Source organism: Peribacillus sp. FW305-BF15 (assembly GCF_058783805.1).
Genome location: NZ_JBYSYV010000010.1, coordinates 173,015 through 215,274, shown reverse-complemented (window position 1 = coordinate 215,274; position 42,260 = coordinate 173,015). Strand labels below are relative to the sequence as shown.

The 42,260-nt window shown below is 39.6% G+C and carries 47 protein-coding genes (1 of these 47 cut by a window edge); 29 read left to right on the top strand and 18 right to left on the bottom strand.

The features are described 5' to 3' along the window. Positions 1-111: 111 nt before the first annotated feature. Positions 112-1,179: an AI-2E family transporter gene (locus tag AC3WLU_RS13245; protein ID WP_063576131.1), complete on the bottom strand. Its 1,068-nt coding sequence runs from the start codon at positions 1,177-1,179 to the stop codon at positions 112-114. A gap of 532 nt (positions 1,180-1,711) precedes the next feature. Next, positions 1,712-2,980 carry an L-lactate MFS transporter gene (locus tag AC3WLU_RS13240; protein WP_095679677.1) on the bottom strand — a complete coding sequence of 423 codons (1,269 nt, stop codon included), beginning with the start codon at positions 2,978-2,980 and terminating at the stop codon, positions 1,712-1,714. Between the two features lie 642 nt (positions 2,981-3,622). Between AC3WLU_RS13240 and AC3WLU_RS13235 the strand changes: the two genes are divergently transcribed. Further along, the gene (locus AC3WLU_RS13235) at positions 3,623-4,711 is read left to right on the top strand and encodes a branched-chain amino acid aminotransferase (protein WP_034306982.1); all 1,089 of its coding nucleotides are present in this window, start codon (positions 3,623-3,625) and stop codon (positions 4,709-4,711) included. Between the two features lie 149 nt (positions 4,712-4,860). Here AC3WLU_RS13235 and AC3WLU_RS13230 read toward each other — a convergent pair whose 3' ends face one another. Continuing rightward, on the bottom strand, positions 4,861-4,998 hold the full coding sequence (locus tag AC3WLU_RS13230; RefSeq protein ID WP_156500305.1) for a hypothetical protein: 138 nt from the start codon (positions 4,996-4,998) through the stop codon (positions 4,861-4,863). A 584-nt stretch (positions 4,999-5,582) separates the two neighbouring features. Between AC3WLU_RS13230 and AC3WLU_RS13225 the strand changes: the two genes are divergently transcribed. From AC3WLU_RS13225 to AC3WLU_RS13210, 4 genes are all read left to right on the top strand, one after another. Next, positions 5,583-6,407: an ABC transporter ATP-binding protein gene (locus tag AC3WLU_RS13225; RefSeq protein ID WP_063577115.1), complete on the top strand. Its 825-nt coding sequence runs from the start codon at positions 5,583-5,585 to the stop codon at positions 6,405-6,407. Beyond that, on the top strand, positions 6,400-7,098 hold the full coding sequence (locus tag AC3WLU_RS13220) for a (2Fe-2S)-binding protein (protein ID WP_492597362.1): 699 nt from the start codon (positions 6,400-6,402) through the stop codon (positions 7,096-7,098). The genes AC3WLU_RS13225 and AC3WLU_RS13220 overlap by 8 nt, the downstream gene beginning before the upstream one ends. A 178-nt stretch (positions 7,099-7,276) precedes the next feature. Beyond that, positions 7,277-8,215, top strand: a complete 939-nt coding sequence (gene yhaM / locus AC3WLU_RS13215) for a 3'-5' exoribonuclease YhaM (protein WP_034314712.1) — start codon at positions 7,277-7,279, stop codon at positions 8,213-8,215. 99 nt (positions 8,216-8,314) lie between these two features. Next, positions 8,315-8,497: a sporulation YhaL family protein gene (locus tag AC3WLU_RS13210; RefSeq protein WP_373567449.1), complete on the top strand. Its 183-nt coding sequence runs from the start codon at positions 8,315-8,317 to the stop codon at positions 8,495-8,497. A 55-nt stretch (positions 8,498-8,552) separates the two neighbouring features. Here the strand turns inward: AC3WLU_RS13210 and AC3WLU_RS13205 are convergent, their stop codons facing one another. After that, positions 8,553-9,419, bottom strand: coding sequence for a peptidylprolyl isomerase (locus tag AC3WLU_RS13205; RefSeq protein WP_057275796.1), 867 nt, complete (start codon positions 9,417-9,419; stop codon positions 8,553-8,555). Between the two features lie 201 nt (positions 9,420-9,620). On the opposite strand from AC3WLU_RS13205, the gene AC3WLU_RS13200 reads away from it, so the two are divergent. Continuing rightward, positions 9,621-9,704, top strand: a complete 84-nt coding sequence (locus AC3WLU_RS13200) for a YjcZ family sporulation protein (RefSeq protein ID WP_106026634.1) — start codon at positions 9,621-9,623, stop codon at positions 9,702-9,704. 185 nt (positions 9,705-9,889) lie between these two features. Continuing rightward, the gene (locus tag AC3WLU_RS13195; protein WP_034314699.1) at positions 9,890-9,973 is read left to right on the top strand and encodes a YjcZ family sporulation protein; all 84 of its coding nucleotides are present in this window, start codon (positions 9,890-9,892) and stop codon (positions 9,971-9,973) included. A gap of 111 nt (positions 9,974-10,084) precedes the next feature. Here AC3WLU_RS13195 and AC3WLU_RS13190 read toward each other — a convergent pair whose 3' ends face one another. Together AC3WLU_RS13190 and AC3WLU_RS13185 are read right to left on the bottom strand one after the other, a co-directional pair. Then, a complete protein-coding gene (locus tag AC3WLU_RS13190) occupies positions 10,085-10,267 on the bottom strand; it encodes a hypothetical protein (RefSeq protein ID WP_034314696.1) in 183 nt (60 codons plus the stop codon). A 108-nt stretch (positions 10,268-10,375) separates the two neighbouring features. Next, on the bottom strand, positions 10,376-10,762 hold the full coding sequence (locus AC3WLU_RS13185) for a DUF3267 domain-containing protein (protein ID WP_223255829.1): 387 nt from the start codon (positions 10,760-10,762) through the stop codon (positions 10,376-10,378). A gap of 385 nt (positions 10,763-11,147) precedes the next feature. Between AC3WLU_RS13185 and AC3WLU_RS13180 the strand changes: the two genes are divergently transcribed. After that, the gene (locus AC3WLU_RS13180) at positions 11,148-11,474 is read left to right on the top strand and encodes a DUF1878 family protein (RefSeq protein WP_053534080.1); all 327 of its coding nucleotides are present in this window, start codon (positions 11,148-11,150) and stop codon (positions 11,472-11,474) included. 2 nt (positions 11,475-11,476) lie between these two features. Here AC3WLU_RS13180 and AC3WLU_RS13175 read toward each other — a convergent pair whose 3' ends face one another. Both AC3WLU_RS13175 and AC3WLU_RS13170 read right to left on the bottom strand, forming a co-directional pair. Next, a complete protein-coding gene (locus AC3WLU_RS13175) occupies positions 11,477-12,055 on the bottom strand; it encodes an HTH-type transcriptional regulator Hpr (RefSeq protein ID WP_034314691.1) in 579 nt (192 codons plus the stop codon). 182 nt (positions 12,056-12,237) lie between these two features. Further along, on the bottom strand, positions 12,238-12,603 hold the full coding sequence (locus AC3WLU_RS13170) for a YtxH domain-containing protein (RefSeq protein WP_057275799.1): 366 nt from the start codon (positions 12,601-12,603) through the stop codon (positions 12,238-12,240). Between the two features lie 310 nt (positions 12,604-12,913). Between AC3WLU_RS13170 and yhzF the strand changes: the two genes are divergently transcribed. Continuing rightward, complete coding sequence (yhzF, locus tag AC3WLU_RS13165; RefSeq protein WP_034314687.1) at positions 12,914-13,093, top strand: membrane protein YhzF; 180 nt, start codon at positions 12,914-12,916, stop codon at positions 13,091-13,093. Positions 13,094-13,192: 99 nt separating this feature from the next. Here yhzF and AC3WLU_RS13160 read toward each other — a convergent pair whose 3' ends face one another. The 3 genes from AC3WLU_RS13160 to AC3WLU_RS13150 form a co-directional block, all read right to left on the bottom strand. Further along, positions 13,193-13,711 (bottom strand): tryptophan transporter, encoded by a 519-nt coding sequence (locus AC3WLU_RS13160; protein WP_063577111.1) that lies wholly within the window; start codon positions 13,709-13,711, stop codon positions 13,193-13,195. Positions 13,712-13,837: 126 nt separating this feature from the next. Next, the gene (gene serC / locus AC3WLU_RS13155) at positions 13,838-14,941 is read right to left on the bottom strand and encodes a 3-phosphoserine/phosphohydroxythreonine transaminase (RefSeq protein ID WP_413022349.1); all 1,104 of its coding nucleotides are present in this window, start codon (positions 14,939-14,941) and stop codon (positions 13,838-13,840) included. Positions 14,942-15,162: 221 nt separating this feature from the next. Further along, positions 15,163-15,585 carry an HIT family protein gene (locus tag AC3WLU_RS13150; protein WP_057275801.1) on the bottom strand — a complete coding sequence of 141 codons (423 nt, stop codon included), beginning with the start codon at positions 15,583-15,585 and terminating at the stop codon, positions 15,163-15,165. 658 nt (positions 15,586-16,243) lie between these two features. Between AC3WLU_RS13150 and AC3WLU_RS13145 the strand changes: the two genes are divergently transcribed. The 3 genes from AC3WLU_RS13145 to AC3WLU_RS13135 all read left to right on the top strand — a co-directional run bounded on the left by AC3WLU_RS13145 (position 16,244) and on the right by AC3WLU_RS13135 (position 19,258). After that, the gene (locus AC3WLU_RS13145) at positions 16,244-16,987 is read left to right on the top strand and encodes an ABC transporter ATP-binding protein (RefSeq protein WP_048677969.1); all 744 of its coding nucleotides are present in this window, start codon (positions 16,244-16,246) and stop codon (positions 16,985-16,987) included. Next, positions 16,980-18,188: an ABC transporter permease gene (locus tag AC3WLU_RS13140; RefSeq protein ID WP_098865880.1), complete on the top strand. Its 1,209-nt coding sequence runs from the start codon at positions 16,980-16,982 to the stop codon at positions 18,186-18,188. Before AC3WLU_RS13145 ends, AC3WLU_RS13140 begins: the two co-directional genes overlap by 8 nt. 362 nt (positions 18,189-18,550) lie before the next feature. Next, positions 18,551-19,258: an EcsC family protein gene (locus tag AC3WLU_RS13135; protein ID WP_222620129.1), complete on the top strand. Its 708-nt coding sequence runs from the start codon at positions 18,551-18,553 to the stop codon at positions 19,256-19,258. Positions 19,259-19,286: 28 nt separating this feature from the next. Here the strand turns inward: AC3WLU_RS13135 and AC3WLU_RS13130 are convergent, their stop codons facing one another. Continuing rightward, positions 19,287-20,498, bottom strand: a complete 1,212-nt coding sequence (locus AC3WLU_RS13130) for a M20 family metallopeptidase (RefSeq protein WP_440439261.1) — start codon at positions 20,496-20,498, stop codon at positions 19,287-19,289. Positions 20,499-20,590: 92 nt separating this feature from the next. Here AC3WLU_RS13130 and AC3WLU_RS13125 point away from each other — a divergent pair, with 92 nt between their 5' ends. Beyond that, a complete protein-coding gene (locus AC3WLU_RS13125) occupies positions 20,591-20,815 on the top strand; it encodes a hypothetical protein (protein ID WP_492597361.1) in 225 nt (74 codons plus the stop codon). Positions 20,816-20,967: 152 nt separating this feature from the next. Beyond that, a complete protein-coding gene (locus tag AC3WLU_RS13120; protein ID WP_413009412.1) occupies positions 20,968-21,207 on the top strand; it encodes a phosphatase PAP2 family protein in 240 nt (79 codons plus the stop codon). A gap of 169 nt (positions 21,208-21,376) precedes the next feature. Here the strand turns inward: AC3WLU_RS13120 and AC3WLU_RS13115 are convergent, their stop codons facing one another. Further along, complete coding sequence (locus AC3WLU_RS13115) at positions 21,377-21,892, bottom strand: antibiotic biosynthesis monooxygenase family protein (protein ID WP_057275807.1); 516 nt, start codon at positions 21,890-21,892, stop codon at positions 21,377-21,379. A 252-nt stretch (positions 21,893-22,144) separates the two neighbouring features. Between AC3WLU_RS13115 and hemE the strand changes: the two genes are divergently transcribed. From hemE to AC3WLU_RS13100, 3 genes are all read left to right on the top strand, one after another. Next, a complete protein-coding gene (gene hemE / locus AC3WLU_RS13110) occupies positions 22,145-23,188 on the top strand; it encodes a uroporphyrinogen decarboxylase (RefSeq protein WP_492597360.1) in 1,044 nt (347 codons plus the stop codon). Positions 23,189-23,266: 78 nt separating this feature from the next. Then, entirely contained in the window at positions 23,267-24,202 is a 936-nt protein-coding gene (gene hemH, locus AC3WLU_RS13105; RefSeq protein WP_268564325.1) for a ferrochelatase, read from the top strand. Between the two features lie 271 nt (positions 24,203-24,473). Then, the gene (locus AC3WLU_RS13100) at positions 24,474-25,049 is read left to right on the top strand and encodes a TetR/AcrR family transcriptional regulator (protein ID WP_057275809.1); all 576 of its coding nucleotides are present in this window, start codon (positions 24,474-24,476) and stop codon (positions 25,047-25,049) included. A gap of 159 nt (positions 25,050-25,208) precedes the next feature. Here the strand turns inward: AC3WLU_RS13100 and yhfH are convergent, their stop codons facing one another. Beyond that, positions 25,209-25,337, bottom strand: coding sequence for a protein YhfH (yhfH, locus tag AC3WLU_RS13095; protein ID WP_065310849.1), 129 nt, complete (start codon positions 25,335-25,337; stop codon positions 25,209-25,211). 172 nt (positions 25,338-25,509) lie between these two features. Between yhfH and AC3WLU_RS13090 the strand changes: the two genes are divergently transcribed. The 7 genes from AC3WLU_RS13090 to AC3WLU_RS13060 all read left to right on the top strand — a co-directional run bounded on the left by AC3WLU_RS13090 (position 25,510) and on the right by AC3WLU_RS13060 (position 33,059). Then, the gene (locus tag AC3WLU_RS13090) at positions 25,510-26,244 is read left to right on the top strand and encodes an MBL fold metallo-hydrolase (RefSeq protein ID WP_095392679.1); all 735 of its coding nucleotides are present in this window, start codon (positions 25,510-25,512) and stop codon (positions 26,242-26,244) included. A 41-nt stretch (positions 26,245-26,285) separates the two neighbouring features. Continuing rightward, positions 26,286-27,275, top strand: a complete 990-nt coding sequence (gene lplA / locus AC3WLU_RS13085; RefSeq protein WP_328143671.1) for a lipoate--protein ligase — start codon at positions 26,286-26,288, stop codon at positions 27,273-27,275. Between the two features lie 178 nt (positions 27,276-27,453). Further along, positions 27,454-28,998, top strand: coding sequence for a fatty acid--CoA ligase family protein (locus AC3WLU_RS13080; RefSeq protein ID WP_492597359.1), 1,545 nt, complete (start codon positions 27,454-27,456; stop codon positions 28,996-28,998). 173 nt (positions 28,999-29,171) lie between these two features. Next, positions 29,172-29,699, top strand: a complete 528-nt coding sequence (locus tag AC3WLU_RS13075) for an HD domain-containing protein (protein WP_413004634.1) — start codon at positions 29,172-29,174, stop codon at positions 29,697-29,699. Positions 29,700-29,886: 187 nt separating this feature from the next. After that, positions 29,887-30,552, top strand: a complete 666-nt coding sequence (locus tag AC3WLU_RS13070; RefSeq protein ID WP_492597358.1) for a LuxR C-terminal-related transcriptional regulator — start codon at positions 29,887-29,889, stop codon at positions 30,550-30,552. A gap of 289 nt (positions 30,553-30,841) precedes the next feature. Beyond that, entirely contained in the window at positions 30,842-32,107 is a 1,266-nt protein-coding gene (locus AC3WLU_RS13065) for a M48 family metallopeptidase (protein ID WP_063577101.1), read from the top strand. 142 nt (positions 32,108-32,249) lie between these two features. Beyond that, positions 32,250-33,059 carry a YitT family protein gene (locus AC3WLU_RS13060; RefSeq protein WP_063577100.1) on the top strand — a complete coding sequence of 270 codons (810 nt, stop codon included), beginning with the start codon at positions 32,250-32,252 and terminating at the stop codon, positions 33,057-33,059. Between the two features lie 54 nt (positions 33,060-33,113). Here the strand turns inward: AC3WLU_RS13060 and AC3WLU_RS13055 are convergent, their stop codons facing one another. Further along, positions 33,114-33,350 carry an IDEAL domain-containing protein gene (locus AC3WLU_RS13055; RefSeq protein WP_048680068.1) on the bottom strand — a complete coding sequence of 79 codons (237 nt, stop codon included), beginning with the start codon at positions 33,348-33,350 and terminating at the stop codon, positions 33,114-33,116. A 315-nt stretch (positions 33,351-33,665) separates the two neighbouring features. Here AC3WLU_RS13055 and AC3WLU_RS13050 point away from each other — a divergent pair, with 315 nt between their 5' ends. Next, positions 33,666-34,229 (top strand): competence protein ComK, encoded by a 564-nt coding sequence (locus AC3WLU_RS13050; RefSeq protein WP_063577099.1) that lies wholly within the window; start codon positions 33,666-33,668, stop codon positions 34,227-34,229. 90 nt (positions 34,230-34,319) lie between these two features. Here the strand turns inward: AC3WLU_RS13050 and AC3WLU_RS13045 are convergent, their stop codons facing one another. Both AC3WLU_RS13045 and AC3WLU_RS13040 read right to left on the bottom strand, forming a co-directional pair. Then, the gene (locus AC3WLU_RS13045) at positions 34,320-34,538 is read right to left on the bottom strand and encodes a DUF3006 domain-containing protein (RefSeq protein WP_057275817.1); all 219 of its coding nucleotides are present in this window, start codon (positions 34,536-34,538) and stop codon (positions 34,320-34,322) included. Beyond that, entirely contained in the window at positions 34,539-35,378 is an 840-nt protein-coding gene (locus AC3WLU_RS13040) for a ComEC/Rec2 family competence protein (RefSeq protein WP_191929106.1), read from the bottom strand. Positions 35,379-36,260: 882 nt separating this feature from the next. On the opposite strand from AC3WLU_RS13040, the gene AC3WLU_RS13035 reads away from it, so the two are divergent. After that, positions 36,261-36,455 (top strand): hypothetical protein, encoded by a 195-nt coding sequence (locus AC3WLU_RS13035; protein ID WP_106026623.1) that lies wholly within the window; start codon positions 36,261-36,263, stop codon positions 36,453-36,455. Between the two features lie 575 nt (positions 36,456-37,030). On the opposite strand, the gene AC3WLU_RS13030 is transcribed toward AC3WLU_RS13035, so the two are convergent. After that, entirely contained in the window at positions 37,031-37,399 is a 369-nt protein-coding gene (locus tag AC3WLU_RS13030) for a YhjD family protein (protein WP_034314629.1), read from the bottom strand. 288 nt (positions 37,400-37,687) lie between these two features. On the opposite strand from AC3WLU_RS13030, the gene AC3WLU_RS13025 reads away from it, so the two are divergent. The 3 genes from AC3WLU_RS13025 to addB all read left to right on the top strand — a co-directional run. Continuing rightward, positions 37,688-38,302: a TVP38/TMEM64 family protein gene (locus AC3WLU_RS13025; RefSeq protein ID WP_034314626.1), complete on the top strand. Its 615-nt coding sequence runs from the start codon at positions 37,688-37,690 to the stop codon at positions 38,300-38,302. A 33-nt stretch (positions 38,303-38,335) separates the two neighbouring features. Then, positions 38,336-38,899 (top strand): signal peptidase I, encoded by a 564-nt coding sequence (gene lepB / locus AC3WLU_RS13020; protein ID WP_053534099.1) that lies wholly within the window; start codon positions 38,336-38,338, stop codon positions 38,897-38,899. 188 nt (positions 38,900-39,087) lie between these two features. Further along, positions 39,088-42,260, top strand: partial view of a helicase-exonuclease AddAB subunit AddB gene (gene addB, locus AC3WLU_RS13015; RefSeq protein WP_492597357.1) — the 5' portion only. It continues 328 nt past the right edge of the window; the window shows 3,173 of its 3,501 coding nt (coding positions 1-3,173); it begins with the start codon at positions 39,088-39,090; its stop codon lies beyond the right edge, outside the window.

The following is a 42,260-nucleotide window of genomic DNA, read 5'->3' as shown; positions in this document are numbered from 1 at the left end:
CCTGAGTCCGATAGAATACCGAACTCAGGTCTTAGAAGCTGCTTAAATTATATGTCTAACTTTATTGGGTCAGATCATCTTTTAATTAAGTGTGTAGACAACTTTTCCTGTTTATGTAACCCTATTCCGTAACCTGTAAAACTTCCTGAAATTCCCTATAATCGTTTTTACTACAGAATAGGTAGGGATAGCGATTAAAATGCCAATGAATCCGTATATTGATCCAGCAGCAAGCAGCAATAGGATAATGGTAAGCGGGTGAATGTTAAGCCGTTTCCCCATAATATTCGGTGTAACCAAGTGCCCTTCGACCTGTTGAACAACAATAAGGACAATAAGTACTTTCACTGCCAGCCCAATGTCTTGCTGTAAGGCAATGAAAAGGGCGGGGATGATGCTTATTAATGGACCAAGGAATGGTACAACGGTAAAAATCATGGCGAATAAGGCCAATACGAGTGCATAATCGAGACCGATAATAAGGTAGCCAACATACATCAAAGTCCCTATGACAATTGATATGATGAATTGACCAATAATATAAGTAGAGAGGGCTTTATCGACGTCTTTTAAAATTGTGTTCCCCTCTGATTCTACATCGTTCGGTATGTATTTTAATAGAAATGGTCGTAATTTATCTCCATCCTTCAAGAAATAGAATAAAATGAATGGTGTAATGACCAATACTGTTAATACACTAGTTATCGTGGATAAAATGGTATTGACATTCACGATGAGTTTTTCCGAATAATCTTTCAAATGCGTGACCGCTTTTTCTTTCAACTCTTCCATATTTACCATGCCAAAATCATTTTTTTCAATCATGACTTCAGATTCTTTAGAGAATTCCTTGACTTTGCTGGGGAGGTTTTCAGATAATTTTTGAAATTGGTCAACGATTACAGGACTGCCAAAGTAACCTGCCATCCCAATCATACTAAATATAATCAAAAACACGGTGAAGATGCTAGCTGACCTCGGGATAAATTCAGTTAACAAGTTAACGACCGGCCGTAATATATAGTATAATAGCCCAGCCAAAATAATAGGGAAAAACATGGCAGCAATGATTTTTTGCAGCGGTAGGAGAACATAATCAATCTTACCCAGTAAAAAAATAATTAAAATGATCAAAATGATCGCGCAAGCATATTTGAAAAACGGTTTATTGATCCACAAGACAATCCCCCCTAATTCCATCTCTTACTTAATTCCCTGATTTAGCTTAATGTTAAACTAAATAACTTGATTAAATGTTCGGTGCAAAACTTTTAGATGGATGACCGTTTGGCATTCAGCTTTTATTCGGTTGTGTTTCAAGTTTGAATCTTAAAAGCAATACTAACTGACCACCTATTTATTAAATGGAAGTTCGTATTTTTTAAACATCTTTGGAATTCAAATAGCTATAGCCTGAACAAACGAAGTTGATATATGGAAACAAAAACAAGACTTTCACTGTAAAAAGAAGGACATATTAAAAAAATATATCGGCCATTTTGACTTTAACCTGTCTTTACGTGCATAAGTCGATAATCTGAATTTATGCTCACAACTGCCCCCAGGTGAGATGACCTAATCCATATGATATTCCAATGTGCTACAGTTCAAAAAGCACCGATACGGTCATATACATACTAAAAAGGCATCATCAAGGTAAATTCCGGTTATGGAAGTTTACTTGATCATGCCTTTTTTAAAGGTTATTAAATTAGGATATCTTACTTAATGTGTTCGTTGCACCTTGTTTCTGTTCTTTTTGCATTTTTTTGATGTCCAGACGCAACCAGATGGAAATGGCGAATGCTATCGCAATTAATGCTGCGAAAACGTAGAATACCGGAATGTAACTGTTCGTACTTTCCCTGATTGCAGTAACCAACATTGGGCCGCAAACCCCGCCTAGAGACCATGTAGTTAAAAGATAACCATGGATGGCACCAATTTCCTTAGTGCCAAATAAATCCCCGGCAAATGCAGGGAGATTAGAAAATCCTCCTCCATAACAACTAACGACCAACAAGATGAGTCCTTGGAACAATAGTGTATTTGTAGTCGTTGGAAGTAAAAGGAAGGCGCCGATTTGAATGATGAAGAAAATGACGAAAACATTTGGACGGCCCATATAATCAGATGCCGCTGCCCAGCCAAGTCTTCCTCCGCCATTAAAGATTCCCATTATACCGACTAATGTTGCTGCACCTGCCACTGACAGCCCGACAACGTCTTGAGCCATAGGAGAAGCAACCGAAATCATCATGATCCCTGCACTTGTATTGATCAATTTCATGGACCATAACATCCAGAAGTGTTTAGTTTTAACCGCTTCTTTTGCAGTTAATTGCCTTAGGTCTTTCTTCAGTTCTTTCTTACCGGACTCAATATCTTTCTTCATTCCTTCAGGCAGCCAGTTGGCTTTTGGAGGTGCAATATAGGATGCCCCTAAGAACATCAGTATGAAATAGCCTGCGCCTAAAATATAATATGTAGTATAAATGCCAACGGATTCCATAAGGCTTGCAGCAACTGGGGCTGTAATGAGAGCTCCGGCACCGAAACCTAATACTGCCATTCCTGTTGCCAATCCCCTGCGATCTGGGAACCATTTGACTAAAGTGGATACTGGTGAAATGTACCCGATCCCCATACCAAGTCCACTTAACACCCCATAAGTCAATAGGTAAAGCGGAAGTGAATCGACCATTACCGCTAAACCGGAACCGGCTTGTCCTAATCCGAATAATACAGCCGCGACCATAGCTGACTTTCGTGGTCCATTTTTTTCTACGAACTTGCCAAAGAAGGCAGCAGAAGTTCCTGCAAGCGCCATCATTATTGTGAATGCTAACGTTACTTCAGTTTCTGACCACCCCATGGTCTCGACTAATGGTTTTTTGTAAACGCTATATGCGTATGCACCGCCAATGGATAGGTGAATGGCGATAGCGGATAAAGCGATTAACCATCTGTTTTTTGTCATGTTGTTACCCCTTTTCGTTAAAGAATTAGAAAGTTGCATGCGTTTTGTCTATAATATATCGTTTTGCATGCGTTTTATCTATCTCGTGGGATAAGTATATAAGAATATTATTTAGTAGTAAACTACTAAATTGAAATTCATGTAAAATTTTCCTCTGGGCTTAGAGTTGGGAAAAAACACTTTATGGATTCGGATTAAAAATGTTATATATTCTAAGGAATTTAATATACATATAAGGTTTGCAGGTATTGCTTTGGTGTATTATTCACGAATCTGCCAAAAGTCTTTTCATTTATCGATTTTCCTGGTTACAAAAGGCAAATGATTGAATTTACTCTATAGGTGCGATGAACCAAAATTATTCTCATTGGCTTTATAGTGATTATTTTGATAAAATTAATCTAATATTCAAGACATATTAGCGTACTACTCGGAATTGATATTTTTAGTGGTTTCAGGAATAATTGATTCTTTTTTCAGGAATCATAGTCTGGAAATCAAAGAAAAACCAATTTATTTTAAAAAATTCCGAAAATTTCGTCTTAAAGGCTTGAACTATGATTCCTTATAGGAGTAAACTAATGAAAGATAGATTTTATGGAAGTGAAATCTTGTAAATTTAATCAACAAGGGGTTTTGGTAATGAAGGAACATGACATGCAAATCACGCTTAGTACAACAAAGAAAGAAAAACCACAAGCGGACCAGCTTGAGTTCGGTAAGCAGTTTACCGATCATATGTTTATTATGGATTACACACAAGGGCAAGGGTGGCATGATCCAAGAATTGTTCCTTATCAACCGCTCTCATTGGAGCCATCAGCTATGATTTTTCACTATGGTCAATCCGTTTTTGAAGGATTGAAGGCATATGCAACACCTGAGGATGAAATTATCTTATTCCGTCCGGAAAAGAATTTCCAACGCTTAAATAGTTCGAATAGCCGATTATGCATACCGGATGTCGACGTTGATTTCGCGTTGAAGGCCTTAAAGACTTTAATTAGCGTTGATAAGGATTGGGTTCCCCAGGCAGAAGGGACATCTTTATATATCAGGCCATTCATTATAGCTACTGAGCCTTATCTTGGAGTATCTCCATCGAATAAGTATCAGTTCATCATCATCATGTCACCAGTGGGATCGTATTATAAAGAAGGCATCCATCCAGTTAAAATTGCAGTGGAGTCAGCTTTTACACGTGCAGTTAATGGAGGTACAGGTGAAGCCAAAACGGGCGGTAATTATGCATCGAGCCTAAAAGCCCAGGAAGTATCCGAAAAGATGGGTTATGCTCAAGTTCTTTGGTTAGACGGAGTGGAGAAAAAATATATCGAAGAAGTTGGAAGCATGAATGTTTTCTTTAAAATTAATGGTGAAATCATCACCCCTGCTTTAAATGGAAGCATCCTTCCGGGTATTACTCGTGATTCCATTATAGAATTGCTGAAACATTGGGGTCTTCCCGTGTCGGAAAGACGCATCTCGATGGAGGAAGTCCATGAAGCCTATAAATTGGGTCACTTGGAAGAGGCCTTTGGAACGGGAACAGCCGCGGTCATATCACCGATTGGTGAATTTTTGTGGAATGGTGAAGAAATGATTGTTCAAAGCGGAGAAACGGGCGAACTTTCCAGAAAGCTTTATGATACACTGACAGGTGTCCAAACAGGTAAAGTCACAGACGAGTTGAGCTGGACTACGAAAGTTGAAGAAAAAGTGACTCAATGATACTTAAAAAAACCTTCTTTGAAGGTTTGTAGACAAAAGGGGTTCGGAATTAAAAAATTCTGAACCTCTTTTGAAATTCCCTTTGAATTTTCGCCTAAAGTTAAGAGATTGCGGCTCTACGAGCCCACATGTTAGGCCATTTTTGGACCTCACCATGTCCAATTGGCCATCTTCTTTAAATTAATGGCAGCCTCCATTTTACGAACCAAATGGTTCGGTGGCACCAGTTGATCTAAAGTAATCATTTCAAGTTGATCTCGCTGAATAGAATCATGTTTAGAAAGCATCCTCATCACCTTAAGTTTTAATACTTCTCTTTTAAAACAAAAATGCCTCCAGGCAAAAGTGTTCTATCTAAAAGGTAAGACAAAGTTGATTGGAACGGAAGGTACGAGACTCCTGCGGGGAAAGCGCGTCTTGGGGAGACCCCGCAGGCGAAAGCCGAGGAGGCTCCCCGACCGCCCGCGGAAAGCGAGTGCCTGGAGTGGAAATCAACGTCCAAATTGTACAAGCCATAAAAATAGACAAACTCGATTTTCATCGAGTTTGTCTACAGTCTGGACTCTCCATATGGAGGGCTTTTTTTATTTTCCGCTAAATGGAGTTTGGAAATTCCGATAGTAATTCGCAGAGGGGGAGAATGGACTATCGTTCGGAAGCTACAGGCAGTGATGAATGAAAGTATAATGTGCTGTTTTTTTTAGATTAATGTTTCCAAAGGAAGCTTCATATCTTTAAAGGAGCATTCACTTTAATGAATCATTTAAGAGGAATGGGACATGGAGTTTATGGTTTATATTCCTTTTTGAGATTGACAGTGAGAATCATTTTCATTAAAATGGTATTATTAGACTAAAAGGGGAGTATTTTAATGCGACCAGCTATTAACACTCAGTCTTTATCGCTCGGTTATGGTGATAAATTAATAATAAATGATATGAATATAGAAATACCCAAAGGGGAGATCACCGTATTCATCGGTGCTAATGGATGTGGAAAATCAACACTTCTAAGGTCTGTAGCCCGATTGTTAAAACCTCAATCCGGCTCGGTCTTGCTCGAGGGCAAAGCGATCTCAACCATGCCATCGAAGGATGTAGCGAGAAAGATGGCGATTCTTCCGCAATCCCCGGTTGCTCCTGAAGGGCTTACCGTCTATCAACTTGTTAAACAAGGAAGATATCCTTATCAAAGTTGGTTGAAACAGTGGAGTTCCGTGGATGAAGATAAAGTTCAAAAGGCGATTGAAGCAACGAATCTGACCGATTTAAAGGATCAGGCAGTCGATGAATTATCGGGAGGGCAGAAGCAACGGGCATGGATAGCCATGACGCTTGCTCAGGATACTGATGTCATTTTGTTGGATGAACCGACTACATATCTTGATATGACCCATCAAATCGAGATTTTGGACTTATTGTTCGACTTGAATGAGTTTGAGAACCGAACGATCGTTATGGTGCTTCATGATTTGAATTTAGCTTGCCGTTATGCGGATAATCTGGTGGCACTTAAAAATGGGGCGATACATGCTCAAGGCCGGCCGGAGGATATCATCACGCCTGAATTGGTACAGCATGTATTCAGCATGGAATGTCAAATATCCTTTGATCCAATTTTCGGCAGTCCCATGTGCGTCCCGTTTGGTAAAGGGCGCTACGCACAAACTCAGATAAAAGCGCTGGCCAATGCATAACCTCACACCAGCCATTGAAAAAGAACTTCAGGGATACCGGATATCCTTTCGAGATGTAGCCCAAGTTTCCAAGACCTTCAAGCATGCTGATGAGCTTATTCAGTATGCACAAGCCCGGACTGGGGCGGAAACGTCAAGGATAGCCATTTCAATGTGGTTCAGACGCTATGCTTTTTTTGTCACGGCACAATTGTACATGTTAAGCAAACATCGGCTTATCTGGGAAGGCACACTTCAGGACTTTGGTGTTTTGGATGATCCGGAAGATGAGCATTGGCTCCCGAATTTTTTGCTGAAAACCAACAGGTGGAGCCATGTCACGGAAAAGGAAAGCCCTTCTGCCCTCCATTCCATACTGAACAGATTTGGTGCTGATGCCATTCGCTTCTTTTCCGGAACTGCTAAAATATCGAAACTAGTTCTCTGGGAAAATATTTGGAGCTATACGGTATGGATGTATAGTGAGTTATTGAAGCAAACTGATATAAAGACGCGAGTTGAAAAGGACATTGAAATCCTTCTTGAAGATGAGGCATGGCTGAATATTGAAACGCGTTCCCCCTTTAAACGATTCATTGGGGAAAAAAGTGTTCCGGAGTCAATGAACCCTTATAAACGGGTGACATGCTGTTTATATTACCGAATTGATGGCCAGGAGAAGTGCGCGTATTGTCCGAACAAAAACTGTTGAAATAGATTTGATTGGAGAGCCAGGCTTGGGGTCAAGCCTGGTTTTCTTGTGGAGTGATAAGAGACGGCAAAGCTTTAGTTTTTCCTGTCCAATGTCTATCACTTATTAACGAAAACTAAACGCACTAACGAGATTGGTATGTTATAATGTTGATATTTAATTGAACGGAGGCAGTCGCATGGGAAATGGGATCATACACTACGGAATTGGTGAAGTAGTAGATATATATATGTACATTAAAACGAGTACAAAGGCGGTGGCAAGTAATGGAAAGCCTTTTTTAACATTGATTTTGTGCGATAAAACCGGCGAGATAGAGGCTAAGCTATGGGATGTTTCCGAGGCTGATGAGAAAACATACTGTGCGGAAGCAACAGTGAAAGTTCAAGGGGAAGTCCAGAATTATCGAGGACGCAGCCAATTGAAAATCCGTAATATTAGAATTACTTCAGATACTGACGGGGTCACGAAAGCCGATTTAATTCAAACGGCGCCTTTAAGTCAGGAAGAAATGATGGAAACCATCACTCAATTTATTTTTGAAATGAGGAATCCGAATATCCAAAGGGTGACTAGGCATCTCATAAAAAAATATCAGAATGAATTCCTGACGTTCCCTGCTGCCACCAAGAACCATCATGAGTATATGTCGGGACTGGCCTATCACGTTGTATCGATGCTAGGGCTGGCTAAGGCCATTTCAACCCTATATCCTTCCCTCAATAAGGATCTTTTGTATGCAGGGGTCATTCTGCATGACCTTGGAAAGGTGCATGAGCTATCTGGACCTGTTTCGACTGTTTATACAGTGGAAGGGAACTTGTTGGGGCATATCACCATCATGGTGAATGAAGTCGGTAAAGCTGCAGAGGAATTGGGCATTGAAGCGGAAGAAATCATGATTCTCAAGCACTTGATATTAAGCCACCATGGTAAAGCTGAGTGGGGCAGTCCCAAGCCGCCGATGGTTAGGGAAGCGGAAGTGCTGCATTATATTGATAATATGGATGCCAAGATAAATATGATGGACCGCGCCTTGGAAAAAGTGAAGCCGGGTGAATTTACGGAAAGAGTCTTCGCGCTCGATAATCGTTCATTCTATAAACCGACATTTTAATGAAATATGCTTCTTTCTCGATGGAGAAAGAAGCATATTTTTTTTGTTCGAGCATATTCTCTAGTAAATGAATAGTAGATTTTTTGGGAGGGAAAGGACATGCCAATTTGGATTTGGTTCGTGTTTATTGGAATAATTGTCAGTGCAGTCATGTCAATTTGGACAGCTAGGCAGGAACGCCTCATAGATGATGCTTGGATTGAAAAGGAAGGCCAGAAATACATTGACCGCATGGAAGAAGAGCGTGAGAGGCGTAAAAAGGATATAAATCAGGGAGCATAGCCCGAATGATGAAAAAAAAGCGACAGGTAAAGTCCTGTCGCTTTTTACTATTCAATTATTTTTCAGCTTTGGCTGCGTCACCAGAAGTGATGGCATCTTTTAAATCTTTATCTTTAATCTTCACGTCCGCTTTTTTGACTTCTGAATTCAGAATGTCCTGAACTTTAGTTTGGTCAATTTGAGCGACTTTCAAATCATATTCAAGATCTTTTTTCATATCTTTGTATGATTCTTTTTCTTTTGTATCAAGAAGTTGGATGATGTGGTAGCCATAATCGGATTTAATCGGCTTGCTGATTTCATCTTTCTTCATTTTGTAAGCTTGCTCTTCAAATGCAGGAACCATTTCACCTTGTCCGAACCAGCCTAGCTCCCCGCCTTTTTCAGCTGTGCCTGTGTCCGTTGAATATTCTTTGGCAAGTTTGGCGAAGTCTTCACCTTTGTCCAATTTAGCTTTAACTTCATTGGCCGTTTTTTCATCTTTCACGAGAATATGTCTCGCTTTGATTTGTGGTTTATAGTCTTCATAAGCTTTTTTCACATCAGCTTCTTTAACTTTTATATCGGCAACGGCTGCTTTTTCTTGAAGCATGCCGATTTTAAGTGCACGTTTAAGATCAGCTTCGCTCTTATATCCGGAAGAGGCCAGGGCCGTTTCGAAATTTTCACCCATTTGCGCTTTAAGTTCGTCCGTTTTAGCTTTAACTTCTTTATCCGTTACTGTATATTTTTCAGAAAGAACTTTTTCATAAACAAGTTCTTGAAGAACGGTTTCACCATAACGGTCTTTCATTACATTGTAAAATTCTTCTTTCGTTATATCCCCCGCTTTAGTTTCCACGACTGCTTCCTTGTCGCTGTTGCATGCTGTAAGTCCGATCAGCCCTGCAGTAACAGCAATCGATAATGCCCACTTCTTCATAAAAACAACTCCTAGTTATAAGTTTCTGGTTTGCTATTTTTTCGATATTTCCACAAAATTAACTATAACATATTCTGGTTACTTTACAAAAAATAATATATTGGTGCATGAATAAGATTTTTTTGAAAAATGGGTGTACGCCTACCCGGATATTAATCCATTACATATGATAAATCGAGGACAACAAAAGGGGGTAGCATAATGGGTAATGAATTTAACGGAGGCTTCGCTTTGTTAGTGGTGTTATTCATTTTATTAATAATTGTAGGAGCAGCCTTTTGCTAATCGGCTGCAAAATTACTAATGGAAAGAGCCCACTCCTTTTGCCATGGAGTTGAATAGGATAGGGTAGCCGCTCAACAAAAAAGATTTAAGTGATTTTCAAGCTATGAAAGGAATGGATTCCTTTTGGCGGATATAAGAGTGTGCATTAAATTATTATTACTTAAGAATGGAAGGGAGGAAGATCAATGTCTGGAGGAATAGGTGGAGGCTTTGCTCTAATTGTCGTTCTTTTCATCCTGTTAGTCATCATTGGAGCTTCTTGGTTATAAACTCATAAACAAAAGGCGAAGCTTTTGCTTCGCCCTTTTTCTTTATGTGGATAATGCTCCGGGTATCACCAATGTATGTAACAAATGATGGACATCATTTGTTGCTCATCTCTACGTATACAAAATTTCAATATAGGAGGATAATAACATAATAGTAATTAATACATTAATGGTCCTGAATACTTTAGGCTGCCGGTCTTCAGCAATTTCCTTTTGAATGCATAAAGAGTTTGTCATTCTATTAATATTATAAAGGATCAAAATAGCAAAAATAATAAACCAGAACGAGATCAAAACCTAAAATCCCTCCTTGCAAAACATCATGTATAAATACGATACCAAATTATAATGAAAAAAGATACCTAAAAATCTTAGTAGTCATCATTATGAATGAATAAGGAATCATTTTTGAATAAGTATATCGTATCCTTCGAGATGTTCCTCGATAAAAGAATGCCTTGGGGAACCAACAAGGTTTTTTATATAAATAAAATCCGATACGCATAAGCCGGTGTGCAGGGATAATAAAATAGTGAAATAATGGATGTAATGCGGAAAACTAAGGGCACAACCAATCAAAGTGACAGACATAATGACGAAAGGCAACACAAGGGTCAAGAGATAAAGATGCTTTCGAATCGGATCATGCACATTGACTCTGCATGTCAACACCAGGTTCCACTTCAAGGACCATGAAGTTTTCACTTTTTTACATAATAATCGTAAAGGTAAATAGTGTAATAGTTTGTGAACAGGATATAATAAGAGCAATAGGCTAAAAAATACCATTGTTTGATCGCCATACAAAATAACATGGGTTGAAAAGACACTTAATAATGTATAGATCAGAACAAAAGACATCAATATAGTAAAAACTGAAAAAAAGAGCAGACGGCAATTCCCATATTGTTTTGCCACGTCTATTGTTTTCCACGAATTCATTTCGAAATCAGCCCTCCAAAGCTGTTGAATATACTTACATACATTACGATGAATGGGTGGAAAAAGCAATGGAATTCTTGGATTATGTTTAAGATGAAATCACTTTTGTGAGTAAGCATGCAATGGGCAGGTTTTGAAATGGGGATCAGGCGGATTACCGAGTGTGAAAAATCAAAAATTGGTTATAAGTCTTTTATGTTAAATTGAATGATTGAATGGGGATTAGTGATGTATGAAAAATATAAATGAAGAAATGGAAATACTCCGTTTTCATCAACGGCTTTTATTAAACCTTATACGCAATCCGGAGGCCAAGTTGGACTATCTATTTGTGGAAAAAAATTTCACGAAAAAGGAAGCGGAAGAATTATTGGAAACATGTGATATCTTGAGCAAACGCTATGAAATAGAAAAAGCGGAAGGGTATATGAACTTTCGACCGCTTTTTAATCAATTTGAAAGAAAGGTTAATCCAAAAATAACTACAAAGGAATGCATTGATGCATGCATCTCACAAGGTTTATATGTATCATTCATGAAGGAAATGGATAGAGTATGAGATTAAACTGGCTCAGTTTCTTTCTCTATCTTTTTTTTTGTGATTTTACCCTCCACGTCCGTAAACTCCTGATCGATGTTATCGAAGGATCGTTCAAAGATTTGCATGAAGTCTTCACCGTATATATTTCGGATGATGGCCATCATTTCAATCATATCCGGAAACTTGCCATAAAGCTCACGCAATGGAAGTGCACCCGAGAAAGCGGAGTTCTTACTTGGGTCGTATGTCTCCATTAAATCAAGGAGAATTTTTTCACCTTCCGCTGTGATCTCTATATACGTATTCCTTTTGTCATTTTCCTTTTTTGAAAATGTTAAGTATCCGCGTTCCTCTAATTTTTTTGAAAAGTTAAATGCGGTAGAAACATGCATGACCCCAAATTTTGCAACATCTGAAATGGAAGATCCATTAAGATGGTAAGCAATCCAAAGAATATGGTGCTCATTGATGTTTAAATCATAGGGCTTGATCCATTGCTGCCAATCTTTTTCAATCGATTTCCATAATGCTTTGCTTAATTGTGCAATTCGTTGACTAAAAATCATTGCTTCTTTCATAGAATAATTTTTATTCTGCATATTATGGGCTCACCTACTTATAAGATTCTATATATTTATTATGACAATAAAATAAAAATTAATAAAGAAAAATATTTGCAAAATTTTTAGAAAATTTTAGTTTTTTAATGAATTCTCCATTCTTCTCCAATAAATCATGTAATTTATTGGGAAAAATGGAGAATCAAGCTTGTGTGACGATGTCAGCTATTTTTAGAAGTAGGGGCGGCCGCTTCCAATTCTTTCAATGAATTTTCAATTTCCTGAACGTTCTTCAATAATTCATTCTTATTGGGTTCGATTTCCCGCTTCCAGTTCTCTATGACGACCTGAACATCCGAAATGAATGTTTTTACCGTTTCTTTGCTGATTTGTGAAGCTTCCATCGTGTCATCTTTAATATTCTGCATTTTTACCTTTAATTCATCAATTGTAGCCTTAATTTCGTCGGTATTCGTCTTGATGCGGGTCCGTAGGTCTTTACCTGAACTTGGTGTCGAAAGTAAGGTTGCCGCACCAGCTACTACTGTTCCGGTCAAAAAGCCAATTAGTAATGATTTTGCTTTCATTAGGATCACCTCATTTTATAATATGTTTTCGCTTTCCATGGTCTTAATCCCTGCTGCATCAATTGGAAATTATGATAAATAGGGAGTGAAATACTATTGATATCAAAATACCATAATTTTCATCCTTATGGAAGAGAATCGACCATTTTATCTTTATATCACAAAAATATTTTTTTAAACTTAGAGAGTAAATATATAATATTTAAAAATAACTTGAAGCTTTAATAATAATGCTTCATATAAAGGGAAGAGCGGCATATAGATAATAAAAACAAGCTGTCGGAACTTGGATGGCACTGGTGGGTTAATAATGAAAATCATTTTTTTATTAGGCCTGGTATGCCTGTGCGGAATGGGGTATTTTCTAAGGCAAGCTAAATCTCCTGGTATCTATCCGCCTAGGAGGGTGCTCCAGGCTAGAGCCTTCGCTATGGGTCTCCCCGGGGTTTTACTGCTTTTCATTTGGTTTATGTGGATATTGATTCATTGACCATTGGAGGATGATTCTGACTAGAATTCCAGATTCATATGATTGGAAAAAAAAGCACCGGACTGTCCGGTGCTTTTTTAGGTATGATGATCCTGCTGCTTAAGCATTTATGGGTATATTTGATTTTCTTACGATGCCGTTCACAATTGGATAAATGATGACCATCGCAACAGTATTTAACAATACGGCAGGAAGCACAACAGCTCCGAAAAGTGCAACGAAAGGCCCTGGAAGGGAAACGATATAATAAGCCGAACCAAGGAAGACAGCGCCGGAAATCAATGTTCCAACGGCAGTCAAGATACTGACGGTGACAACGGATGTTGAAAACTTCTTTAGACTGATGAATAAAAGGTAAAACAGAAAGGCTGTTGCCAATTTGTCTATGATATTTGGGATCTGTCCTGCTGGAAATGTAGTTGTCATGGCAGAGATGGCTCCTGCTGCCAGGGCGACAATGAATACATTCTTCTTAGCGGGAAACAGGGTAATCGCCAAAAACATCATCAACAGCATCATATCCGGTTTCATTCCAAGGAAGAATCCAGGTATGATAAAATGCAGGGCAGCCCCAATCCCGATTAATAGGGACAGTGACACAAGGGTTTTCGTTTTCATTTACTCATCTCTCCTATTCTCATCTCAATTAACAGCTTTTCTTCAACAATGCACTATTGCTTGTTGCAAGAAGTTTAAAATAGTATATCATAAGACCTATTTTTTTAGAAGTTATATTTGTTTGAATTAAAGAGTTTGTGCTTCCTTCGCTTTATACGATTCCTGGAATTTCTTCATGAAATCAGCAAGGTCCTGGCAATGGGATAGAGGGACCGCATTATAGATGGATGCTCTGCAGCCGCCGATGGAACGGTGACCGTTCAGTCCTACGAATCCGGCTTCCTTCACTTCTTTAAGGAATTGCACTTCAGCTTCTTCAGACGGAAGCGTGAACGTTACGTTCATTAATGAACGGCTGTCCGGTAGGGCATGGCCTTTATAAAAACCATCACTGCCGTCGATGGCATCGTAAATGACTTTTGCTTTTTCTTCGTTGATTTCAGCAATCTTTTCCACTCCGCCCTGATCTTTTGCCCAATCCAGCACAAGGGACAATAAGTAAATGGCCAATGTCGGAGGAGTGTTGTATAAAGAATTATTTTTCGAATGGATCGAATAGTTCATCATGGATGGGATTTTGTCATTATCCGTTATTAAATCTTTACGGATGATAACGACTGTGATTCCCGACGGACCTAGATTCTTTTGTGCACCAGCATAGATGATGCCGAATTTACTAATATCAATCTTTTTGCTGAGAATATCACTCGACATATCGGCTACTAGAGGAATGTTGCCTGTTTCCGGGAAATCCTTCCACTGCGTTCCGTAAATCGTATTATTGCTTGTGATATGAAGATAGGCAGCATCGTCATTCAATTTGATATCTTCCACTTTAGGGATGAACGTATATTTTTCATCTTTGGATGAAGCGACTACGGCCGTTTCACCAACCTTTTTGGCTTCTTTTAATGCTTTTTCCGACCAAGAACCAGTGAGGACATAATCTGCCCTTTTTCCATCTTTCAAAATGTTCATGGGAATCATGGAAAATTGTAGACTTGCCCCTCCTTGCAGCAGGAGAACTTCATAATTTTCAGGAATTTCCATAAGTTCTTTTAATGATTGAATGGCATGGTTATGAATCTTTTCGAATTCGGAACTTCTATGGCTTAATTCCATGACAGACATACCGGAATCCTCAATATTCAACCATTCATTTTGGGCTCTTTGTAAAACTTCTAAAGGAAGGGCGGCTGGCCCAGCGTTAAAATTACGTGCACGTTTCAATTTTTTTCCTCCTATGCGACTATGTGATAAAGTATTTGAGACTATTCATATATCCTACCAGAAAACTAAATTCAATTGGAGGAAAATTTAGAATTTTAAATCCGTTTTTTAATGATAGACCAAAGTAAAAAGGTCCTGCACTTTAAAGTGAGGACCAACTCGGGATCATTTTTTCAAGCAACGAAAGGAGAAAGAAACCTTCTTAACAGGCTATTGCAGTCTCATTGTATATGCTGTGCAATGGAGTCAGCGATTTGTTTCAGGTCATCCGGTGTATAGTCGCTGGTATTTGTTTTCCAAACTGCACCAAAGCCGTCACCTTCCCCATGCCGAGGAATTAAATGCATATGAAAATGGAAAACGGACTGCCCTGCAGCTTCACCGTTATTATTTAAAAGGTTCAGGCCTACAGGTTGGAATTCCTGCTTCATGGCGCGGGCAATTTCCGGCACCACTTCAAAAAGGTTCTTGGCAATCTCTGGTGTCAACTCATAAAGATTTTCCTTATGTACTTTAGGTATTACCAGCGTATGGCCTTTCGTTACTTGACTGATATCGAGAAAGGCCAAAACATGTTCATTTTCGAAAACTTTACTACTTGGAATTTCCCCATCGATTATTTTGCAAAAAATGCAATCACTCATGAATAACGCTCCTTTAAAAGTTAATGTATTTGGTTAATCGTACCATAGCTTGAATCGTTGAGAAAAGGAAAAATATAAAAACAGGATGCAACATTAAGTTGCACCCTGCCTGTCGAAAAAGGGGGTTTTGCTTCAAAATTCGCATTAGCATAAATTCTCTGCGACAAACACCTCATCTACATTGTAGTAAAATATGGTTATTATCTAAATAGAGATTTTCCATTCAAAGCAACCATCTCCTATATCTTTAAAGTTTCATCAACTTTTAAAGCATAATTGATAATTATTGAATGATTTTTCTGCTTTTACGTGCAAGAGAACCATCTCCTTGCTCGAAACGATTTTTGTTATGAAGCTTCTGGTTTAATTCAGTTTATACGTCTTTAACTGACACCTCATTTACAATATGATGTAAATCATTTGTAATAAACCTAATGGGTATTTCAGTATAATACGTCTTTAACTGACACCTCATTTACATTATGATGTGAATCACACGTAATGAATAACCCCTTCTTCCTTAATTATGATGGCCATCAAGCAGGAAAAATATAATTAGTTATTTATGGAAATTTTGTTCCGGAACACTCGACTATATAAAAGCAGGAGAATTTGATAAAATGGAAATAAGAACCTCTATATAGAAAGGATCGTTTATATGTCCTTATTGGAAATAAAGCAGTTAGTGGGCGGATACACGAAAACGCCCGTTTTAAAAGGAATAAGTTTTGACATTCAGCCAAATGAGCTGGTTGGGTTAATTGGGCTTAACGGGGCTGGGAAAAGTACGACGATTAAACATATCATCGGACTAATGGAGCCGAAAGGCGGAAGCGTCTCGATTCATGGTAAAACACTAGCTCAGGACCCGGATACATATCGAAAACAATTCACTTATGTTCCAGAAACGCCCATTTTGTATGATGAGCTTACACTTGAGGAGCATTTAAAGCTTACAGCCATGGCACATGGTTTGGCGGAAGCCACATTTAAAGAAAGGATGGACGTTCTGTTAAAGGAATTCCATATGGAGAAAAGGCTTAAATGGTTCCCGGCCCATTTTTCAAAGGGAATGAAGCAAAAGGTCATGATAATGTGCGCCTTTTTAGTACAGCCGTCTTTATATATCGTCGATGAACCCTTCGTAGGTCTTGATCCACTAGGCATTCAATCCCTGCTTGATTTGATGAGGAAGATGAAAGAGAGCGGAGCGGGAATTTTAATGTCTACACACATTCTGGCGACAGCCGAGAGGTATTGTGATTCTTTCATCATACTGCATAATGGAGAGATTCGGGCGAAAGGCAATCTTGAGCAGCTTCGTGAACAATTTTCCATGCCAGGGGCAACTCTGGACGATTTATATATCCAATTGACGAAAGAAGAAATCGGTCATGAATAGTCAAAATCTCTGGAAGGAAAGATATTTAGGCTATATAAATGAAACGCAAAAATATCTTCGTTATATTTTTAATGGCCATCTTGTTTTTGTCATGGTTTTGGTTCTGGGTGGGTTGGCTTATTATTACAGTGATTGGGTGAAGACGTTAAACAATGATTTTCCTGCTGCATTGATCATGGCCTTTGTTTTATCGATCATTGTAACCAGAAGCCCGATAAATACTTTCTTGAAAGAACCCGATACGGTATTCCTGCTTCCGCTTGAAACGAAGTTGAGAAGTTATTTCAAGAATTCATTGATATTAAGCTGGGTCATGCAGGGCTTTATTCTTCTGGTTGTCCTGATTGCATCGATACCGATGTATGCGAAGGTTACGGGTGCAGGAGGTAAGGACCTTGGAATCATCCTGGCCGTTTTGCTTATTTTGAAGTTTTTGAATTTGACCATGCGCTGGCTGGTATTGAAATATCAGGATACATCAGTGAGCCATTGGGACTCTCTCATCCGCTTTTTACTTAATGGCGTGATTCTTTATTTCATCTGTTCAAGGGCAAATATACTGTTTGCACTTATAACCTTCTTATTATTGTTAGCACTTTACATGTATTACCGAAGCGCGACTAAAGGTTTCGTGTTAAAGTGGGAACGGCTGGTGGAACTGGAAAACAAACGGATGAATTCCTTCTATCGAATAGCGAACATGTTTACTGATGTTCCTCATTTAAAAGGGAAGGTAGCGAGAAGGAAATGGATGGACTGGCTATTAGCACTCATTCCGTATGGTGATAAGTCAACTTATACCTATCTTTACGCCCGTACCCTTCTGCGATCCAATGATTATGTGGGACTTTGTTTTCGTTTAACGATCATGGGATCCGTGATTTTAAGTGTATTCACTAACATATTTGCACATTTGATTGTTACGTTCATGTTCTTATTCATGACAGCCCTGCAACTGCTGCCGGTTTGGAAGGCACATGAGTGGAAAGTATGGGTCTCATTGTATCCATTGCCAGCAAAAATGAGAGAATCTGCAGTAATAAAACTAATTTCCTATTTCCTATTATTTGAGGACCTTGTCTTCAGTTTGGTCCTGCTAGTGAAAGGGGAATGGATGTCCGCTTTAGCCGCCTTGGCAATGGGGCTTGTTTTCATATTCGGTTTTAAAATTTATGCAACAAAGAAAATAAAAAACTTTTAAGCAGAAGCTGATTTTTCATAAAATCAGCTTTTTCTTTATTAAGGTTTCAGTTGATAGAAATCCGCTCCCTTTCCGCCGACGGTCTGCCAAGCCTCCTCGACGCAAGCGTCTGTGGGGGCCCGGCTAGCCAGTTTTTCGGCAGGGTTCCGCAAATTTCTTCCATCCGTTAAGGATGACAGTAAAAATATCAAGGATCACCTATTCTAAAATTTGGTTCGAAATGGACCAGTCTGGAGTGGAAAACAACATTGGATACTTTTACAACCCCCAAAAAACGTTTTAGTTATTTAATTCTTTTAAGAAGTGAAAATTGAAACTAAAAGCCTCATAGGGGGTATATACATATTTAACGGAGGTGTTGAATGATGGATGAATATGAACAAAAGGCATTATCTGAACTAGTATCATGGAAAAAGAAAGTAGCCAAGAAACCCGGCAGGCTTGAGCGGATGTCCAAAAAGGCGCAAATCAAATTGAATGGTTATATTCCAGACCGAGTGCACAAAGTAATTACTGATAGTATTAAAGGGATGATAGAGGCCGTATTATCAGGTTCTAAATATATGTCTAAAGAAAAAAATGTAGTGCTACTAACCTTGCAGCAAAAAGAAGAGTGGGTTGCGGAAACTGTAACGGCATATCGGAAAACGGCCGTTATAGAAGGTGTGGGAACCGGAGCGGCAGGGCTTTTAATTGGATTGGCTGATTTCCCATTACTGCTTAGCATCAAGATGAAATTATTATTCGAACTATCCCGTATATACGGTTTCGATCCAAATAAATATGAGGAACGTTTATTCATTCTCCATATCTTCCAGATGGCATTTTCAAGCGAGGAGAAGAAATTTGAAACATTACGGGTAATAGAGGAATGGGATTCAGGGAAATGGCCGGAAATAGACTGGCAAGAATTTCAGCAGGAATATCGCGATCACATAGATGTCATCAAAATGTTCCAGCTCGTTCCAGGTATTGGGGCAGCTGTCGGTGGATATGCCAACCATCATTTGTTGGAACATCTTGGGGAAACGGCTGTCCATTGTTACCGAATCAGACTTCTTAAACAGTAAGGGACGGGGATAACCCGTCCCTTCACTATTACCGCAATAAAGATTCATTAACCATTTGGGATGATTGTTTTTTATTGTGATAGGTCACCGCTGCAGTGCCTAATATTTTGGCTGCAATGAGCATCGCATTTTCATCAATGTCAAACAAAGGATGATGATGTGGATATGTATGTTCATTTTTCGGCCTGGCTCCCGTAAAGAAGAATGTACCTTTTACATTTTGTAAATAATAAGAAAAATCTTCACCTGTCATATCCGGGTCAATTTCCTCTGTAACCAAAACTTCCTTGACTGACTTAGTACTTTCGATGAGGAATTTAGTTTCCTCGACATGTGGAATAACTGCTGGATAGCCTTGAAAGTATTGATATTCATAGGTACAGTCCGCAGCTATGCAGGTTCCTTTAACAATCCGCTCCATTTCTTCGTTAATGAATGAACGGACATCTTCCTTGAATGTGCGGACGGTCCCGATTATTTTAGCCTTATCTGCAATGACGTTAAAGGCATTATCTGCTACAAAGGATCCGACGGTAATGACTGCCGAATCTATTGGGTTTAGGCGGCGGCTTACGATTTGCTGCAGGGCCATGACGAGCTGAGAGCCGACTAAGATTGCATCACGGGTTTTATGCGGCTGGGCTCCATGCCCGCCTTGCCCTTGAATGGTGATTTCAAAACGGTCAGCAGCGGCCATAAGGGGTCCATAAGCGTATTGGACTGTTCCGGTTGGGGCCGTTGCCCATAAATGGGTGCCGAAAATTACATCCACTCCATCAAGGCAGCCAGCCTCAATCATCGGTTTGGCACCCCCTGGAGCATATTCTTCAGCATGCTGGTGGATAAATATATATTCACCTTCGAGCTCATCCTTCAGCTCATTCAGGTTTTTAGCAAGGACAAGGAGTGTCGCTGTATGGCCATCGTGTCCACACGCATGCATGACCCCGGGTACGGAAGATTTATAGTGAACTTCTTTTTCATCTTGAATGGGTAAGGCGTCGAAATCAGCGCGCAATGCTACGGTTTTACCAGGCTTACTGCCTGTGACCTTGGCGATAACACCATTACCGCCTACATTCGTCCGGTGTTCGATTCCAAGTTTTTCATAATATCCAGCGATGAAGGCCGCCGTTTGGGTTTCTTGAAAAGAAAGCTCGGGGTGTTGATGAAGATAACGCCTGATGGAAACCATTTCTTCATATGAACCATCCAGAAGATCGTGTAATCGCTGTATCATTTTGCACCTCCCAATGATTGGATTAATTGTAAGTAGTATATCATATTCTGAATGATCCAAAGTGTATTAAATACCTTCAGGAGAGATATATAATGATTAAATATTTCTGGATTGCTTTGGTTTTGCTTTGCGTGTTGCTATTCTTTTTTTTGGTGCATGAAGTCCAAAGGGAGGAGGCTTTAGCGTTCGATACATATATTACGGTAGTTTTTTCCGTAGGGGAAAATACTTTTTCGCTCACAAGTCCATTACCTATCTTGGGAAATCCAAGTTCATTGGTTTTGGAAGCATATTATGTGTTCTATATTTGTGGATAATGAAGAAGGACTATTGGAACATGGCCGTCTTCTCTATCGGAATTGCTGAGGGTGATGTTAAACGGGTGGATAAAAAATTATGTTAAAAGAGTGCGCCCTGAAAATCATTTAATGGAGACCGCTGGCTTCAGTTTTCCAAGTGGCCACGCAATGTGGGCATTATTTTCTTCAGTTTGGTAGCTTATATAATCATGAATGAAATTAAAGGAAACTCATTGAAATGGGCAATGGGAATTGGTTTCGTTTGTCTGGTCCTCCTGATCGGTGTCAGCAGGATCATTATGAAAGTTCACTTTCCAACTGATATCTTGGCAGGTTTTGCATTAGGGACGGCATATAGTTTAATCTTGTTTAAATTGTATAAATTCCTGGGATCTAGATACTTTGAATAAAGGATTCTGATGAAATATTTGTAAATATCGGTTGCATTTCCCCGGAAATAAAGAAGGAATTTGTCGGATTGTTATAGGGTTATATGACTTTTAGCGTCCAAATAACGTTCTGCATTACTATGAAGGGGCCCATCCTTTAGGATGGGCCTCTTATTAAGCATTAAATAGTCTATTCCTCAGAATCTTTCACCAATGTATACTGCGTTACAAAGGCTTCACCTGAAAACAACTTCTGGCTGGAATTCGTAACAGGAGGTTTGGAGTCACTGTTATGCGCCTGCTGGAATGAACTGGATTTCTTCCAGTTCATAAAGTCCGATTGTTTTTCCCAAATCGTTAAGATTACATATGTTTCAGAGTTGATTGGACGCAGGATACGAAGGGCAACGAAGCCTGGTTCATTTTCAATGAATCCGGCCCTGTTTTTAAAACGGTGTTCAAATACCGGCCGTCCTTCCTCACTGACAGGGATATTGTTCATGACCACATATCCATGATCTTGAAGAGTTCCCTTCCCATCGACTACCTCATATTTTCGTGGCGAGCTGAAGAGCGTTTTACCTGTAGTTTCATGTAAAAGGACTGTGTTTTGAGCATTCTGCATAAGTAATATTTTTTCATTCGGGTGTTTATCTTTTTTTAATTTCAAAAAATCATAAGTACCTGAAGTGATGAATACATTCATAAATTCCCCTCCAATTTCTATATAGTACCTGTATACCCATTTTACCCAATGAATAGAGCTTTTACCATTTCCAAACTAACCATTAAGCTGGCAAACCGGTAAGATACATATATAAAAGTCGATTTTTTGACAAATATATTATAGAAAAAGCTATAGTTTAAGGAGATTCGATTTGAAATTCAACATCCTTCTGATATTCTATGTAGGTAATGAATAAAAATAGAAACGTGATTGCTTGAAAGGTGGATATTAATGTCTAAGGAAATTACGAATGATACATTTTTAAAAGCTGCAAGAGGAGAGAAAACGGATCATGTGCCTGTTTGGTATATGCGTCAGGCTGGCCGTTCACAGCCGGAATACCGAAAATTGAAAGAGAAGTACTCACTTTTTGAAATTACTCATCAGCCGGAATTATGCGCTTTTGTAACTAGATTGCCAGTTGAGCAATATGATGTAGACGCTGCGATTTTATATAAAGATATAATGACACCGCTACCAGCGATTGGTGTCGATGTTGAGATTAAGTCCGGAATCGGTCCAGTCATAGCCAATCCGATCCAATCGGTGACAGATGTTGAAAAATTAGGTGAATTGAACCCAGAGAAAGACATCCCATATGTGTTGGACACGATTAAATTATTGACCACGGAGCAATTGTCCGTTCCTTTGATCGGTTTCTCAGGGGCTCCTTTCACCATTGCTTCATACATGATTGAAGGCGGCCCCTCCAAAAACTACAATAAGACGAAAGCTTTCATGTATTCCGAGCCAAAGGCCTGGTTTGCATTAATGGATAAGTTAGCGGATATGATCATCATCTATGTCAAGTCGCAAATCAAAGCCGGCGTTAAAGCCATCCAAATCTTTGATTCCTGGGTGGGTGCTTTGAATGTTGAAGATTACCGTGTATTCATCAAGCCGATCATGACTCGTATCTTTTCATCATTGCGTGAAGAAAATGTACCGCTAATCATGTTCGGGGTCGGCGCAAGTCACTTGGCACTTGAGTGGAATGATCTTCCGATTGATGTAGTCGGGCTTGATTGGAGACTGCCAATTACAGAAGCAAGACAAATGGGAATCCAGAAAACGGTACAAGGTAATCTAGATCCTGCCCTGCTATTATCATCATGGGATGTTATAGAAGAACGGACGAAAAGGATTCTCGATCAGGGCATGGAGCAGGACGGCTACATCTTTAACCTTGGTCATGGGGTTTTCCCTTCCGTAAATCCGGAAACACTGAAGAGGCTGACCGCTTTCATTCATGAATATTCATCAAAAATGAAGTAAGGTGAGCGAACCATTTGCTAAAACTCCTTAATTGGATGCACAATAAAAGAACGAAATCTTTAAAAGAGGTGTAACTTCATGTCAAGAAAAAAAATGGGCCTTTTAGTCATGGCTTATGGTACTCCATACACTGAAGAGGATATTGAAAGGTATTATACACATATTCGTCATGGGAGACGGCCAAGCGACGAATTGATTGCCGACCTAAAGGGCAGATATGAAGCGATCGGTGGATTATCCCCGCTTGCAAAAATAACGGCAGGACAAGCTGAAGCGCTTGAAAAGAAATTGAATTCCGTTCAGGAGGAAGTTGAATTCAAGGCATATCTTGGCCTGAAGCATATTGAACCTTTTGTTGAAGACGCAGTGAAACAAATGCATGAAGATGGAATCAAAGAAGCGGTCAGTATCGTATTGGCACCGCACTTTTCAACATTCAGCGTGAAGTCTTATAATGGACGTGCCCAGGATGAAGCCGCTAAATTGGGGGATCTGACCATCACTTCCGTTGAAAGCTGGTATGATGAGCCAAAATTCATCCAATATTGGGTAGACCAGGTAAAAGAAGTGATTGGGAAAATGACCTCGGAAGAACGCGATAATTTCGCTTTAATTGTGTCGGCACATAGCCTCCCGGAAAAAATCTTGCAATCGGGAGATCCGTATCCAAATCAACTGAAAGAAACGGCAGACATGATCGCTGAAGGCGCAGGGGTTAGCAATTATGCAGTAGGCTGGCAAAGCGCTGGACAAACTCCTGAACCATGGTTGGGACCCGATGTACAGGATTTAACCAGAGATCTTCATCAAGCAAAAGGTTATAAAGCTTTCATATATATTCCTGTCGGCTTTGTTGCCGAGCACCTTGAAGTCCTCTATGATAACGATTATGAATGTAAGGTTGTGACGGAAGAGATTGGCGCAGGCTACTATAGGCCGGATATGCCCAATGTTAAACCTGAATTCATCGATGCTTTGGCCACGATCATTTTAAACAGATTACAGGAAAAATGATCAGTCAATAGGGGAAAATTAGTTTAACCATGCTTGCTATGTGCTATACATATTTTCATTTGAAGTTATGTTATTCACTGGAAAGCGACGCTGCCTTTGGCCTTGCAGATTTAAATAAATATGTATTTTCGAAAAGTGGCTGTCCAGTAACGGGGATGGCCATTGTTTCTCTTGGGAATTGAAAATATAATTGAAAAAACTGAAAATTTTTGGTATGATATCGTTGAACATAATGACTGTTTTGTCCGTCTGGTCAGAATTGAGGTGGGAAATGTCTGTTGATCGTAAAAAATTAATTTTGGAAGCTGCGACCAAGTCGTTTTCACTTTTTGGCTATAAGGCAACGACGATGGATCAAGTCGCTAAAATTGCCAATGTGGGAAAAGGGACCATTTATACCTTTTATAAAAATAAAGAAGAGCTGTTTAAAGAAATCGTTCAGCGGATGATAGAGGAAATGAAATATGAGGCGGAACAATCTTTGGATGACCAACTCTCCTTTTTTGAAAACCTGCATCGGGCCGTTTATCGAATTCTGGAGTTCAGGCAGGAACATCAATTATCATTAAAACTTCTTCAGGAAGAGCGGGAAATTGGTACGCCGGCCGTTCAGGAAATGGTTAATGAAATGGAAGAAGCCATTGTATCCTACATTAAGGAAAAACTAAAAATAGCGATTGATAAGGGCCATATACAACCTTGCGATCCGGAGATAACAGCTTTCCTGATGCTAAAGATGTACCTTGCCCTGATCTTTGATTGGGAAAGGAACCATGCCCCATTAGAGAAAGAGGAAATTGCTGAACTATTTAAAATATATTTGTTCAAAGGATTATCCGTTACGTAATCAATCTATTTTTTTGCTGAAAGGCAATGAACCCCAATAAAAGAAGAGATGCCGATCATCGGTATCTCTTCTTTTATTGGTTTTTTTTTCAGCTGCGAAACCGAAACATCTATGAATTCATCCTGCTATTTGGGATAGGATGGTGAAACATAAAGACTACTACTCTCCAGAAAGGCAATGATCACAGTGGTTTCCATAACATTCGTGCTGTTCTTCAATTTTTTTTCCGCATTCCGTGCATTGTTTCGGTGGCAGATTTTTAAAGAACTCAACGCTACTTTGAATCATGAACATCATCTCCTGAATTTTTTATTATTCGCTTTTCTATGGTTTTATTGTATTATAACAGATTTGAGATGTCAATGAATGTTTTATAACATAAGTAAAAAAGGTGAAATAAGGGCAAGAATAGTTTATATTAATGGGGAAGTCATTGAGAGAAAAAAAGGAGTGCCTAAGAATGAAAATCACCGTAATTGGGTGCTGGGGCGGTTATCCAGCTAAAAATGAGGCAAGTTCCGGCTATTTGCTTGAATATGAAGATTTTCGCATTCTGCTTGATTGTGGCAGCGGTGTCCTATCACAGCTTCAAAACCATATGAAGCCGGAGGATCTTGGTGCAGTTGTATTATCCCACTATCATCCTGATCATGTAGCGGATATTGGTGTCCTGCAGCACGCTGCGTTCATACAACAGATATTGGGCAGCGAAAAAAGGACGATTCCTATATATGGTCATGATTTGGACGAAGTCGAATTTGGTAAGTTAACATACAAAGACGTGACAAAGGGGATAGCCATCTCTGCTGATCACCCCTTAACCATTGGACCGTGTAAATTTACGTTCATGAAAACAAAACATCCAGTCCCTTGCTTTGCAATGAGGATCGAAGCTGAAAATCATTCGATAGTTTACACAGGTGACAGTTCATATATGGATGAGCTTGCAGATTTCGCTAAAGACGCAAATGTTTTATTATGTGAAAGTAACTTTTACAGTGATATGGATGGTTCAAAGGCGGGGCATATGACGGCAAGGGAAGCGGGCCTGCTGGCGGAAAAGGCTGACGTCCAGCTGTTGCTGTTAACTCACCTCCCTCATTATGGGAATCTTGATCAACTGAAAAAAGAAGCATCCGAGGTATTTAAAAGGGAAATAGCTGTAGCCAAAACCAATCTCGAGTTCCAACTTTAAATGAAACATCAGTGATATGAAGTCTGCAAGGAGGAACAACTGTGCTTTTTATTGATAATAAGGGAATTACAGATCCAAGAATTAACCTGGCCATCGAAGAATATGCGCTTAAACATTTAAACATAGATGAAACATATCTTTTATTTTACATTAATCGACCTTCAATCATCATAGGCAGAAATCAAAATACGATCGAAGAAATCAATTCCGATTATGTAGATGAAAAGGGCATTACAGTTGTTCGCCGCCTTTCCGGAGGTGGAGCGGTTTATCATGACCTAGGGAATCTCAATTTCAGTTTTATTACGAAAGACGATGGGAACAGTTTCCATAACTTCAAGAAATTCACCCAGCCTGTCGTGGAAACGCTCGAGAAACTAGGAATACATGCTGAATTGAGCGGTCGTAACGATATTCTGGCTGAAGGAAAGAAAATTTCGGGAAACGCGATGTTTTCAACGAAGGGCAGAATGTTCAGTCATGGAACATTGCTGTTTCAATCAGAAATGGATCACATTGTATCCGCTTTAAAAGTGAAAAAAGATAAAATCGAGTCCAAAGGGATTAAATCGATAAGAAGCCGTGTCGGTAATATCGCCGATTTTCTAAAAGAACCGATGTCTGTTGAAGAATTCCGTTCATTCCTTCTGCAAAATATTTTCAAAGAAACCGGAAAGGTTACAGAGTATGTTTTAACAGAAACGGATTGGGAGAAAATTCACGAAATCTCGGAAGATAGGTATCAAAATTGGGAGTGGAATTACGGAAAATCACCTAAATTCAACTTGCAAAACTCACATAGATTTCCTGTGGGATCTGTTGATATCCGCCTTGAAGTGAACAGGGGAATCATTGAAAACTGCAAGATCTACGGTGATTTCTTCGGGGTTGGAGAGGTCGCGGATATTGAACGAAAGCTTACTGGAACACGCTATGAAAAGGAAGCAATCAGCAGAGTACTGGATGAGATCGATGTTCGTCATTATTTTGGCAATGTAACAAAAGAAGAAATATTGGCTTTAATATATTAAGCCTGAAAGCCGTCCCGCCTTTTTAGGACGGCTTTTGTGACTAATAATGACAGTAATTGCTTGAATATGGATAAAATGGTTGCTGTGATCGCATTCTTTTAATATAATAAAAATGTATTTAGTTCACCATAAAAATGAATGACCATTCATTCATGCTATTTGCAGGGGAGGGAGAAAGATGAATTTATCTGAACAGCTTCATCAAATGGCTTTAAAAAAGGCGGATAAGCCAGCATATTACTTTTTGGATCAATCCACTTCATATGGGGAATTGGATAAAGCCGTTACGAAGTTCGCGGACGAATTACATAGGCTTGGTGTTTCAAAAGGTGATAACATTGCGCTGTTATTAGGCAACTCTCCACATTTCATCATTTCATTGTATGGAGCTATGCGAGCAGGGGCGACCGTAATTCCCGTCAATCCAATATACACACCTGACGAGATTGGTTATATCCTGAATAATGGCGATGTAAAGGTTGTTGTGGCATTAGATAAGCTTTTACCCTTACTGGAGAAAATGAACCCTATCCTTTCAAGCGTAGAACAATATGTAATTTGTGAAACGCAGCCGCATAGTGGGGATAGTAGCGAATTTAACATCTGCAATAAAATGAAATCGTTTACAAAAATGGTCGAATCGGGGGATGAAGGCTTTAAAGGTCCTGAACTGGATCCTGAAGATACGGCAATCATACTTTATACTTCCGGGACAACGGGGAAACCAAAGGGGGCCATGCTCACACATACCAATATCTACTCCAATGCACATGATATTGGTGAATATTTAAATATCACAGAAAGTGACCGTGTCATTACGACATTGCCAATGTTCCATGTTTTCAGTTTAACGGTAGTTGTGAATGCCCCGTTGATAAGCGGAGGTACGCTTTTAATTGTCCCGCAATTCAGTCCAAAGGAAATATTCAGGCAAATCAAAAAATATGATGCAACCGTTTTTGCTGGCGTGCCTACGATGTATAACTTTCTTTTTCAATATCCAGATGCGAAAGAGGATGCTTTGAAGTCTTTGCGGATATGCATATCTGGCGGATCTGCCATGCCAGTGTCCCTGCTTGAATCATTCGAGCGGAAATTTAATGTTAGGGTTTCAGAAGGATATGGCTTATCCGAAGCTTCCCCTGTTACCTGCTTCAATCCTTTGGACCGTCCAAGGAAGGCGGGTTCCATCGGTACATCCATCCTTAGGGTGGAAAACAAAGTGGTCAATGAGCTTGGAGAAGAAGTGCCGATCAATGGTGTAGGAGAATTGATTGTCAGGGGTCCGAATGTAATGAAAGGTTATTATAAAATGCCTGAAGAATCAGCCGCTGTCTTGAAAAATGGCTGGTTATATACAGGCGATTTAGCCAGGATGGATGATGAAGGCTACTTTTTCATTGTAGATCGTAAAAAGGAGCTTATCATCGTCGGTGGCTATAATGTCTATCCACGTGAAGTGGAGGAGGTTTTGTATGTCCATCCTGAAGTAGTTGAGGCAGCAGCCATTGGCGTTCCCGATCCCAATCAGGGGGAAGTGGTTAAATGCTTTGTGGTAAAGAAAAACAATGCATTGACCGAGGAAGAGCTGCTTGCCCATTGCATGGAACACCTGGCCAAATATAAGGTGCCGGCAAAAATTGAGTTTTTGGATGAACTTCCAAAAAACGCGACTGGTAAAATTTTACGACGTTCCTTGAAAAACCATGTACTGCAAAGCTGAATTACATTGATCATGAGGATCATTGCCTATAACCGGCAATGGTCCTTTTTTGTACAACCAAAGTGTATGAGGTTGCATAAAATATATTGAAGAATCTTAAAACCTTGATTCTTGTTTCGAAAAGAGTTATGATTGTCATTAAAAATTTCCACAATATTGTAAGGAGGGGTTAGATGAGAGATGTAAAACTTTTGGATATTTTTACACATCCCATTGCTCAAAAATACTTGAACCGTTCAGGTCTGGCACATGCGATTGCGGTAGCATACCATGCGTTTCACTTAGCAAATGAATATAATGTCGACCCTGATATTGCCGCTAAAGCCGGGCTATTGCATGATATGGGTCATTTCACCTGGTATCGCAATGGTAAATGGGATTATGATCTTTATAAACAAAATGATATTCACCCCATCAAAGGTGCCGAACGAGCACATAAACTGTTAATCCGCTTGGGAGAAAACCCGATCAAGGCAAAGACCATTTCCCTCGCCATTTTATTTCATACCGATTCGTTCTTACCTTCGAATGATATTATTCGTACACCGCTTCAGCAAGTCGTCAAATGGGCCGACGAAAAAGATGAAGAAGAAGGCGGAAAACACCATTATCGCAAAATTGATTTTCCCCGGGCAAAGGATAGCATCATGAAACTTGATACGCTCATAGATGAGGAACAAAGAAAAAGGCTATCATCCTGAAGTCAAACGGGTTGATAGCCTTTTTTATTGTCAGGAGGAACACAATTATTAAAAGTATTTTTACAGTTTAAATTTGTTAACAGGTGAATTAATGATGTAAAATATAGACCATTAGAACTATTTCATGGTGAACAATTATAAAAAACTATCGGATTAATAACAAATAAAAAAAGTAACAGGTGAGGTTATGAAGCCGATTAAGCTAATGATATATGGTGGTCAGGGAGGAATTGAGGGAATCATCGAACAAGAAGGTGACATTAAGGTCATGGGGATGACTGGAAATGAAATGGACCTTCTTGATTCTGATCATACATCAGTCATACCAGATGTCATTCTTATTGATGCCCGCTCATCAGGGAAGTATGGACAAGAAGTCATGCAAGTCCTTAAGGAAAAACACCCATCCACTCCTTTGGTCGTTTTTACTGACTATTCAGAAAATAACTATCTTATTGAAGCAATAGGCCATGGTGCAGCAGGTTATGTGTTACAGGATGGCGGAATGAAACAAGTGTTGTCGGCAATCCGTCAATGTGCCAACGGTCAGATCGTTTATCCTGCCTCATTCAAATCAATTTTAATGAAAAGGCTGGAGCGGGATGTTGAAAGATCACCAGTAACTTTGGAAAAGGCAATCGGAAAATTGGGGGCTTTTTCTAAACGCGAGCATGAACTGCTTATCCTGCTAACCCAAGGCGAAACGAATCAGCAAATTTCCAAAAAACTTTTTCTATCGATCGGCACGGTAAAAAACTATATAAGCCGTATTTACAAAAAACTGAATGTTAATAATCGACCGGAGCTTATGGCACTTTTGTATGGTTTGCAAAATAGCGGGATGAAGGGATGACCAATCATGCCCGCCGTTCCGTTAATCGGTCTCATTCATTATAAATCAAATTCACATTTAAAATCCTTTGATGAAACGATTTCATCTTAGCAAATAGGCAAAAGAATAAATTCGTCGTTGCCTTAAAACTCCCATCCCGGAAGTGCATGTTTGACTGATGGAGTATTCTGTGAAATATTCAACAAAATGATGGGAACTGTAAGAAGTGAATAATAAGGGAAATCCGGTTCTAACCTGTCCATTTTGGATTAAACTATTAAGAGGGAGATTCGTTTTAAGGAGGGGCATCATGGTTAGAAAATGGGCTGGAAGAGCGATTATACTATATATCCTTTATGCAGCAGCGATGTATTGGTATATTTTTTATGGAGCGGATACGACCATTCCCGAAGCTTTGCGTGGAACGGCAGCAGATCCTGCAACATTCCTGAATGCAAGGGAACTAAAGCTTAGTGAAGAGTATTCAGGACTGCGGAATTTTATTTTTTTCGTATCGACGCCATATGAATGGCTTCTGTATTTCTTCATATTATTATTCGGTTTTTCAAAGGCATTTGAAAAATCGTCAATGGCAGTCTCGAGACGGAAAGCGATCAGAACGGGCATTTACTTATTCTGGCTTTCCGTTATTTCATACCTGGCTCTATTTCCAATCAGTTTCATTGGATATCGGATGAGCAAGAGTTACCACATAAGTACACAAAGTTTCACCTCGTGGATGAAGGATGGAGTCATCGAATTTTGGGTGAATTTTGGGATGATGTTCATCATCGTTTCCGTTTTATATTGGTTAATGAAAAAAAGTGTGAAGAAGTGGTGGCTCTATGCTTGGATGTTGTCCATTCCTTTTTCCTTGTTCCTGATGTTCGTTCAGCCTGTATTGATTGATCCGCTGTACAATGAATTCTATCCTCTCAAAAATAAAGAGCTGGAAACGGAAATATTGGCACTAGCCTCACAGGCTGAGATCCCGGCTGAACACGTGTATGAAGTAAATATGGCGGAAAAGACAAATGCCTTGAATGCATATGTTACCGGCATAGGTTCCAACTCAAGAATAGTTCTTTGGGATACGACCCTGAACAAACTGAAGGAAGATGAAATCCTTTTTATCATGGCACATGAAATGGCTCATTATGTGGAAAAGCACATTTATATAGGGATTGCAGGTTATTTAGGACTGACATTAATCGGTTTGTGGCTGACTTCGAAAATCATGAACTTTATTATTGGTCGCTGGGGCCATCAGTTAAAGGTCCGTTCGGTTGACAGCATATCATCTCTTCCGTTATTTCTCTTGATAACGTCTGTGCTGCTCTTTGCTTCGAGTCCGCTGTCCAATTATGTTTCCAGATATCAGGAAACAAGGGCTGACCGTTATGCCATTGAAATGACCGGGGACAAAGAATCAGCAATCACGACTTTCCAGGAACTCACGAGGTCGGGTTTGAGTCAGGTCAACCCGCCATTCCTGGTTAAATGGCTGCGGTATTCCCATCCGACCATGCTCGAACGGATTTCAACGGTTGAAAATGCAGATACAAAGGGTGAGTGAAAGCCAGCTGAAAACCAGCTGGCTTTTTTCCTTCGGAAAGTGGAAGTTTGTAGTCGTTTTCAGAAAAAACTATTATTTTAAAAAATCTTAGGTTCTCTACTATAATAAATTAAATTCCCAGTTCGTTTTAAGGAGATCGGATATGTATAATGTACTTTTGATCACTGTAGGCTCAGTGCTTGTGGCAGTGGCCTACAACTTATTTTTGATACCACATTTAATTTTAAGCAGCGGACTTAGTGGACTTGCGATCATGTTCGGAATCATCACCCCAGTCAACACAGGGATATTGAATTTTCTGATGAACCTGCCATTGCTGATTCTTGGTTACCTGAAATTAGGGAGACGCTTTATCACCTATACGATATTATCAGTTGTCGTGATTTCCATCAGTTTATACCTCATTCCAGTTCACGGTATTTCCACTGAACCGATTTTGTCTTCTTTATTTGGCGGAATCATATCGGGAATCGGTATAGGCATCGTCTTTCGCGCTTCGGGGTCTTCTGGCGGCTTTGATATCATTGCCATGCTATTGGCTAAGAAGAGCGACTTTCCGCTTGGTACATTGCTTTCGGTGATGAATGCTGTTGTGGTGGTAATCTCAGGCTTCATCTTCGGTTGGGATGCCGCATTATATACGTTGATTTCCATTTATGCAGCAGGAAAGGTGATCGATACGATCCATTCCAATCACATTAAATTAACATTGATGATCGTTACCAAAAAGAGTGACGAAATGAAAACGAAGCTCCTGACCAACCTATATCGTGGAATTACAGTTATGGATGGTGAAGGTGCATATTCAGGAGAAAAGAGCAAAGTAATGATGACAGTCATTACACGTTATCAGTTAACCGATGTAAAAACGATGATAAAAGAAGTGGATCCGAATGCTTTTGTTAATATAACCGAAACTGCTGAGGTCATGGGTATGTTTCATAAAGAGTGATGATAATGAAAAAAAGCCTCCCGACATTATGGGAGGCTTTTTTGATCATGAATGTTAATTTCCAAATTGTTTTAGTAAAACGTTCATTTCAGAACTTAGTTTTAAGAATAAAGGTTTGTTTTTCATATCCAAGGCATCATCGATCTGTTTTGCAAGGAGATTCTTTTTGGTAGTAAGGACGGCTTCCTGAATAATCATATCAATTAACATTTCCTGAACCACGGCATCGTTTTTCATTTCGCTCATTGATAAGGACTTCACTGACTCTGAATAAGATTTTTCATTTTTCAAAGTTACCACCCCTGACCCTTTTTATTATTATATGGATTTGAGCGGATAAAATCAACTGAAAATTTAAAAAATTTAAATTATGATAGAGAATGTGTCGTTTAGATGACGAAAAAGCCACTATATAAAAGAATTTCAAATTTTTTGTGAACTTGCTTTATATGTTTAAGGTCTATGCTATTATAGTGAGTAATTTAACATACATTTACTATCCCCCTTCACTCTTCTTGGACAGGAATGGAAGGGTACAAGCAATTAAGAATATAAGCTTTGGAAAGTGATAGCGATGTTTAGCAATGAGGAAGAGGTGGATTAAAAATGAAGGAAAACAATCAGGGAATCATCGAGGAATATGAAATCACGCCACATACACTAATGGTTGCGCCAATTAATTACGGCAGTAAAATATATGCCCGTATCATTGAAATGGAGGACGAGTTCATCTCCCCGTTTAAACCTATGGAAATAATAAAGAAAAGCTGCGAGTTCTTCGGATCAAGTTATGAAGGACGCAAGCAAGGCACGAAACAGCTCATAAACATCACACATAAAGCACCGATCGCGATTGATCCGACCAGTTCGATATTCTTCTTTCCAACTACATCTCCGTTACGTCCTCAATGCATCTGGTTATCACATGAACATGTGGTATCCTATGAGCGCCTGGATTCCAAACATACAACCATCACATTCAGGAATAGACAAACCATCGATATAGCAGTGTCATGCAGCTCTTTCGAAAACCAGCTGCACCGGACCTCTTTTTTAAAAACGAAATTGATCCAGAGGATTGAGGAAACAAAGAGGAAATCCTTTTATCTGTTCACTGATGCTAATGGAGTCAAGGCTTCAGAGGTAATCTCAAAGTATATACCGCGATAAGAGAGGGTTCAGGGGAAAAATCAGAGAAGAATGCAAACGGGAATAATCAAATTTAAAGCAAGCCCTTCTTATTAAAGAAGGGCCCTGGAATCAATCTTCGAATAATTCATCCATTAAATCGTCAATTTCTTTTCTTAATTTTTCAGTTCCTTCTTTGGAAATGGTGATGGTATCACCATCGATAATCAGCATATCTCCTACTTTTGCTCCCTTGGGAAGAGCGCTTTTAGGGAAATCCTTCATGTCACCACCATCGATTTCAACGACAGCGATCTTTCCTTCGAAGCGATCAATAATTCCTTGTACCAATTATTTCACCGTCTTTACAGTAATTTTCTGACCTGTAGAAGTAAAAATAATGTTACCTGATTTATCTGTGCGATAAGTTTTGGCTTTCACTGAATTCAACCGTTTTATAACAGTGGAAGTAGGGTGCCCATAGCCATTTTTCCCTACACTGATTACAGCATATTTCGGTTTTGTTTTGTTAATGAAAGCTGAACTTGTCGATGTTTTTGCACCATGATGGCCTACTTTAAGTACATCCACACTTGGTACCAGTTTTTTAGCCAGCATATCCTTCTCTGCTTTTTCTTCGGCATCACCTGTAAACAAGAATGTTTTTTTGCCGTGTTTAAGCAACAGGACAGCACTCCAATTATTTAAGTCAGACTTAGCATAGTCCTTAACAGGTGCAATGAATTTAAGGGAATTATCCTTTGCTTTAGTGTTGATTTCCACGCCCGTCTTCGCTTTTTTTATTGTAAGCTTCTTCTTCTTGACAGCCGTTAAAAAGTCTTTGTATGCCTGGGTAGTATGTGAAACTTTAGGGGCATACACAGATTTTACATTAAGCGATTTAATCACATGAGCAAGACCGCCAACATGATCCGCATCTGGGTGAGTGGAAACTAATGCAGTAAGTGTTTTTACCTTTTGTTTTTTTAGGTAGGCAACAACCTCGTCGCCCTTTCCTTTACCGCCGCCATCGATTAAAACGTTTTCATTACCGGTTTGTATCAGGATTGAATCTCCTTGTCCAACGTTGATGAAATGTACCTTTACATTTGAGGCTGCCTCAGTTGTTTTAAGTCCAGTGAATAAAGACAAAACAAGAACAGCCACCAGTAGAATATTTATTTTCTTCATTTTTCCCCTCCAGTTAATAATTTACCATGTGTAACCGGAAAAATGGGAATATTGACACGGTTTTAATTTGTGGTAAAAAAAGGAAGGTGTTGTTTGGATTTATGGTTAGGGAAAATGCCCCTGGGTATTTATGATTAATCTCTTGAATGAAAATGTAATGCCATTATTTTAAAGAATCAATCAATAAAAAATCTATTTCTCTCAGAAAAGAGTGTGAAGTTGGCATATATTCAAGGAGCAGGCTGTGTAGAAAGTTAGGATTACCAACAAAATATTTTGTTAAAGAGGATTGTTTCTGTTTTTTAGGATTGTACAATTTAAACGTTGATTACCCTCGAGGCACTCGCTTTCCGCGGGCGGTCCGTGAGCCTTCTCGGCGCGTTTGCACCCTTCGTTCCAAGCAACTTTGGTTTAAAATTTAGATAGGAACCCTTTTGGCTACAAATTAAACCATGCAAATAAAATATTGAATGGTTATCATAAGAAATTAGGGATGAGTATAAGTTTCCTTAATGATTGACTCCATAATACATAATATAATAGACACCGATAATGTATCTTTTGTTCAGTATTTCACAAATGATTTTGTTTTTCTGGAAATTCTTTTTGCTTTATACATTTAATATAAAGAGGTTGTTACTAGTAGATAATACTAGGTATGTATATGCAATTAACATCTTTCCTAATAACGTTGTACTGACACTAAAATGATAGTTTAGACGTATAGTTATAATAGATGAATGGAAATTAAATGTCGCTTAATAATGAACAAACGGGCCAGACCTTTTAATCGTTAAGGACAATTTCGTCGAAACTGTTGCCTTAATCAGTGAGCAGTAATTGTGCAAACGGCTTGTGTAACAAGAAGTGGAGAAGGGGCTATTGGCAGTCCTCGGTTCCTTTAATAGGGAAGAGGGTAATATACCAGAAGGATGCAGCGTCGATATTCTGCCGTTTAATCACCAGGAACAAAGGCGATGCTATGCATACAGCAAACTTTTAATGAAGGATGCCATTACGAGGGAACTTGAAGTAACGCAGTTAAATGTAAAAGGTATTTTTGGAAGAAGATATTAACTATCTGAAATCCATGGCAGACATTTCATCCGACATGCGAGAGCTTGATCCAACAAAGGATAACATGGGCTTTTTAAGCGTCCCATCGTCCTAAAGGAATTTCCATTCTTTCGATGCAGGGAATGGTTGACGGCAATCAATCAGGGCAAATCATGAATACGTGTTACATTCTGCGGCGGATCATGATATTGGTTACTTTTACATCGATTTGTCGAAGCTGACTGTTTTCCTATCCTTTTCTTCAATATGATGAGTCGATCATAACGGGTGCCACTCCAACCTTTGTCATGGAGCATGTAATTAACTTTCATTTAAAGAGACTTAAAACTTAAATGTTAAAAGGATATTCAGTATGCACTTGATTACATAGGTTATGCCTTGGTTTGAACTAGCCAATTAAATTATGATGTTATGGAATATTCAAACAGGGGGAATGGAGGTAAGTGAGTCTAATCGATCTTGATCATGAAAGACTCCCTTACCTTTATGCCAGGAAAGATGCGATGCTTTTTTATGGTCAACCTTTTTACATCCAAGGGAATTTGTATCCTTCCGGAAGGCTCCCTTTTAACCCGTTAATCCCTTGAGGGTTTTTTTTCGAAAAAGTAATAACATAACAAGTCTTCGGTTTTGTTGCGAAGGCGGGGATTGAAATAATTATGATGTTCCTCGTATCCTTTATATAAAAAACAATACATCGTGAAGGATTCATCGCGTTTGATTTCACTAACTTTAATATTCTCTTTGCGCAAATAGCGCCGTACTTCGGCAAGTTCGTCTTGAACCACTTTTAAAATATGTTCCACCAGCTCCGAATAGGGCCTTTTTAATTTAAACGGACTAATTTCGATGACCTTGAGATCCCGGTTTAAGACTGTAATAACCATAGGGAGGTAGATGGCTTTTTCAATCATATTTCGGTCACCTTCTGGAATGCGGGTCATCATGACCGCCCCTTTCTAAATAGCGCGTTTTTAATACTAATATGTATATCCCGCAAAAATAAGAACGTTTGTTCCGTTTTTATCCTAATGTATTTTCAGTGGTTATGCAAGCAGTTTTGATAAATCTAGAAATATTCGTTAACAAGATTATGTTTTCCGGAGATAGGGAAAGTATGAAGATATATGGATAATAATTCTTGCAATTTCGGGGGAAAGTGATATATCTAAAATAAACGGTTTTTAATAAGTTTATGCTGCTTTGATGGCAGCATGTCGAGGGAGATAATTATGGATTTGGATACTATACGTGAGTGGTTTACACTTGATCATATATCGGCACTTATTCAGCAATATCGCTCATTCGGTCCAATTCCCGGAATCTTACTGCCGATGCTGGAAGCTTTTTTGCCTTTTTTGCCCTTAGTGGTGTTCGTGCTTGCCAATGCAACGGCATTTGGTCTCTGGTGGGGGTTTTTATTTTCTTGGATTGGTGCGGTAGCGGGGTCCTTTTTGATCTTTTGGATTATTAGAAGATATGGTCAAATGAGGTTTTTTCGATTTTTGCAAAGACATAAACAGGTGCAGAGGTTGATGGTATGGGTTGAGAGCCATGGATTCGGTCCTTTGTTCATATTGCTCTGCTTCCCTTTTACACCTTCGGCTATCGTTAATATCGTGGCAGGACTTTCAAAAGTCAGTACCCTGCAATATGGACTTGCAGTAGTTGGAGGGAAGGCGGTGATGATTTTTACGATCAGCTTCGTAGGTTATGATTTAGTATCATTGATTCATAAACCTGTGCGAACGATCATTATCGGAATCGTCATCTTTATCCTATGGTATGTTGGGAAAAGGCTGGAAGTCCGGTTAAATAAAAGCATGAAGAGAGAAGAAGGGCAATAAATTAATATATAAATGCAGTAGGGGTTGAACTAGATGGAAAAAACAAACAAGAATTCTTTATCCGATTGGATAAAACCAGCGATGATAGCTTTTGTTATTTACATCTTAATCCGTACATTTCTCTTTTCAAGCTATGATGTTGAAGGAAAGTCGATGCAGCCGACCCTTGAAGATGGAAATAAACTTGTCGTGAATAAAATCAATTACCAGATTCATGATATCAACCGTTTTGACATTATTGTTTTTCATGCAAATTCACAAGAAGATTATGTTAAGCGGGTTATAGGGGTTGCAGGTGACCGTATTCGTTATAAAGATGATTGGCTTTACGTAAATGGTAAGAAAGTGGATGAGCCTTATCTTGAGAAATTCAAGGAAGGTTTCCCAGGACAGGATTTTACAGGTGATTTTACATTAAAAGAATTGACGGATATGACCAAAGTTCCGGAGGGCAAGCTTTTTGTCATGGGTGATAATCGTCTTGAAAGTGCTGACAGCCGCCACTTTGGTTATATACCGGTAGAAAATGTTGTCGGTAAAGTGGATGTTCGATATTGGCCGGTCAATGATTTCAATTTTAAGTTTACAGGTGAGTGATTGTGGAAGCCCGAGTAAGATGCGGGCTTTTTCTTTTGGGGGAAACGCGAACGTACGATTGGTGTTTTTTTAAGGGAGACGGTAAAATAATAGAAAGTAAATCTAATTGGAAACAGAAACCTAGTCATAAAGACGAAAGTATTTCTGGTATGATGGATCTAGATATTATGTTGTAAGGGGGAAAAGAGATGTCACTCCGTTTTTTACTGGGAAGATCGGGTACAGGGAAAACTTCGAATATATTGGACGAAATCCGCTCTAAATTGGCAGAAGATCCCGAAGGAAATCCAATTATCTACCTCGTTCCTGATCAGATGACGTTTCTATCTGAATATAAATTAATTAAAACACCAGGCCTTGCCGGAATGATCCGGACACAGGTTTTCAGTTTTAGCAGGCTTGCTTGGCGCGTTCTTCAGGAAACCGGGGGGATGAGCCGGCTGCATCTGGACAGTGTTGGCGTTAATATGCTGATACGGAAGATCATGGATGATAAAAAGGAAGATTTAAAGATGTTCAGTCGATCTGCTGATAAGCAGGGGTTCATTGCACAGATGGAGCTGATGCTGGCTGAGTTCAAGCAGTATTGCATCCAACCTGATGACATTCAAAACTATTTGGCTGAAACCTCACAGGCCGGCAGCGGCATTCAGGATAAACTGCATGATCTTGAATTGGTCTATCAGGCTTTTGAGGATGAAATGGTCAATAAATATTTAGACTCCGAAGATTATTTCACTTTGCTGATCGAAAAAATGTCAGAGTCTTCATATATAAGGAATGCGGATATATATATCGATGGTTTTTATAGCTTGACTCCACAGGAATTATTGATTGTTGAAGAAATGATGAAGCTGTGCAGGAGTGTAACGGTCTCGCTGACGTTAGATCAGCCCTACAGGCAATATGCTCCGGATGATTTGCAATTGTTCAGGCAAACGGGAAACCTTTATCATCACCTATATCAGGCTGGTTTGAGGAATGGCATACCGATTTCAGAAGATCGAATCTTAAAAAGATCGGAAAGGTTTGGAAAGAGTCCGGGGCTGAATCATCTGGAAACTTATTTTTCCATTCGTCCTGCACGAACGTTTGAGCAGCAGTCACCTGATGTAACGATCGCCCAGGCAGTTAACCGCAGAGCTGAGATTGAAGGAGTTGCCCGGGATATCTTGTCGCTGGTCAGACAGAAACAGCACCGTTTCCGTGATATTGCGATTTTAGTCCGTAACGGGGAAGCATACGCAGATATTTTACAAACCGTTTTTCGGGATTATCAAATTCCCTTGTTCGTCGATTCCAAACGGACGATGCTGAATCATCCTCTGATTGAACTGATTCGTTCGACTTTGGAGATCATCAATGGCTATTGGCGTTATGAACCGGTATTTCGTGCAATCAAGACGGAGCTTCTATTTCCGTTGCAAAAAAACCACGACCGGATGCGTGAACAGGTAGATAAGCTGGAAAACTATGTGCTGGCCCGCGGCATTAAAGGAAGCGGGTGGACGTCCAAAGATCGTTGGACCTACCGGCGCTTCCGCGGTCTGGAACTCGAGGACCGGAACCAAACGGATAAGGAAATGATGCTTGAGCAAGAGCTGAATGAAATGAAGCAATTATTTACCGAGCCCATCTTGAGGCTCTCAAAACGGGCTAAAAAGGCTGCTAATGGCAGGGAATTGTGTGAAGCCCTTTATCTATATCTTGAAGAATTGCATATACCGGAAAAATTGGAAAAGCTGAAACTGGAGGCAGGAGAAGCAGGTGATTTGGTATCGGCAAGAGAGCATGAGCAAACATGGAATGCGGTTGTCGACCTATTGGACCAATTCGTTGAACTGCTGAGCGGGGAAGAGCTTTCCATGAAACAGTTTGCGGTAATCATTGAAGCTGGTTTGGAGTCTCTTGAATTTTCTTTGGTACCGCCGGCAATTGACCAAGTATTAGTCGCTAATCTAGATTTATCCCGCCTGGATGATGTGAAGACAGCTTTTGTTATCGGATTGAACGAAGGGGTTCTGCCGGGAAAAGCAGTATCTGACGGGATATTTTCAGATAGTGATCGTGATGTGCTGCTGGCTGGTGGACTTGATGTTGCCCCAAGTTCGAAAGTGCGCCTGCTGGATGAGGAGTTCACAGCGTACAAAGCATTCACTACGCCTACCGAGGCCCTTTATTTATCATATCCGCTTGCCGATGAGGAAGGGAAGGCGCTTTTGCCTTCATCCTATTTGAAACGGGTAAGGGACGTATTGCCTAATGTTTCCGATGTGTATTATATGAACGATCCGTCCGATCTGTCTGCAGAGGAACAGGTGAAATATGCAGCGAATCATGATGTTGCCCTTTCGTACCTGGCTGCTCAATTGCAGCTGAAGAAAAGGAACTATCCAATCCATTCACTATGGTGGGATGTATATAATGCCATTATTGATGATGAAATGGCCGGTCCTTCAGCAACTAAGGTTTTATCGAGCCTTTTTTATCAAAATAGGACAAAGAAATTAACTGAGGAAACAAGTAAGCAATTATACGGTGAGAGCATTCTTACGAGTGTATCCAGGATGGAAATGTTCAATAGCTGCCCGTTTTCCCATTATGCGGCTCATGGCTTGAAATTGAGGGAAAGGCAGATTTTCCGTTTGGATGCCCCGGATATAGGCGAGATGTTCCATGGAGCGTTGAAAATGATTTCCGATTACTTGAAGGAACATGATATTCCTTGGTCTACATTGACCCCGGAACAATGCTTGGAGCTGGCCAGAATTGCTGTGGAGAGACTTGCTCCTAAACTCCAAAATCAGATTTTGTTAAGTACGAACCGCCATCACTATTTACGCAGGAAACTCGAACACGTGATTGGACGTGCCTCGATCGTATTAAGTGAACATGCAAAGGCGAGCGGTTTTGCTCCGATCGGATTAGAACTTGGATTCGGAAAAAATGGCGAGCTGCCGCCACTTTCTTTCACTTTGAAAAACGGTACGAAGATGGAATTGATCGGGCGGATCGACCGCGTGGATAAAGCGGAAGAAGATGAGGGTGTCTATTTGCGTGTGCTCGATTATAAGTCGAGTGAAAAGGAACTGAACATGAGTGAAGTATATTATGGACTAGCGCTGCAAATGTTGACATACCTAGATATCGTCGTCACCCATTCCAAGTCGCTGATTGGAAAAGAAGCGATTCCAGCCGGAGTTTTGTATTTTCATGTGCATAATCCCGTTGTCAAATCAAAGGGAATGCTCAGTTTGGATAAAATTGAAGAAGAAATTTATAAAAGCTTTAAAATGAATGGACTTGTACTGGACCATTCAAATGTCATTCAGTTGATGGATACCTCGCTTGATATTGAAAA

Coding starts and splice junctions, on each gene's coding strand:
- yhaM (WP_034314712.1), top strand. CDS start 7,277: ATGGGAAATGGGATCATACACTACGGAATTGGTGAAGTAGTAGATATA.
- AC3WLU_RS13135 (WP_222620129.1), top strand. CDS start 18,551: ATGATGGATGAATATGAACAAAAGGCATTATCTGAACTAGTATCATGG.
- AC3WLU_RS13180 (WP_053534080.1), top strand. CDS start 11,148: ATGAAAAATATAAATGAAGAAATGGAAATACTCCGTTTTCATCAACGG.
- hemE (WP_492597360.1), top strand. CDS start 22,145: ATGTCTAAGGAAATTACGAATGATACATTTTTAAAAGCTGCAAGAGGA.
- hemH (WP_268564325.1), top strand. CDS start 23,267: ATGTCAAGAAAAAAAATGGGCCTTTTAGTCATGGCTTATGGTACTCCA.
- AC3WLU_RS13235 (WP_034306982.1), top strand. CDS start 3,623: ATGAAGGAACATGACATGCAAATCACGCTTAGTACAACAAAGAAAGAA.
- AC3WLU_RS13025 (WP_034314626.1), top strand. CDS start 37,688: ATGGATTTGGATACTATACGTGAGTGGTTTACACTTGATCATATATCG.
- AC3WLU_RS13130 (WP_440439261.1), bottom strand. CDS start 20,498: ATGATACAGCGATTACACGATCTTCTGGATGGTTCATATGAAGAAATG.
- AC3WLU_RS13170 (WP_057275799.1), bottom strand. CDS start 12,603: ATGAAAGCAAAATCATTACTAATTGGCTTTTTGACCGGAACAGTAGTA.
- AC3WLU_RS13075 (WP_413004634.1), top strand. CDS start 29,172: ATGAGAGATGTAAAACTTTTGGATATTTTTACACATCCCATTGCTCAA.
- AC3WLU_RS13220 (WP_492597362.1), top strand. CDS start 6,400: ATGCATAACCTCACACCAGCCATTGAAAAAGAACTTCAGGGATACCGG.
- AC3WLU_RS13140 (WP_098865880.1), top strand. CDS start 16,980: ATGAATAGTCAAAATCTCTGGAAGGAAAGATATTTAGGCTATATAAAT.
- AC3WLU_RS13100 (WP_057275809.1), top strand. CDS start 24,474: ATGTCTGTTGATCGTAAAAAATTAATTTTGGAAGCTGCGACCAAGTCG.
- AC3WLU_RS13125 (WP_492597361.1), top strand. CDS start 20,591: ATGATTAAATATTTCTGGATTGCTTTGGTTTTGCTTTGCGTGTTGCTA.
- AC3WLU_RS13160 (WP_063577111.1), bottom strand. CDS start 13,711: ATGAAAACGAAAACCCTTGTGTCACTGTCCCTATTAATCGGGATTGGG.
- lepB (WP_053534099.1), top strand. CDS start 38,336: ATGGAAAAAACAAACAAGAATTCTTTATCCGATTGGATAAAACCAGCG.
- AC3WLU_RS13185 (WP_223255829.1), bottom strand. CDS start 10,762: ATGGTATTTTTTAGCCTATTGCTCTTATTATATCCTGTTCACAAACTA.
- AC3WLU_RS13060 (WP_063577100.1), top strand. CDS start 32,250: ATGTATAATGTACTTTTGATCACTGTAGGCTCAGTGCTTGTGGCAGTG.
- AC3WLU_RS13070 (WP_492597358.1), top strand. CDS start 29,887: ATGAAGCCGATTAAGCTAATGATATATGGTGGTCAGGGAGGAATTGAG.
- AC3WLU_RS13225 (WP_063577115.1), top strand. CDS start 5,583: ATGCGACCAGCTATTAACACTCAGTCTTTATCGCTCGGTTATGGTGAT.
- AC3WLU_RS13175 (WP_034314691.1), bottom strand. CDS start 12,055: ATGCAGAATAAAAATTATTCTATGAAAGAAGCAATGATTTTTAGTCAA.
- AC3WLU_RS13040 (WP_191929106.1), bottom strand. CDS start 35,378: ATGAAGAAAATAAATATTCTACTGGTGGCTGTTCTTGTTTTGTCTTTA.
- AC3WLU_RS13150 (WP_057275801.1), bottom strand. CDS start 15,585: ATGAGTGATTGCATTTTTTGCAAAATAATCGATGGGGAAATTCCAAGT.
- AC3WLU_RS13210 (WP_373567449.1), top strand. CDS start 8,315: ATGCCAATTTGGATTTGGTTCGTGTTTATTGGAATAATTGTCAGTGCA.
- AC3WLU_RS13080 (WP_492597359.1), top strand. CDS start 27,454: ATGAATTTATCTGAACAGCTTCATCAAATGGCTTTAAAAAAGGCGGAT.
- AC3WLU_RS13200 (WP_106026634.1), top strand. CDS start 9,621: ATGGGTAATGAATTTAACGGAGGCTTCGCTTTGTTAGTGGTGTTATTC.
- yhfH (WP_065310849.1), bottom strand. CDS start 25,337: ATGATTCAAAGTAGCGTTGAGTTCTTTAAAAATCTGCCACCGAAACAA.
- AC3WLU_RS13240 (WP_095679677.1), bottom strand. CDS start 2,980: ATGACAAAAAACAGATGGTTAATCGCTTTATCCGCTATCGCCATTCAC.
- AC3WLU_RS13230 (WP_156500305.1), bottom strand. CDS start 4,998: ATGCTTTCTAAACATGATTCTATTCAGCGAGATCAACTTGAAATGATT.
- AC3WLU_RS13030 (WP_034314629.1), bottom strand. CDS start 37,399: ATGACCCGCATTCCAGAAGGTGACCGAAATATGATTGAAAAAGCCATC.
- yhzF (WP_034314687.1), top strand. CDS start 12,914: ATGAAAATCATTTTTTTATTAGGCCTGGTATGCCTGTGCGGAATGGGG.
- AC3WLU_RS13050 (WP_063577099.1), top strand. CDS start 33,666: ATGAAGGAAAACAATCAGGGAATCATCGAGGAATATGAAATCACGCCA.
- AC3WLU_RS13145 (WP_048677969.1), top strand. CDS start 16,244: ATGTCCTTATTGGAAATAAAGCAGTTAGTGGGCGGATACACGAAAACG.
- AC3WLU_RS13205 (WP_057275796.1), bottom strand. CDS start 9,419: ATGAAGAAGTGGGCATTATCGATTGCTGTTACTGCAGGGCTGATCGGA.
- AC3WLU_RS13065 (WP_063577101.1), top strand. CDS start 30,842: ATGGTTAGAAAATGGGCTGGAAGAGCGATTATACTATATATCCTTTAT.
- AC3WLU_RS13115 (WP_057275807.1), bottom strand. CDS start 21,892: ATGAATGTATTCATCACTTCAGGTACTTATGATTTTTTGAAATTAAAA.
- AC3WLU_RS13195 (WP_034314699.1), top strand. CDS start 9,890: ATGTCTGGAGGAATAGGTGGAGGCTTTGCTCTAATTGTCGTTCTTTTC.
- AC3WLU_RS13090 (WP_095392679.1), top strand. CDS start 25,510: ATGAAAATCACCGTAATTGGGTGCTGGGGCGGTTATCCAGCTAAAAAT.